The organism is Natrialba asiatica DSM 12278 (assembly GCF_000337555.1).
In the GTDB taxonomy this organism is placed as follows: domain Archaea; phylum Halobacteriota; class Halobacteria; order Halobacteriales; family Natrialbaceae; genus Natrialba; species Natrialba asiatica.
Map to the genome: position 1 here is coordinate 112,662 of NZ_AOIO01000031.1, position 57,671 is coordinate 170,332.

A 57,671-nucleotide genomic window follows, 5' to 3' on the forward strand; every position below is an offset into this window, starting at 1 on the left:
CCCCAGCCTGTGCCGCCTGAAACTGGAGTTGGGCGAGTTGCGTGTCCGGGGTGAAATAAAGCAACAAGAATGTTAGCGTCAGTACGATCAACGACGCGACGACTGCCCACGCGACGCGACGCAGAATGTAGGTTGCCATACTCACGAGCCATCACCGAGCAGGTCGAATGCAAATCCGATCATAATACGGGGTAAATATCGATCACAATGTGCGGCTCTACGCCTCGTCGAATGCCCAGGTGCGATCGTCCCACGACTGGCCGAACTCCTCTTCGGGCCCGTCAACGCGGCTGCGGTAGCCGATAATATCGTCGCTCATCGAGACGAAATTGACCGGTTGGTCCCCGCTCAAAATACCGAAGATCTCGGCCATGGTCGCCTCGCGTTCCGCCTGGTCCGTCGAGGTCCGAACGGTCTCGAACATCAATGCCAAATCTTCGTCCGGAACGTAGCCATAGTAGTTCGTTGGGGCCCGTTCCGTCCAGAACGCATCGATCGCCGCCGGGGTCCGTGGATACGTGTTGAAATTGATCCCGTACATCAGATCCCAGTCCTCCGAACTCGCGGAATTGTCCCGCGGGCCGTCGTTGTTCGGCCCGCCGGTCCACGGTTGCTCATCCTCCGTACCCTGCCACGAGTTCTGCACGTAGTTCGGAAGCATCTGGTCGAAGGAAACCGACTCGAACTCGATGTCGATGCCGATAGCGGACAGTTCCTCGCCCATGAACTCGGCCGTCGTCTTCGTGGTTTCGGTGCCGCGGGAGTAGACCAGCGTGAGCGTGACCTGCTCGCCGTCGGGCCCGACGAGGGTATCGCCGTCGTAGCCGTAGTCCGAGCTCAGGTTGGCTTCGAGGCGGTCGCGAGCGCCGGCCTGGTCGTAGCTGTCGCCCTCGCCGAACTGAGTAACCTCCGACTCGTCGTACCACTCGGACCAGTGTGGCTGGAACGTGTGGGCGGTTTCGGCGTAGCCGCGGAGAATATTCTCGGTGATTTCGACCTTGTCGATGGCCATCGACAGCGCCTGACGGACTTCGCGCGTGCGTAGTTCCTCCCAGCCGTTCATCCGCTGGTTGTACGCGAGAATCGTCAGATACGAGTACGGCACTTCCATTATCTCGACGTCGGACCGCCCCTCGAACCGTTCGACGCGGGTCGATGGGACGTTCGTTTGGTCGATTTCGCCCTGCTCCAGGGCGGTCATTCGGGGGCTTTCCTCGCTCATTGTGTGCCAGGAGTACGCCTCGAAATTCGGCGCGGTCTGCCAGGCTTCGATCTGCTCCTCGCTCACGTAATCGGGGAAGTCCTCGGCGTCGAGTTCGGTCATGTAGTAGTCGTCGTTTTTGACCGCGACGAACTCGGAGCCGCGATCCCAGCGCTCGAAGGTATAGGCACCCAGATTCCCGGTGTACGCGAGTTCTTGAATCTCGTCGTCCTGATCGAGTCCCGCTCCGTCCTGCTCGTCGACGTACGGTTCGAGGAGCCCTTTCGGCAGACAGTACGACCCCCAGAGGACCGGCTCGAACGGCCAGTCGGCGTTCGGACGTTCGAGTTCGATCTGGAACTCGAGTTCGCCGGTTTGTTCGACGGTGACTCCGGCCCAGTTACCGGCGGCCTCGGAGAGCGCCCAGTTGTCCGTTCCCTGGTGGACTTCCTGGATCAGATACACCCAGTCTTCGGCGGTCATCTGACCGTAGTCACCGCCCCATTCGAGGTTGTCCCGGAGGGTCGCGACGTACACCTGCGAGTCGCCGGTGTCCTCGACATCCAACCAGAGCGGAAAGAGTTGGGTATCGCTGGTGATGGTGTAGGCGCTGTCCATCGTCAACGCAAGGCGATCGCCGGTGTTCTGATCGGACACCTGAATGAAGTTCAGCGATTCGGCATCCGTCGTGTCTGCAGCAGCATATCCGTTTCCTCCCCCGCTGTCGCTACCGAGACAGCCGGCAGCTCCGATCACGCCTGCTGCAGTAAGGCCCTGCAGCACACGGCGACGATTGATACCATTCCGGTATCGTTTGTTATTCTCCACCATGCAGATATGGTCCAAACACAGATATAAATAAGTTAGTATTTGTTCTCTAATATAATGTTTCTGAGACTGAGAATCGGCCGTTTTGGTGACTATTCGTCTCGAAATACCTTCTTACGGCTGACGGACGCAGGACAATCGATCCTTAGGAGGAAAGAAACATACAATGCATTGTAATAGTACTCGGGGCAAGATCGGGGAGCTTCACCGGGGTGCGCGCGAGCAGTCCCCATGCCAGATTCTACCTATAATCCCTCAATCTCGCGGCTGAACTCGTGCCAACTAGCTTATTCGACCGACGGATACTGGGAAATATTCTGCATCAATGGACAATTGTGTTCACGAAATGGTACCACACCGGATACAAAACAAAATTTTATGGCATATGAGCATCTGGTGTCAGTCGAAATGGCGAATGAAATCGATAAATCCCGGCGTACGTTCCTGAAGGCGGCCGGGGCAGGTGCAGCGATGGCAACCGTTGCCGGATGTATTTCCGGTGACAATCCCAACGAGGGAGACGGCGAGAATGTGCTAAACACTATCAATTCAACGGTCACTTCGTTGGATCCGATCCAGTCGACGGACACGGCCTCGGGTGAGGTCATCAAGCAGATCTACGAGGGATTGACGTACTTCGCGAACGGCGAAACGACCGTCGAGAACCTCCTCGCCGAGGAAGTCGACATCTCCGACGACCTGCTGACCTACACGTTCACGCTGAAAGAGGCGACGTATCACAACGGGAGCGAACTGACCGCGGACGACTTCGTTTTCGCGTTCCGGCGACTCGCCGAATCCGAACACAGTGAGCGTTCGAACTTCCTCCTCGAGGCGACGATGCTCAACGTCGAGCACGAGACCGACGGCGACGAAGAACTCGTCGCGGACTCGATCGGCGTCGAAGCGGTCGACGACCGGACGCTAGAAATTCGACTCGAGACGCCAAACCCCAACGCGCTCGAACTCCTCGCATACGACTCGTTCGTTGCAATCCCGGAGGGTATTGTTGGCGATATCGAGGGCTACGACGGCGAATACGACCAGGGGGAATTCGCTTCTTCCGAGCCGGTTGGAACGGGCCCGTTCCAGTTTGAAACCTGGGAATCCAATGCGGAAGTGGAGGTTTCCACGTTCGAGGACTACCACGGAAGCGTGGCAAACGTCAATAGCGTTCACTGGCAGATCATCGAAGACGACAGTGCGCGCTTTACCTACGCGATGAACGAAAATGCGGACTTCTTCCGTATTCCAACCTCCGAGTACGATGGGGATCTGGTCGACGCCGAAACGGACGACCTAGGGCGCGAAATCGGAACGTATGGCCCGGTCGAAAACGGGGAAGAACTCGACTACGTCGGCGTCCCTCAGCTTTCGACGTACTACTTCGCGTTCAATGCGACGGCGGTTCCGCGTCCGGTTCGACGGGCGGTCGCATACGTTCTCAATCGGGAGGAACTGGTCCAGACGATTTTCCAGGGTCGCGGCGAGGAGGCGTACACGTTCACGCCACCGGGTGCGTTCCCCGGCGGGGCCGAGCGTCGCGAAGAGTTCATTCAGGATTATCCCTACGGGATGAACGAGAGCCAACGAGATACTGCAGAGGAACTCCTCGCGGACGCCGGTTACACCGAGGACGATCCGTTCGAGATGACGTTGACAACCTACGAGAGCGAAGTGTTCCAAGAGGCTGGTCGAAATCTTCGTGACAGGCTCGACGGGATCGGTATCTCCCTGCAACTGGAGGAAACGCCGTTCTCGACGCTTCAAGAGCGTGGTGAGAACGGAAACCTCGACTTCTATTCGCTTGGTTGGACCTGGAGCTGGCCGGCAGCGGACTACGGGATGTTCGGCTTCGAGCCGGAGAATACCGATACCTCGCGGATGCCGACGGAAACGAACGGCTACTATCTCGACTGGCACGCGGAGGACTCGGACGCTTCGAGAAAGGCCCAGGAAGCGTGGGAACAGGTCGAAGCGAATCCCGAGCCGGAAGAAGGCCAGGAAGCGCGTAACGAGGCCTACATCGAGATGGAAGAGGCGATCTGGGACGATGCGATCATGCTGCCACTGTATCACGACACCCGCGAACAGTTCGCTTACGATTACGTCGACATCGAACCGTTCGGCGCGATGGGAGATTACCAGCAGCGGTACAACAGCGTCACGCTGGAGTAACGATTGCTATTCGGTGACGCGGCTTCGGGTTGCTCCCTGACCCGGCCGTGGTCATTGCTGTCAACGATAATAGGGAGGTTTATAATCCAGGAATGCTCGAACAACCTATAGTACGAGACATGATGCACATGTTGCAGACGGGTGGTCACCCGTGAGCCGCTGGCGGTACTTCTTCCGTCGGTTGCTCCTGTCGATCCCCGTCGTCCTCTTCGGGCTCACGATTACGTTCGTCATCGTACGAATGGGCCCGATCGACCCCGTTGCCGCTATTATTGGTCCCGAAGGGGGGGCCGCGAATCGCGCACGGATCGAGCAGCGGCTCGGTCTCAATGAACCACTCTGGCGGCAGTACATCGACTTCATAGTGGGGATGCTGACGCTTAACCTAGGCCAGTCTTGGGTCATCCAACCGAGTACGAGCGTCGGTGAATTGCTCACCACCTACGCGCCGCGGACGCTCTGGCTCGGGTTCTGGTCAGTCCTGATTGCGATTTTCGTCGGGGTTCCGCTCGGCTTCTATGCCGGACTGAATCCCAATACTGGGGGGGATTACCTCGCGTCGTTCGGCGGAATCGTCTGGCGTGCGATGCCGAACTTCTGGCTGGCGATCATCTTCCTCGCCGTCTTACGCCAGTCCGAGAAGTTCTTCTTCGGAATAGATTGGAACACGATCGGTGTGAACGTTCCCGGACTCATCGGGCAACCGCCGCTTAACTTCATCGCGGTCACCGACTGGGTTTCACTCGGGGCGCTCAGCATCCCGATCGGGTTTTACTTCTCACCGATAACACTCGCAGCCTCGATCAAACAGATCTTGCCTCCTGCGGTCGTTCTGGGCTCGGCTGCGATGGGGAACGAGATGCGAATTGGACGCACCGCCGTTCTCGAGACGATTAACTCGAACTACGTCGAGACGGCAAAGGCGAAGGGACTTCGGAATCGGGCCATCGTCTGGAAGCACGTCTTCCGGAACGCACTGGTTCCGCTCGTCCCGATCATCACCAACGAGGCGTTCATTCTGATCGGCGGGTCGGTCATCGTCGAGGTCATCTTCGGCATCAACGGAATCGGATACCTGTTCTACCAGGCATCGATCCAGGGTGATCTTCCGCTGGTCGGATCGCTGATGTTCGTCTTCATCATCCTGATCGTCTCGGTAAACATCATCCAGGACTTCCTCTATACGATTCTGGATCCACGCGTGGGGTACGAATAGATGAGTATGAACGAATTCGACGACACGACACTGCGGGACCGTATCGCTGCAAATCCGCGGCCAGCCTTGCTTTGGCTGGTCGGTGTGCTCGTCCTGGTTGCGCTCGAACTGGGCCGGATCGCCGATGGCGTTCTCCGACTCGGCGGCGCGGTTGGAATTATGGTCGAGATGATCGTGACGATCCCGAGTTCAGTACGAGGAGCTGTTGCCAGTTCATTCGGAACCGGTGCTGGCATCGCTGCCTTCGTCATCATGGCGTTCATCCTGCTGGGAACCGTTGCCATCATCGTCAAGTGGCTGTTCATCCCGTGGTCGCTCGTCGACCGACTTGGAATCGACGTGAGTACGGGTCGTGAGGATATCCTCGAACGACTGCTCGTGACCGGACTGCTTGCGATCGTCGCCGCTGCGCTCGTCTGGACACCCGTCGGCGGGCTCTTCGAGATGCTCATCGGCGTCCTTACACGCGGTGTCGAAGCGGTCGGATCGCTGACGACGATTACGAGCCGAGAGATCATTCCGAATCAGGGCTACCAGCTGCCGGACGGAAGTTGGGAAGGGACGTTCCTCGGCCTTTCGCCCGCGTTGGCGTGGGGACTTCGAGTGCTCGTCGTCTACGCGTACGCTCTGACTTGGCTCGGCTGGCTCTGGAAGGGCTACGAGATCTTCCGCGAACACTACCGCGAGGCGGACTGGACACCGCGTGACGACAGCATCAATCGCCTGCGGACCCACTACTGGGGAGTCTTCGGCTTCGTCGTCGTGTTCATGTTCGTCGTAATGGCCCTCTGGGCCCCGGCTGTGAGTCCGGTTACGGCCGAAGCGAACCTCTACAGCCCGTATGGGAACGAGATCCAGTACTACGGTGACGATGGAGTTCAATCGATCACGCACGGCGATGCGAATATGAATAGTCGCTCACAGGGTGGCGACGAGAACGTCGGACTGATGAGCTACGACGACTACGATCGCTTCCATCCGTTCGGAACGAATACGGATGGGAAGGATCTGTTTACCTTCCTCGCGTACGGTGCGCAGGTTTCACTCGTCATCGGACTCCTTGCCACGGTCCTGATGGCAGTCGTTGCGACGGTACTCGCACTGATTACGGCCTACTACAAGGGCGTCGCTGATCTACTGGCGATCATCGCCAGTGACTCGGTGATCGCGCTCCCACGGCTGTTACTGGTCCTGTTACTCTCGGTGCTGTTCATGCAGGCGAACCATCCGATCGCGGAGATTTACGACGGGGGCTTACTCCTCGCGCTGATCTTTGCCGGGACCGGCTGGCCGCTACTGTGGCGCTCGGTCCGCGGACCCGCACTCCAGGTTTCCGAACAGGAATGGATCGACGCCGCAAAGAGCTACGGGCAGAGTCCGGCGGCAACCATGCGCAAACACATGTCGCCGTACATCGCCGGCTACATGCTCATCTACGCCTCGCTCTCGCTCGGCGGCGTCATCATCGGTGTTGCTGCCCTCTCGTATCTCGGATTCGGTGTACAGGCACCGACACCCGAATGGGGTCGGGCAGTCTTCGAAGGCAAGTCGTACGTTTCGACATCTTCGTGGCACGTCGCTACGCTTCCCGGACTTCTAGTCGTCTTCCTGGTGACCGGATTCAACGCGCTCGGCGACGGCATCCGCGACGCAATCGACCCACAGAGTGATAGCGGCGACGGTAGTGCTGCCGCCGCTACCGGAGGTGGTGGATAATGGCAATGGAATCTAATCCAACGGCGGATGCACAGTCAACGGCAACATCGACACTAGATACAACCGCGACGGCAGCGTCGAACGCCACGACAATTGCCGGCGGTCGGAACGATCCGATCATCACCGTCAGAAACCTCCAGACCTCCTTTTTCACCGACAAGGAGGTCATCCGGGCCGTCGACGGCGTCGACTTCGATATCCGCCCCGGCGAAACCGTCGGCGTCGTCGGCGAGAGCGGGTCCGGGAAAAGCGTCACCGCCCGCTCGATTATGGGCCTCGTCGACTCCCCCGGACACATACTGGAAGGCAGCAGTATCCGCTTCCAGCACGTCCCAACGCTCCGATCGTTCGCCACCACGTTCGCCGGCCGAACCGTCAGCCTCGATGAACTCGAAGCTGAACACGATCCGACCTCGCTGTTCGATCACCCCGAAATCGACGCAACGCCGTCGACGTTCGGCTACGACGACCGCGAGGAGGCGACGCTCGAGGACTTCGTCGGCGCCTACGGCGACACGCTCGAGTTCATCGGCGCGGACGACTGTGTGTTCGTCCGGGGTGGAAGCACCGATGATCCCGAGTCGATTACGGACGGGTTCGTCGAACTCACGCGTTGTACCGGTGAGATTCAGCGGAAGATGCGTGGCGGCCGGATTGCGATGGTGTTCCAGGATCCGCTGACGAGTCTGAACCCGGTCTATACGGTCGGGAACCAACTCGAGGAAACGCTGCGGCTCCACCAGGACCTCTCCGGGCAGGCGGCAACGGAAGAGGCAATCGAGTTGCTCGAGGCGGTCGGGATTCCGGATGCCCGACGGCGCGTGACCGAGTATCCCCACCAGTTCTCCGGCGGGATGCGCCAGCGTGCAGTCATCGCGATGGCGCTTGCGTGCGATCCGGAGGTACTGATCTGTGACGAGCCGACGACGGCACTGGACGTGACGATCCAGGCCCAGATTCTCGACTTGCTCAAGGAACTCCAGCACGAACGCGACCTCGGAATCCTGTTCATCACCCACGATATGGGTGTGATCGCGGAGGTAACGGATCGCGTGAACGTCATGTATGCGGGCGAAATCGTCGAAACGGCCGGCGTCCATTCGCTGTTCGACGATCCGAAACACCCCTACACGCAGGGGTTGCTGGAGTCGATTCCGGGACGACAACAGGGAGAGCGCCTGCAGACGATCGAGGGGAACGTTCCGACGCCGAACGAACCCGCGACGTACTGCCGGTTTGCCCCTCGCTGTCCGAAGGCGTTCGGCGACTGCGAGGCCGTTCATCCCGAGACGGTTCCCGTCGGCGATGGACATCCCGAGGACGAGCAGGCGGCGCATACCGCTGCCTGTCTCCTGTATGTCGACGAGTATACGGCGGCTGCGCATCCGTCCGGTCGGACCCCGGATCAGGGGACCGGCGAGGTGAAAGCGACGGGCGGGAGTGCCGACGCTGCGACCGAAACAGAAACCGAGACGCCACGAGGTGATGACCGATGAGTCAAAACGCCCTCGAGACGGGTACGGCAGAAGCGGACGTAGACGTGGACTCACACCAGGATTCGGACGTCATGGTTGAGGTCCGCGACCTACGAACTTACTACGAAGGCGACGGGCTGTTCGGCGGGACCCCAGTCAAAGCCGTCGACGGTGTCAGTTTCGACATCAAACGCGGCGAAACGCTCGGGCTGGTCGGCGAATCCGGCTGCGGGAAGAGTACGCTCGGGCGAACGCTCATCCAACTCGAATCCGCAACCGGCGGCGAAATCCGCTTCGACGGGACGGATATCACGATGCTGTCGGGAACCGACCTCAAGGAGTGGCGGCGCAACGCACAGATGGTGTTCCAGGATCCGGACTCCAGTCTCAACGATCGGATGACGATCGGCGAGATCGTCCGCGAGCCACTCGACGTTCACGATTGGAAGACGCCGCGGGAGCGCCGCCAGCACGTCAAGGAACTGCTCGATACCGTCGGCCTCCAGCGAGAACACTACTACCGGTACCCACACCAGTTCTCCGGCGGCCAGCGCCAGCGGATCGGGATCGCACGCACGCTGACGCTCGAGCCCGAGTTCATCGTGCTGGACGAACCGGTCTCCGCGCTCGACGTATCAGTCCAGGCAGAGGTGATCAACCTGCTCGAGGACTTACAAGAGGAGTTCGGGCTGACCTACCTCTTTATCGCCCACGATCTCTCGGTCGTGCGCCACATCTGTGACCGGGTTGCGGTCATGTATCTCGGGAACATCATGGAGATCGGACCGACGGAGGAACTGTTCTCCAACCCGGCGAACCCCTACACGCACTCGCTCCTCTCGGCGATTCCGGAACCCGATCCCACCGCCCACAAGGACCGAATCACGCTTCAGGGAACGCCACCGAGTCCGCGATTCCCGCCGTCTGGCTGCCCGTTCAGCACTCGCTGTCCGGCCCGTATCCGGCCGCCGGAGTACCAGGACCTCGACAACGAACTCTGGCACCAACTCGATACGCTTCGAGAAGTCCTTCGCGAGCGGGATCGCACGGAAAAGTCGGTCACCGACCGCATCAGGGAACTGCTCGGCAAGGAGCCACACTTTGGGACGATCGACGAAATCTACGCCGAACTGTTCGGCGATCAGGCGGTGCCGCCGGCCGTCGAAGACGTTCTCGACGACGCCGCTGAACTCGCCCGCGGTGGCAACGAACGGGCGGCACTCGACCTGCTCGGTGCGGAGTTCGGCAGCGTCTGCGAGGGCCACGAACCTGACGGTGCCGCCGAGGCGGACGACGCGGACGCAGAAGAGCCGGTCGAACCCGACTACCACGTCGTCAGCCCATCCGGCCGTCGGAGTCTCTGCCACCGCCACGATAGCGATGCGGACTACCGAAAACCGGAGCACGTTCTCGATGATCGTCACCGGTAACGTCGTGGCTCCGTAGCGGCAGTTTCACGTCTGTCGCTGTAGTACGATTACAAAACGCCCTCTCGATCATCTCACATGAACTCGGACCCTCCGTCACAGTCTCAATCCCAGTCACAGCACCGAACTCGGCTTCTCGTCTTGATCGATGCGCTGACGTATGCCGGCGCAGTCGCCGCGATCAGCACGATCTGTGCTGTCGTCTTAGGGCTGATAACCGGTGGTGGCCTCTCACGGGCGAAACTCGTCTTGTTCTTCGTGGGCTTCATTCTGCTCGGATATACTACATCTCGGCTGTGGCCACGGTCGCCATCCGATCTCGAGGACGAAGCCGCTCTATCCGGTGTCTCTGGCGATTCGATTCCGGAAACGGCGGATCAGACGCGGTTTCAGGCACTCGTCGCATCCCTTCCACCGAAGCGATGGTTTCCAGCACCGCCGCCGGAGGACCGGATCAATCCAGCCGGGAAACTCTTCTTCGGGAGTCTTGCCGTCCTGCTGATCTCCTATCTAATGGAGGCGGCGTTCGGTATCTGACCGGCCGCTCGCTCGTCAGCGCCTGACTCCGTGACGTTCTTTGATCTTCCGTCTCTCGAGAGCATTGTCTCACCGAGCGGAGCCGCTCTCAGAAAGAGCGCTATGACACCCCTCCAGAAAAACCAGAGACCAGGGTGTAAGCGTGAAAAGAGTTATCCCACTGCTGTGCCCAACGAGGTGTATGACGCAAATCGGGGATGACGAGTTCACTCAGCAGCGAGAGCCAGTCAGTGGGGCTGCGATCAAGAACGCCTGGGTGCAGACCACCGAAGACCTCTCTGCTCTCGAACACCAGCGGCAGGAAAACGGCTGGGACACCGTCGCCATTCCGGCCCTCCAAACCGCAGCAGTCAGCCGGGACGCTGGCAAGAAACACGACGATCGATACGGGCTCTTCTTTGTTATCGCGGACAACCACGCGGACTCGTTCACGAACGCCTTCGAACGCGGCGAGTTTCCGCGATACGAAGCCTACCGAAACGAAGTCGATGGTGCCGTCTTCCTCGTGGTCGAACTCCTCGATCCCAAAAGCGAGACTGCAATCTTGCTTGCAGGGCAGTACGAACGCCGCCACGTTCCGGGCATGGTCGCCGCTGCCACCGAGGAAGGTGAACTCTATACACACGTTAGAACGCTCGATAAGACAGTACTCGGCTCGTTCAAACACGATGAGTACGCTCCACTGGTACCGGGTCCGGGGAGCGTCGGCGTCGATAGCAACACGTGAGAGCACCGAACTGAGAATCGCCAGTGGCAGCCGGCTGCACTCGTCACGACAGCGGTGTGACTACGAACTACGGAGTTTACGGAGACAGACACTCGGTCGACGAGCGACGTAGAACGGACTAGAAATCGCCGTCTTCGTCGACGATGACGACCTCGCCGTCGACGACATCGACGTTGATCAACGTCTTGACGGTATACCCGGCGTCGTCGACTTTGTTCTCGCCGCCGACTTTCTTGATGACGGCGACGGTGTCGACGACTTCTGCGCCGATTCCGTCGAGTGCTTCGAGGACGGAAGCGAGCGTGCCGCCGGTCGAGAGAACGTCGTCGAGGACGAGGACGTGTTCACCCTCGCGAACGTCGTTGATGTACATCTCGTTCTCCGAGTAGCCGGTTTTCTGGGAGATGGCGACCTCGTCGTCGAGGCCGTACTGGCGCTTTCGGATCACGGTCAGCGGAATATCGGTCATCAGCGAGACAGCGGTGGAGATGTGGATGCCCATCGCAGCGGGGGTAACGATCCGATCTACCTCCTCGAGTTCGGCTTTGCGGATGATTCGGATGACGATTTCTCGGAGGAGTGTGGGGTCGAGTTTGGGGACGCCGTCGCTGATAGGATGGACGAAGTAGTGATAGCCGTTCTTTTCGATGATCGGCGCGTCGAGGAGTGACTGCTGTAACTGATCCATGCCGTGGATGGGACGGACGCGGAGTAAAAGTTGACGATACGTTCGAGGAGTGTGGTGATATATCAGGGGCGTGAGAACTGTCGATGCACGTATCTGTGTGTTGCTGAATCATGTTGTGGTGCCAGTTTCGAATCGCGTCCGGATTACGTACCCGTCGAAATCTCCGTATCACTGTAGTACTGATTTCAACTAGTCACACACCGCTTCTATAGCCGTCGTGCGATCGGGAGTGATCTGCAGTGGCTACGATAGTTGCTGTCGACTCCGTGTGGCGAGGCGGTGCCTCTCTATAGAAGTGGTGGGACGAACAGAGACCGGACGAACGCGACTCATGGCAAGGCCGTGGACGAACCGAATCGTTTTGCCGTACTGCGGTGAACATCGTCCGATGACCCCACCGACGACGACGCTTCCGAGTGGTGACGAGCTCCCGCTAGTTGGTATCGGAACCTGGAATATCGACGGTGACACCGTCCGCGAGTCGGTCCGAGCGGGCCTGGATGCCGGCTACGGTCACATCGATACCGCCGAGGGATATCGGAACGAACGCGAAATCGGCGACGTACTATCCGAGTACGACCGCAAAGATGTGTTTCTTACGTCGAAAGTTCTCCCGAAAAACCTCGACTACGAGTCGGTGATCGCCTCCTGCGAGGCGTCCCTGGAGCGACTGGGGACTGAGTACCTGGATCTGTACCTCGTGCACTGGCCCAATCCGGCGATTTCGCTGCGCGAGACCCTAGATGCAATGGCGACGCTTCACGAGGACGGGAAAGTCCGGAATATCGGCGTATCGAACTTCGACGCGTATCAACTCAGTTGTGCACACCACATTTCGGACGTGCCGATCGCCGTCAACCAGGTCGAGTATCATCCCTGGAACACGCAGGAGACGCTCCTCGAGTACTGCCGCGGAACTGAAACCGTCATCGAGGCCGCTGCACCCTTCGGTCGAACGGAAGTCTTCGCCGACGAAACCGTTCAGGACATCGCGGAGGCGTACGACCGATCGCCGGCCCAGATCGTCCTCAAGTGGGCTGTCGAAAACGAGATCGTCGTGCTGCCGAAGTCAACGTCCCCCGAACACGTTCGCTCGAACCTGGACCTGTTCGACTGGACGCTCGACGAAGACGACCGCGATCGTCTCGACGCGATCGACCACCACCAGCCGGTGTACGATCTTCCGACGCGCGACTGGACCGACGACACCTACGGAATCGCCGAGTAATCCCAACCGGTGCTCGTTGTCCCAGTGAGACGACGAGTTCAGTCGCGTGTGGGTCCGGGCTGGCCGGTCTCACGTCTCCTCGACAACGTCGTTACTCTCCCGGCCCGTAACTGAGTTCGGGCGGCTGCTCACCGCGGCCGAGGCGCATATGACGCTCGTGGTAGATGTGGACGACCGCCGTTACCGTCACCGTTATCGAGACGAGTGCGAGCCAGGACAGGTCCGACAGCATCGTGAGCGGATAGATTCCGAGCCAGAGTGCGGCGACCAGTGCCGACCCGATCGCACCCAGTGACAGGTACAGTTCCCGCCAGGCGAACTCGTGACCGGGAACGATTTCGAGGTAGACGCTGATATCTCGGGTCCGGTCGGTCGCTCGGATGACGCCGCGGTCGGAGTCGAACTGGAGAATGCCGACTTCGTCCATTTTCGGGAGATGCGTCTGTTGAAGCGTGGTATAGACGCGTTTTCGCTGTGCGGACGTGACGCCATCGAGGGTGGTATCGTACTCCCACGCTGCGAGTTGCTGTGCGAGGTCGCCGAGTTCAACGGGCCGACCGTCCTGTTTCAGAAAGTGGAGGACGTAGCGCCGGCGCTGATTGCGCAGGACTTCGAAAACCTCGCCTTTGGAGAGAGGGTCCGGCTCAGCGCCAGCGCTCGCAGCCGAGTCGGACGCATCCTCGGACCCATGCTGTCGTGTCGAGTTCGCCGCAGCGCTCGATTCCGTTTCATCGGGTGTCGAGTCATCGCGCGCTCCGGGCCCCACTGCCGTGTTGCCACGTTCACGCTCGGCTCTCCCACCGTTCGATCCGCGTTCGATACGATCATCCCGTTGTTGCTGGACCACTCCGAATCACCTCTATCCACTCAAATCCGCGAGCATTCAATCGAGACTGAATGCGTTAGTTCAGTGGGATGAACGCCACCTATATAACTCTCCTGCCCCACTTTGCATGCATCAATTGGTTGACTAACTGTCGAGTACTGCCGCGATCGAATCCGCGATTTCTCTACCCAGCGCCGCTTTCGTCCCCTCGAAGTGGGCGGCATCTGTCGCGTGAACGAGCAGTGCGCGCGTCTCCTCTGCACCCATTACGCTCGCATCGTTCGCGACGACGAACGCGAGTTCAGCGCGCGCGAGCATCTCTCGGGCCCGGTCGACCATCTTCGCGTCGTCGCCTGACGTCTCGGTCTTGAACCCGACGATGGGCAGGTCGGGGAACGCCTCGCGAAGTTCGTCGATGAGTTTCGGGGTGGGTTCGAGATCGAGCGTGAGATCCTGTCCGGAGCGGATCTTCTCCGGACTGGTTTCGACGGTATAGTCGCCGATGGCGGCGGCCGAGACGAGGGCGTCGGCGGTGGCTCCGGATCCGCCGGCACAGACGTCTCGTGCGGTTTCGAGCATCTCCGTGGCGCTTTCGACGCTTCGGACGTCGGCGTAGGGGACGGATTCCCCGTCGTGGACGAGCGTCACGTCGGCACCGCGGACGTAGCAGGCGGCGGCGACGGCGCGGCCCATCTTCCCCGACGATCGGTTCGTGAGGACGCGCACGGGGTCGATGGCTTCGGTCGTCGCACCGCTCGTGACGACGACGTGCTGGTCCGCAAGCGGCTGGTCGCCGGCCGCGCGGGCGGTCTCACAGACGATCGCCTCCTCGGTCGCGATCTTCGCTTTTCCCTCCTCGATTCGCGGGTCGACGAACTCGACACCCCAGTCCTCGACTGTTTCGGTGGCCTCGAGCACGCCGGGGTGGTCGTACATCGGTTTGTGCATCGCCGGTGCGATCACGATCGGAGTTTCGGCTCCGAGCGCGGTCGTCGCACACGTCGTCACGGGCGTATCGTCGATCGCACCCGCGATTTTGCCGACCGTATTGGCCGTCGCTGGCGCGATCAAGAAGACATCCGCCCAGCCGTCGTTTCCACAGAGGTTGACGTGTTCGACGCCGCCCGTAATCTCCGTGACGACCTCGTTGTCGGTCGCGAACTCGAGCGCCCAGGGGTGGATGATCCCCCGTGCACTGTCGCTCATCACGCCGCGGACTGTGGCCCCTCGTCGTCGCAGTTCGTGGGCCAGTTCGACCGTCTTGACGGCCGCGATCGAACCCGTCACCCCGAGCGCGACGTTGACGCCTTCGAGCATTCGTCCGGTATTCTCCCGGCAGTGTGTTAAGGGTAGCGAGGCGCTACCCGATAGCCAACGGCCCGCTCAGGTGGGGTCGATCACCGCTCGCCCCGCCGGCGTCAGCGGGTTCGATACCTCGCTGGTCACGTACTCGTGGCGCTTGCCGCGTAATCGCATCGCGGTCAGGGCCTTGTGAGTCGTCCGCTCCGCAAACAGCGCGCGCTCGTCGCGACGAACTCGGTCGTCGGGGACCGCCGTCTCGGCGCGGACCCGCTCGAACGCCCGTTCGCAGTGTGCCCGAATCCGGACCCAGCACGCCCGCTCGTCGACGGCCGTTTCGGCGGCGATCGTCGCGACGAGTTCGGCGAGGTGGTTCTGAAAGAGCGCGTAGTACAGTTTTCGGTGGAGGTCTCGCTCGCCGTCGGCGTCGAGGTCCGAGTCGGGGTAAGGCGTAAACGAGAGTCCGTGCTCGCCGAGGCGGCCGCCGTGCACGCGAATCCCGCCGAGGTCGCGGACGAGCGTGCCGATCGGACGCGCACGCTCGCGATCGAAGACGAGGAGGCTGTTCTGGAGGTGGCTCTCGAGGGCGATACCGTACGTCGTCAGCAGGCGTATTTGCTCGGGGACGACGACACCGGCGTACGCGTCGACGAACGCGAGCGCCGCCTCGGCGGCGGTCGTCGCCTCCGCCGCCGTCGCGTAGCGCTCGATGAGGTCACGGACGAGGGACCGCCCCGTCGCGGGCGACTCGGCGAGCAGGCTCGACGCCACCACGGGGACCGCGTCGTCCGCGCCCGCGACCAGCGGGTGTGCAAGTGGATTGGTTCGAACCAGCGCCGAGAGGTGACGGGCGTCGTCGAACTCGTCGCCGGCCGTGTGGGGCTGCGAACCGCCGGGCGGGTAGTGACACGTCGCTGCCGGCTCCGGGACGATTCCTAGCGACTCGAACGACTCTTGCTCCGTAATCTCCCTCACGAGGGCGGTCACCCGCGGGCCGTTCGTGACGGCCTGTGGGGACAGCGTCCGAACGACGTTCGTCGTCTGGACATCGATCGCGAGTTTGAGGTGCGAAAGCGGCCCGTCGGCCGTCCGCTCGCTCTCGAACGGAACCACCGTCCGAAGATTGAATTGGGGCGTCGCCGGCCGACTGTACTCGGGTATCGGGACGATCCGCCCGGAAGCACACCGTCGCGCGTAGCGCTCCGGTACCGTTCGATGGTACTGGAACGGGTGAACCGGAACGACGGCGTACGCGCCTGCATCGGCCGACCCGGGAATCGCTCGCTCGAGCGCCGCCTCGAGCCCGTCGAACAGCCTGTACAGGCGAGCGGTCAGACTCTCGCCGTCCGCACCCCCCGTCCGCGTTTCGAGGGCGGAGTCCCGTTCGATGGCGACGAACCGCAGGTCGACTCGGGCGGTGAACTCGGGCGCGTACGCGAGTCCGTCCGCGGCGGTCATCCCGCGGCGAAGCTTCCCGGCCGGATGGAACGGGTGACCGTCGGTAACGATCCGCTCGAAAGCGGCGGCGTCGTCGGCGGCGGCGATACCCGTCTCGATCGGAGCCAAGGGGGAGTCGGTTACCGTTTCTGCTGTCTCCGCCGCCGTCTCGACTGCTCGCGCGCGAACGCCCCTGGTGAGTCGCGCGAGCGCGAGGTTCGCGACGCTCTCGGCGACTTCCTCCCGGATTCGATCCGCCTGTGCGGCGTCGGAAAACCCGCCCTCGCGTTCGAGCAGCGACACGAGTTCACCCGGCCTCGAAACCCGCGTCACGGTCGGGTCGGCGCGGGTGTTCGCTACGGGCCCCGACCGGCGGGCCGTCGACAGCCGGGAAACCGGGCCGACGAGTCGAAAGCGGTCGTATCCGTGCCGGCGTGCGATCGGGGCGACCAGAACCGTCTCCGAAGCCGGAAACGGAAGCAGCGCGAGTTGCCGGCACGTCGTCGGGAGCGGTGTGACTGCTTCGAGTAGTTGCGCCCCATCGAACGCAGCGCGTTCAAAGCCCTCTGTGTCAGGGATAGCGGGCGACTCGCGCTCCACGACCCGCGCAGTCGGAACGCCGGCAGGTTGCCCGCGGAGTACACCGTGGACGAACCGGTGTAGAATCTCACGGCGGGCGAACTCGAGCGCCTCGAGAAACGCCTCCTCGGCAGAAACGGCGCGGTTTCCATCGCCGATCTCACCGCCGTCACAGCCGCTGTCACCGCCGCCGTTGCTACGGGCGTTCAAATAGCAGACCGCCGCTCCGAACGCATCCCGTTCGGCGCTCGTTCGAAGGCGAATCGGCGTGCAGTCGCGCTGGTTCGACCGGGTCATGCTCGCATCACGACGGTATCTGCACTCCCACGGAGATCGTGATAACTTGATGGGGGGATCGACGCTTGCTGCAGTCCGTGCGCCTGAACTCGCGTTCAGGCGGAGTCAGTCCCGTTCGACGCTCGGGTGCATGGTCGGCTGGTCGTCCAGCGGTTCCGCGAAGGCGTCGCGCATCCTCTTGCGTGCGCGCTCGTCGCGTTCGCGTCGTTCGTCGTCGTCGATCTCCTCGCACCCCGGCGGCACGTCGCGGCCGCGGCCGGTGAAGTAGCCCTCCGGGGCGACCCAGTCGTGGTAGAAATCGGTGTCGGAGTCGTGGATCACGGCGAGTCCGACCTTTGCGCCGTGGCCCGCTGCGACGATCGTCTGGTGGGGTTCGCCGGCGAGTCGGCCGGCCGCGTAGACGCCGTCGACGGCCGTTCGCCCCGCCTCATCGGCGGAAACGAAGTGTTTGCTGCCGCGTTGCGTTCGGCCGACATCCAGCGGGACGAGGTACTCGCTGTCGGACCAGGAGGCGGCGACGATTCGGCGCGCCTCGATCGGGTCGCCGCCGTCGGTTTCGAGGGCGAATCCCGCTTCAGGGTCGGTGTCGTCTCGGCGTTCGGCGCTCGTCACCCGTCCGAGTTCGAACGTCGCACCCGCGTTTCGTGCCTGTTCGCGGACCAGTTGCAGGTACCGGCGGGCGTCGACGCCGTTCGGGAAACCCGGGTAGTTCTCGAGGCTGGCGTTGCGTGCGAGGATGGATTCGCCGCCGTCGATGACGAGCGTGTCGAGTCCAGCGCGCGCGGTGAAGATCGACGTGGCGAGGCCGGCGACGCCGCCGCCGATGATACAGAGATCGTGCACGGATGGTCGTTGTCCGGCACGGCTATAGAGGTTGTTCTCGGCGGCGAAAACGGGCAGCGAGCGAGCAGGTGTCAGCGTGTGGATGGGCGCGGCGGCGAAACTGAGGAGGAGAGGAGTGGCGGGCTACAGCAATGAGAATCCTTACAGTCGGGCCCGTCGTACTGCCGCCGTGGACAGAATTCTCCTCAGTACCGTTGCCTATCGTTCGCCGGAGGAGGTCTTTCCGTACGTGCGGTCGTTTACCGACTATCCGCGCTATACGGAGCACTTGACGGACGTTCGCGTCCACGGCGACGGCGGCGTCGGCTCGGTCTACGATCTCCGACTCACCTGGTGGAAACTTAGCTATACGGCTCGATCGGAGGTGACGTCGATTACGCCGCCAGAATCGCTCACGTGGCAGTTACGTAACAATCTCGACGCACGCGGCGAGTGGCGAATCGAGCCGGAACCCGACGCTGCCCCGCCGGAAGAAGAAACCGCGAGCCGAATCTACTTCGAGGCGGTGTACGATCCACACTCCGCGGACGAGAACGCGATTTCGCTTCCCCGGTTCGTCTCGCTCGACTGGGTGATCGGGAAGGTCAAGCCACGACTCCTGAGCGAGGCCAAAGGCGTCGTCAGCCGCCTCGTCGAAGACATCGAGGGCCGGCCCCGCGACGTAACATTAACCATTCACGAGTTACCCTGATCCGCGATCCAACGGTGTCGGATCGAAACGGCACGCTTCTATCCGTATGACCGGCTGGACCGGACACAGTCACGTCTGCTGGCAGACAATTCTTACGCCGTGCCCGCGTACGTGACGTATGGAACAGGCTGGCGTCTCCCGACGAAGTGGAACCCGCTGCCCTCGAGACCGGCACCAATACCGGAGTACGATGAGCACCACTGCCGACGGCGGCGACCGGTGATTCGCAATGCGCGTCATCGTCGTCGGTGCCGGCGAGGTCGGCACCCACATCGCGGATAGTCTCGACCAGGATCACGAGGTCGTCGTCGTCGACCGCGACGAGCGCCGCGTCGACTCGATCACCTACAAGCACGACGTGATGGCCATCGAAGGGGATGGCACGTCCGGACGGACGCTCGACGAAGCCGGCATCGACGAAGCCGATCTGGTCGTCGCAAGCACCGACGACGACGCGACGAACATCGTCGTCTGCGGCGCGGCCAAAACCACCGACGACCCGTTCACGATCGCGCGCGTGAAAAAGACGGACCTCCTTCGCACCTGGGAACGCTCGGAGGGCGCATTCGGCGTCGACGTCATGGTGAGTACCGATCTTCACACGGCCGAGACGATCGTCGATATCGTCAACCTTCCGGGCGCGCGTGACGTCGACAGTTTCGCGAACGGACTCGTTCGCATGGCCGAGTTCGAAATCAGTCCGGACAGTCCGGTCGCCGGCAAAACCGTCGCCGAGGCCGATCGGTTCGAATCGCTGACGTTCGCCGCACTCATCCGGGACGACGACGTCGTCGTCCCGACCGGCGAGACCGTCATCGAGGCCGGCGACGAACTCGTCGTCATCGGCTCCGTCGAAAGCACTCGCGAGTTCGCCGGCACACTTTCGCCACTACCGACACTCGAGGAAGCCGACGAAATCGTCATCGTTGGCGGAAGCGAAATCGGCTATCAGACGGCGCGGCTCTTCGAGGAGCACGGCCTGGAATCGCGGCTCGTTGAACGCGACCCCGAGCGCGCGCGTGAACTCGCCGAGCAGTTGCCGAAGACGCTCGTTCTCGAGAGCGATGCGACGGATATCGACTTTCTCGTCCGCGAGCACGTCGGCGAGTCGGACATCGTCATCGCTGCGCTCGATAGCGACGAGAAGAACCTGCTCGTCTCCCTGCTGGCGAAACGGATCGGCGTCGAACGGACGCTCGGCATCGTGGAGTACGGCGAGTACGTCGATCTCTTCGAGACTGTCGGCATCGACGTTGCGGTCAACCCGCGGTGGGTGACCGCGGAAGAGATTACCCGGTTCACCAGGGAGCAACGGACTGAGAACCTCGCAATAATAGAACACGACCGCGCGGAGGTGCTCGAGTTCGAGGTCGACGCCGAGAGCCTGCTGGTGGACACGCCGATCCGCGAGGCGATCGCTGAACTCCCGGACGGGGTCGTGGTCGGGGCGATTACGCGCGACGGGGAGTTGATTACGCCCCGCGGCGAGACGCGGGTCCAACGCGGAGACCACGTCGTTGTCTTCGCCGAGACCCCCGTGATCGACGTGGTTGCGGCGGCGTTGTAAGTGTTGAAGACGGCTGTACCGACGGCTACAGCGTGTAGTCGTGGTCGCCGTCCTCGCTGGCGAGGAACGCTTCGAGGAGGTCGATCGTCGCCGCCACGTCGTCGACGTGGGCGGTCTCCGTGACGGTGTGGAGGTACCGCGTCGGGATCGAAATCGCGCCGACGGGTTTCGCCCCGGCCGTGTGCTGGAACCCGGCCGTGTCGGTGCCCCCAGCGGGCAGAATTTCCACCTGCGAGTCGATTCCCGCCTCGTCGGCGACGGCCTGGAGGCGGCGGTGGACCTTCGCGTTCGTGATGACGCTCGAGTCTTTGAGTTTGATCGCGGCACCCTCGCCGAGTTCGGTGACGCGCTCGCCGCCGCCGAAGCCGGGAACGTCGTTGGCGACGGTCACATCGAGTGCGATGGCGAGGTCCGGGTCGACGTCGACGCCGAGGGCGTGAGCGCCGCGCAGGCCGACTTCCTCCTGAACGGTGGCACAGAAGTGGATCGTCGCGTCGAGATCAGCGTCCGCGAGCCGGCGGGCGGCCGAGAGCATCGCGAACAGGCAGATGCGATCGTCGAGGGCTTTGCCGGTGATCGTCTCGCCGAGGCGCTCGGTTGACTGGTCCATCGTGACGAGATCGCCCGGCGAGACGCGCTCGGCGAGTTCGTCGTAGGGGAGGCCGGTGTCGACGTAGAGGTCCGAAACGTCGGGCGTCCGCTCGCGTTCGTCCTCGTCGAGCGTGTGCGGCGGCGGGGAACCGATGACGCCCGGCAGGTCGCCACCGTCGGTGTGGATAGTCACGCGCTGGGCCTTGAGAACGCGCGCGTCCCAGCCACCGAGCGGTTCGAGTTCGAGGAAACCGAAGCCGTCACCGTCCTCGCCGCCGTTGCTATCGCCGTTCGTCCCGTCTCCCGTCCGTCCGGCGCTTCGCACGTGCCGAACCATAAACCCGATTTCGTCCATGTGCGCGGCAACGGCGACCGAATACTCGGCGTCACCCTCCAGCGTGGCGACGACGTTTCCCATCGCGTCCGTTCGGATGCGGTCGGCAAACGAATCGAACTCGTCGATCACCAGCTCGCGAACGCGATCCTCGTAGCCGGGGACGCCGCTCGTCTCGGTCAGGTCGGTCAACAGGTCGAACTCGAACGGGATCGACGTTTCCGTGTCACTCATACACACTACTGTGTTCGAGGTGGGTATAAACGCGCGGAAACGGCGCGTACTCGGGCGGCGGTTTTTCGTTCGCATTCCGGATCAACGTTCCTGACAGACTCGTCGGCAACCGCGGAGTATTAACGGATCGGCGAAGTACGAGTGTACATGACTGGCGTACGCGTCGCAGGAACGGGGTTGACCCCGTTTGGAAACGCGCCCGAACGGACGAGCAGGGATCTCTTCGCCGAAGCGAGTAGCGCCGCCTTCGCGGACAGCGGCGTCCCCCGGGAGGATGTCGAAGCCGTGTTCTACGGCAATTTCATGGGTGAACTCGCCGAGCACCAGGGCCACCAGGGGCCGCTGATGGCCGAAGCCGCCGGCGTTCGGGCACCGGCCACCCGCTACGAATCAGCCTGCGCGTCGAGCGGAATGGCCGTTCGGGACGCCGTTATGCGCGTTCGCAACGGCGAACACGACGTGGTCCTCGTCGGCGGTGCCGAGCGCATGACCAACCTCGGGACCGCCGGCGCGACCGAAGCGCTCGCCATCGCGGCCGACGAACTCTGGGAGGTGCGAGCGGGGATGACCTTCCCCGGCGCGTACGCGCTGATGGCCAAGGCGTACTTCGACGAGTTCGGCGGCGGCCGCGAGGATCTGGCTCACGTCGCCGTCAAGAACCACGAGAACGCCCTGACCAACGAGAAGGCCCAGTACCAGAAGTCGATCGAAGTGGCGGAGGTTCTCGACGCGCCGACGGTGTCGAGTCCGCTCGGCCTCTACGATGCCTGTCCGCTCTCCGACGGCGCGTCCGCGCTGGTGCTGACGAGCGAGGCGTACGCCGAGGAACACGACATCGACGCGCCGGTTTCGATCACGGGCACCGGCCAAGGCGGCGACCGGATGGCGCTGCACGACCGCGAGTTCCTCGCCCGCTCGCCGGCTGCCCGCGAGGCCGGGGAAGAGGCCTACACTGACGCCGGAATCGACGCGGGTGACGTAGACGTCGCGGAGGTCCACGACTGCTTTACGATCGCCGAGGTGCTCGCGCTCGAAGCGCTGGATCTCGAACCCGTCGGCGAGGGCATTACGGCCGCCCGCGACGGCCGGACGACGGCTGACGGCGACACGCCGATCAACCTTTCGGGCGGTCTGAAGGCGAAGGGACACCCGGTCGGCGCGACCGGCGCGTCACAGATCGCCGAAGTGTCGAAACTCCTCGCCGGAACCCACCCGAACAGCGAGCACGTCGCCGACGCAACGACCGGCGTCGCCCACAACGCGGGTGGAACGGTCGCCAGCGCCGCCGTCCACGTCCTGGAGGTGGCAAAATGAGCGACGAATCCGCCCGCGACGCCGGCTTCGACGACTGGCTCGACGCCGCCGAAACCGGGGACGCCTACTACCTCGACTGCCCGGCCGGCCACACCTCTCTCCCCCCGCGGCGGCTCTGCCCGACCTGCGGCGCGGCTGAACTCGACGAGCGACCGCTTCCGGAGACGGGCGAGATCGAGACGTTCACCGTTACGCACGTTCCGACACCCGCCTTCGAGGACGATGCCCCCTACGCGACCGCGATCGCCGACTTCGGTCCCATCCGCGTGACCGGTCAGGTCGTCGATCTCGATCCCGACGCGGTCGACACCGGTTTGCCCGTCGAACTCGCCGTCACGAGTTCGGAAACGACGGGCGAACGGGTGCTCGGGTTCAAGACGGTCTGAGACGGACGGCTGTCATCGCCGGCGCACCCGCGACCCGTCCTCGTCCTCCGAGTTCGCCGGGAAACCGGCGCACCGGTCCGTATGGGCCCGGGAACCGCCGTGACAGCGTTTCTTCGATTTCGAACACGCCGGTCGCACATTGTAGGCAGGTGCCTTTTATGTCTCGGTCCCGCTAAATCGGGCGTTCGCATGGCGAACCTCTACGAACAGACGCAGGACGAGATCGAGCCGGTTGACCTTCGATTCGCTGCAGACGAGATCGATGCGCAGCTCACACACCTCACCGAGTTCATTCGAAAGCGCGTCGACGCCGCGGACGCCGATGGCGTCGAAATTGCGCTCTCCGGTGGCATCGATAGCACGACGACGGCCCACCTCGCCGTCGAGGCGCTCGGGACCGAGAACGTCCACGGGATCATCCTCCCGAAGGCGGTCAACGAAGCAGAGAACATGAGCGACGCCGAACGCGTCGCCCAGGATCTCGGAATCGAGTACGAACAGATCGGCATCGACCCGATCATGGACCGCCTCCTCGAACTCGCCGACGCGGAGTCCGACAACGAGTCCGAAGCGCAGTGGGAGGGCCGCTACGTCGGAAACACGAGCGCCCGCGTGCGAATGACGACGACCTACCTGATCGCCAACCGCGAGAACCGGCTCGTCCTCGGCACCGGCAACCGCGCCGAACTCGCGACGGGCTACGTGACGAAGTACGGTGACGGCGGCGTCGACTGTAACCCGCTTGGCAACCTCTACAAACAGCAGGTCCGCCAGATCGCCGCCGCTCTCGGCGTGCCGGAAGCCATCGTCCAGAAGACGCCCACCGGCGGCATGGTCGACTACGAGAGCGACGAGGAAGAGCTCGGGTTCGACTACGATACGCTCGACGCCGTCCTCGCGTTCTACATCGACGGGAACCTGCCGGCCTCGGTCGTCGCCCGACTCACCGAGACGACGGTCGACGACGTCGAACACGTCGCAATGATGCACGAGGAGAGTTCACACAAACGAACCCCACCGGCAACGCCGGAGCCACTGTTCTAAGCTACCCATTCCACTGCACCGAGAGCACGAGTTCGGGCGAGCACCGTGCAGTATCACGACCGTCGCGACCGCCACGAACACCGCGAGCGGACGGATGCGGATTCGAGTCGACCGACCGAACGACGCGGCTCAAACCGCCACATCGATCGGCTGACCTGACAGGAACATGTCAATTTCCAGCCCCGAAGCGCCGTCGAGTTCGAACGCCCGGACGTGGCGTTTCGGGACGAAAGCGACGCGACAGTCGTTCCCCCTGTCACAGCCAGTGCCAGTGACAGTGATGGCCACAATCACAGCCGTCTGCAGACCACACACGGGCACTCGCACGGCCGCTGACACAACACACACCACACCGATACCCACCAGTTCACCAGTGACACCAATGACAGCCCCCGACAACACGCACCTCACACGGACGGCGGTGATGAACGCATGAGTCGACTCCAAAACGCCTGGGACGAGTTCACGACTGAACTCGACTACGTCGTTTTCGGTGCCGGCGTGCTCGTCACGGCGCTTACCGTTCTCGGATTCGTTTTTCGCCAGGAGGCAACGGCCGACCTGATGGACAGTATTAACGAGTTCCTCTGGTCGAACTTCGGGTGGGCGTACCTGCTGATTATGTTCGCCCTGATAGTGTTCGTCGGCTTTCTCATCTTCAGCCCCTGGGGGAACATCACGCTCGGCGGAGACGACGAGGAACCGGCCTTTCGATTTCCCGCGTACTTCGCGATGTTGTACTCGGCGGGGATTGCGGCGGGCATCGTCTTCTGGGGGCCGGCGGAGGCGATTTTCCACTACGATACGGTTTCGCCGTTTCTCAATGCCGGTTCGCAAACCCCCGAGGCAGCCGTCGGCGCGATCCAGTACACGTTCTTCCACTGGGGCATCTCAGCGTGGACGGCCTACGTCGTCCTGGGGATTCCGATCGCCTACTACGGCTACCGGTACGACGCGCCGCTTCGGATCTCGACGATCCTCGCGCCGTGGATCGGACTCGACAATCTCGACCGTCCGGTCGCGAAACTCGTCGACATCCTCGCGGTGTTCGCGACGATCGGCGGCGTCGCGGCGACGCTCGGGTTCGTCGGCAACCAGTTCCTGACCGGTCTCGAGTGGACGACCGGCACCTCGGTTGGCGACCTGACGACGGTTCTCGTCATCACCGGCCTGACGGTCGCGTTCACCGTCTCGGTTACGCTCGGCGTCCAGAAGGGCATCCGACGAATTTCCTACTTCAACCTCGTGTTGTTCCTCGTGCTACTCGTCTCGACGCTCGTACTCGGCCCGACGCAGTACATTCTCTCGGTCGGGACGCAGGCGCTCGGCGGCTACATCAACGAGTTCATCACGATGAGTTTCTACACCGGTGTCGGCGCTGCGGGCGGTGGAAGCGTCGCGGACTGGATCGGCGAGTGGACGGTGTTCTACTGGGCGTGGTGGTTCTCGTGGGCACCGTTCGTCGGGCTGTTTATCGCCCGCATTTCGCGCGGGCGGACGGTTCGACAGGTCGCCGTCACCGGCGTCGTCGCCTCGACCGGCGTGACGATTCCCTGGTTTGCGACGATGGGCGGATCGGCCATCTTCGCTCAGCAGCGCGGCCAGGCGGACATCCTCGCCGTCGTCAGCGAACTGGGCGAAGGGGGTGCTGGCTATCCGCTGTTCGAGACGTTACCGCTCGGCGGGGCGTTAGCGGCGATGTTCCTCGTGCTCGTGACGACCTTCTTCGTCACGTCGGCCGACTCCTCGACGCTGGCACTGGGGATGTTGACCACGGGCGGAGCGAGAGAGCCCTCGACGATCAACCGCGTCGTCTGGGGACTGCTCATCGGCGCACTCGCGTCGCTGCTGATGGTTACCGGCGGCGTCGATGCGTTGCAAGCGGCCGCGATAATCACCGGCGGCCCATTCGCGATCATTACGCTCGTGGCAGCCGTCTCGGTCGCACTCGCGTTCGGCGACCGCGAATCGATGTTCCTCCGCGAGGAGGACGACGTGTCGGTTCCCGGCTCGGACGATGTCATCGACAAGGAGGTCGCAGACGACTAACGGCACGTCCGGTCACCAATCAGCGCCACACGCCACCTCGTTACCGCTCACGCGTTCTCGCCGAACCCGACACCGGCGTCCCCCGTGTTCCCCTCCAGTAACTCCGCCGTGAGATACGCGACGAACTCGTCCGGGTGCTCGGCGTGGGGCAACTGCGTCGCGTAATCGATCGCAACCAGATCGAGATCGGCCGCTTCCGCCAGGTCCCGCCCCTCGCGCAACGGCACGAGTTCGGCGTCGCGCCCCCAGATCAGCGTGGTCGGCGTCTCGAGCGCCGCGAGTTCGGTCGCGAGATCGAACTCGTCGGCCGTGGCATCGGGCTCCGCGGTGGTGGCATCGGGCTCCGCGGTGGTGTCCGCAGTATCGCTTCCGTCACTGGTACCGGTATCGTCACCGGCACCAGCGCCGGTATCGATATCAGTATCAGTATCAGTATCAGTATCGACACCTGGATCGAGCATTCCCGCCGCAAACGACGCCGGTGCGTAGCGGGCTCCCGGCTGGTGGGCGCTCCGCCAGGCGTAGTTAACCGTTTCCTCGTCGATCCGCTCGGAATCGTAGTAGCCGTCGCGGTCGTAGAAGTAGCGGATCGACGGCCTGCTCGCGAGCAGGTTAAACAGCGCCGTCCCCACGACCGGTGCCCGGAACAGCGCCCGAACCCGCGGTCGCGCCGTCCCCGTGTCGTCCGTCGGACAGATTAACACGAGTTCGGCGATGTCGGACTCCCGCGCGGCCCCGACCGCGAACGATCCCGTGAGCGAGGAGGCGACGACGATCGGCTCGTCCGTCACGTCGCTCACGAAGTCGCGAAGGAACTCGATGTAGAGCGTCGGCGAGTAGACCAGCGGCGGGCGCTCCGAGCGGCCGAAGCCGGGAAGATCGACCGCGTAGACGTGATAATCTTCCGCCAGTCGCTCGAAGATTTCGCTGAACTCGTGGCTGCTTGCGCCGGCGTGGACGCCGTGGCACAGGAGCATATCGGGATCGTTCGGATCGCCGGCGACCGTATAGGTGGTTTCGATGCCGCGCCAGCGATAGGTTCGCTCGACGCCGGTAAACGGATTCTCGAGGTCGCCGGCGCGGCTCGCGAGGAGGCGGTTGCCGACGATGGCTGCACCGACGGTTCCGATAGCCGCTCCGAGGACTGTACGGGGTTTCATGGGCGGGGACTACATCGGGGACGGTCTTAGAAGTAGGGTTACCTTCCATCGGGGTCCGATCGCCGGTGGCAAGTCGCGGTGGGAGTTCGACGGTGGCCCACACTGGTAAAAGGCGGCGAGCAGGAGACGACCGTCTTATTGGCGGTCGGCGTCCGACTCCGATTCGAGTCCGCGGGCCTGCACAGTCGCTTCTTCGAGGCAGGCAGCGACCGGTGAGAGCACCTCGGTGGCGATCGCGTAGGGATCGGTATCGCCGGTGCGGACGGCTTCGGCGAGATCCTCGACGCCGCCGGCCTCCTCGAGTTCGGTTTCGAGCAGCGTGTTGATGTCCTCGCGAAGGAGGGTGCGGATCTCCTCGGCGTAGCGCTCTCGGACCTTCTCGGCGTGGGTGCCGGAGTCGACGAGGAACGACCTGTGGGCGGCGAGTTCGTCGATAAATGTGTCGACGCCGGTGCCGTCGGTGGCGACGGTTTCGACGATGGAGGGAGTCCACTCGGCGGGGCTGTCGGTGTCGTTACCGGCTCTGCCTGCGTCTGCATCTGCGTTTCCGTTTTCGGCTCCGTTTCCGTCTCCAGTTCCGGCGGTCGGTTCGGTCCCGTCGTCGGCCATCGCATCAGCGCCGTGGTGTCCGGACCCGCCAAAGTCGACGCCCTCGCCGATGTGGAGCATCTCCCGGAGTTCCTGGACGGTTCGGTCCGCGCCGTCGCGGTCCGCCTTGTTCACCGCGAAGACGTCCGCGATCTCGAGGATACCGGCTTTCAGCGTCTGTATCGAGTCGCCCGAGCCCGGCGGGACGAGGACGGCGACGGTATCCGCCGTCCGGACGATATCGACCTCGTTCTGGCCGGCGCCGACGGTTTCGATGATGATCTTGTCCTTGCCGAAGGCGTCCATCGCCTTGACCGCGTCCGCCGTGGCCGTCGAGAGACCGCCGAGCGTACCGCGGGCGCTCATCGAGCGCACGAAGACGTCCATGTCGCCGATCGTCGAGGCCATCCGGATACGATCCCCGAGGACGGCACCGCCGGTAAAGGGCGAGGACGGATCGATCGCGATGATGCCGACCGTCTCGCCGCGCTCGCGGTAGGTTTCGGCGAGTTTGTCGACCAGCGTCGACTTGCCCGCGCCGGGACTGCCCGTGATCCCGATCACGTCGGCGTTGCCGGTGTGGGCGTAGAGTGCAGAGACCAGTTCGCGATAACCGGGCGCGCGGTTCTCGATCTTCGAAATCGTTCGGGCGAGTGCGCGGTGCTCCCCGGCCAGAAGGGCATCAAGGAGTTCTCTCTCGTCGGCGTTCATCGCTCGGGTGCGTTTTCGCGGACGAACTCGATGGTCTCTTCGATCGACGTACCGGGGCCGAAGATCGCGGCGACGCCCTCGTCTTCGAGTTTGGGACGGTCTTCGTCGGGGATGACGCCGCCGACGAGGACGAGGGTATCATCGCGTGCGCCGTACTCTTCGAGGCCGTCCATGATCTTCGGGACGAGGGTGTCGTGTGCCCCCGAGAGGATCGAGATGCCGAGCACGTCGACGTCCTCCTGAACTGCCGCCTGGACGATCTCGTCGGGTGCCTTGTGTAGTCCCGAGTAGATGACCTCGAACCCGGCGTCGCGAAACGCTCGGGAGATAACGTGTGCACCGCGGTCGTGGCCATCGAGGCCGACCTTGGCGACGAGACACCGAATCGAGCGGTCCCGTTCCGCCGTCTGCGTGTGGTGCTGTGATTGGGAATCCTCGTCCTGATCGCTGCTCATACCCATGCCTTCCGCGGCCGCCTGTTTGACTTTAACGGAAATTGTGGCAGGATCGGGGATCGCCCGCACGACCGGCCACTATCGGTCGCGTCGGCCCGGTTGCAGACGGCCGGTACTTCGTTTGCTACCGTGTGAATGAGTCTCCCCCGAACCAAAGGCTAAAGAGCGAAACGACCGAACATTCTGGTAATGACTATCGTTCGTCTCTTGCGGAGGGATCTCTCGTGGGCGTCGAAATAAAAGAACGCAGGGTTACCGACGCCGAGTTCGAGGAGATGACGGCGTTCGTCTTCGAATACCTCGCGGCCAGCGTCGAAAAAGAAGAGGAAGGCGGCCGAATGCGCTGGTACCCGTGGCACTCCGCCGAGTACCGACACAACCACATTCTCAACGTCGTCGAACTCGCGACGGAGATCGCCCGCGAAGAGGGTGCCGACGTCGACGTCACTCGCGTCGCCGCCCTCTTTCACGACGTGGCCAAACTCGAAACCGATCAAGAACTCCACGCAGAGGCCGGTGCCCGCGTCGCCCGCGAATACCTCGAATCGCGCGGCGAGTTCCCCGAATCGTTCATTCACCAGGTGTGTCGTGCCATCGAACAACACTCCTTCCAGGGTGACCTGACCGACCTGGCGCTCGAAACGCAGTGTCTGATCGAGGCCGACTTACTCGATAAGGTCGGCGCAAACGGCACCGCGCTCATGCTGTTACGCATGGGCTACGAAGCCCGCACCCACATGGATACCGACGAAATGGTCGAGCGCGTCCTCGAACGCGGCTACAACGCCGCCTCGCGCGTCGAGAGCGAGACCGCCGAGGGCATCGCCCACCAACGTCTCAAACGCGTCAAGTGGTTCCGCGAGTGGCTCGAAGATGAAATCGCGGGCATGGGCGACTGAATCGAACTGAACTACCCGAACCACCCCGAACCCAACGCGCGGCGATGAACTCGTTCGACCACTGGTTTTCCCCGGTGCAGCCGCTTCTAAATCCGGTCCGCATCTGTACGTGAGACGGCTGTCGTTCCGACGGCGAGCGCTGCGAGCCATCACCGCGATCGTCTCGATCGGTCAGACGATCGCGAGCGTTCCGACGACGAGAAAGAGCGCGCCGAACCCGACGAGAACGACGGCGCTCAGGGCGGCGATCGCCGGTGCGAGGGCGTCGACGCGCCGCCCGGCGGCGGCCAGCGCCGCGGGATAGGTGACGATCCAGACGCCGATTCCGCCGAAAAAGCCGAGCAAGAGTTCGGGAGAGCCGGTCTGGACGACGAGCGATCCGGCGAGGAGCGAGTCGATGGCGGGAACGTGAGCGAAGATATCGAGGGTGCCTGGTTGAAGGAGGCCGACGCCGACCGTGAGCCAGAAGCCGAGCTGGTAGGGGTTCGTTAGCGAGAGCGCGAACGTTTTGCGAAAGCCGGCGGTGGAACCGGTTTCGCCGTCAGTGAACGAGGCGGTGTGTCGCGCTTCTTCGATCGCCCCGAGCGCGAAGTACAGCATGAGGATGCCCCCGAGGAGGTAGAGCGCGGGTCTGATCGCGGGATAGCGGTCGATGAGCGTGACGACGCCGGCTAGAACGAGGACGAAGAAGACCACGTCGGCGAGCATCGCACCGAGGCCGGCCCAGAAGCCGGCGGTCCAACCGCGCAGCACGCTCTCCTCGGCGATGATGGCGTTCATCGGCCCCGGCGGGGCCGCGAGGGCGATCCCGAAGACGACGCCCGCGAGGAGCGTCCCGGCAACACTGAGCACGCGTAGTCGAGTTATAGTGGGGGTGGCGATGTGAAAAGGACAGCGACTGCGGCGAAGAAGGCCCGAAGACGAGGACGAGTGCGATCGAGTATTCGCTGCGTTCCCGGCGGCGAGTCGTCCGAGAACCGTTTGAGTGTTTGAGCCGATCGCGCGTCAAGCCCCGTTTTCAGGCCGACTACCCGCATCCCGCAGACGACTGGTCCGACTATGACTTCGGTACAAGCCGCGTGCAAGCCATGCCTCGGCTGCTCCACTACCCGGGGTTTCGGATTCTGTAAGGCTGACTTCCGACCGAATTGGTTACAGGTGTTGTCTCATAGTTACTATCCGGCGTACAAAATGGACGCTCCTTCGTTCGAGAGCTTTATATCTCGGTGGACCGCATAGAATCATGCTTCGGTCCCTCGCGGGAAGAAGCGATGTCCCGGCCGACACCCGCCGGGGCATGTTCCACCCCTGTCCCTCGAACCGACGAGCACCAGCGTCGCGCGTGCCACGTTGTGCCGATAACCACACTAGGTATCATTGACTCCTACCGCCGTCTATATGATACCATATGTGATTAATACCTCCGAAAACGGATACTGGCGCTTATGTGAATTGCCTTCGTCGGTGCAGAGACGGCAGCCCCCAGTGCGGAGCCACCAGGCCCGCTGCGGGGCCCCAGCGACAACCCATGACAACGACACTCGACTCCGAGAACGAAATCGAACTCCGGGACCAGTATCGACCGTACATCGACGGCGAGTTCAGCCAGTCGAACGCCGACGAGGGGTTTCCGACGACCGATCCCGCAACCGGCGAAACGCTCGCGACGGTCGAGGCCGCCACCGCCGAGACCGTCGACCGCGCGGTCGAAGCCGCTCGGGAGGCGACTTCGGCATGGCGGGCGACTGCGCCGGCCGAACGCGGCCGCATCGTCCATCGAATCGCGGATCTCATCCGGGACAACGCTGCTGCACTCGCCCGGATCGAGAGCCGCGATCAGGGCAAGCCGCTCACGCAGGCCCGAACCGACGTCGAGGGGGCCGCCCGATTCTTCGAGTACTACGCCGGCGCGGCCGACAAACTCGAGGGAAAACACGTTCCGACCGGCCAGGACGCGCTTAACATCACCGTTCGCGAACCCTACGGCGTCAGCGGCCAGATCATTCCGTGGAACTTTCCGCTGAACCTTACTGCCCGTGGCATTGCGCCGGCGCTGGTCGCGGGCAATACCGTCGTCGCAAAACCCGCACCGACGACGCCGCTTTCCGCGCTTCACCTGGCGGACCTGTGCCAGCGGGCGGGCGTTCCGGACGGCGTCGTCAACGTCGTCACCGGCGGCAGCGAACCCGGCGCGGCCCTCACCGCCCACGACGGCGTCGACGCGCTCACCTTCACCGGCAGCGTCGCCACCGGTCAGACCGTGATGGAAGCCGCCGCGGAGTCCGTCTCGCCCGTCACGCTCGAACTCGGCGGCAAGAACCCGGCAATCGTGATGCCCGACGCCGACCTCGACGAGGCCGTCTTCTGGACGACCGTCGGCATCTTCACGAACGCCGGCCAGATCTGTTCGGCGGCCGACCGCGCGCTGGTCCACGAGTCGATCCACGACGAGTTCGTCGAGCGGGTCGTCGAGCGGGCCGAATCCTACGAACTGGGACCGGGCGTCGACGATCCGGATATGGGGCCGCTCAACCACGAAGCCCACTACGAGGCGGTGCTCGAGTACATCGACGCGGGAATCGGCTCGGGTGCGACCCTCAAAACCGGCGGCGAACCGCTCGACGACGACGGCTACTTCGTCCCGCCGACGGTCTTCTCGGATGTCGACCCGCAGTCCAAGATCGCCCAGGAGGAGATCTTCGGCCCCGTGCTGACGGTGATTCCGTTTTCGGACCGCGAGGAAGCGATGTCGATCGCGAACGACGTCGAGTTCGGACTCACGGGCGGCGTCTTCTCCCGCGATATCAAGCAGGCGCTCTCGATGGCGCGCGAACTCGAGGCGGGCGGCGTCTACGTCAACGAGTGGTTCGGCGGCTCGGTCGAGGCGCCCTTCGGCGGGATGAAACGGAGCGGGATCGGCCGCGAGAAGGGACTCGAGGCGCTCGATTCGTACCTGCAGACGAAATCGATCTCGGTGAATCTCGACGAGCGCGGACGGTAACCGTTCCGACGGGAATCTCCTCACTGCGGCGTACGATCCGGTTTTGGCCCCTACACCGTCACGCAGCACCGGTTATTTTCCACCGATATTTTATAAAAAGCGACACTGTTTCGGAGTATGAGCGGGACGGAGACGGCCATCGACGCGGCCAGCCTTGAAGCGTACCTTTCGGGGGAATTGGGAATCGATGTCAGCGAAACCCGGGTCCTCAACGACGGTCTCAATTTAACACTCGAGATTTCGACCGCAAACGACGAGCAGCGGTACGTCTTGCGACGACCGAATAAGTTGCGACGGACGGACTTGTTCATCGGCGTGAAACGGGAGTATCGCGTGCTCCGAGCGCTCGATGATGCCTCGATTCCGACTCCGGAGCCGGTCTTGTTTTGCGACGAGACGTCGGTGGTCGGGGACTCGTTTTTCGTCACCACGTTTCTCGAGGGCTCGACGATCCCGCTCGGGTCGGATCTCCCGGAGCGGTTCCAGAACGAAACCTCGCGAAACGACGTGGCGGCGAACCTGATAGAGACGCTCGCCGCGATTCACTCGCTGGACGTTTCCCCGTTCGAGGAGTGCTGTAACCGGCAGTCTCCGCTGAACCAAATCGATCGCGCAACCGCCCGACTCGATGAAACAGCTACCGTAACGGGCCGCGAACTCCCGCTCCTTCGATCCGTTGTGGAGTGGCTCCGCCAAAACGCCCCCGAGGAGTCAAAACGAACGGTCGTTCACGACGACTTCAGACCGGGAAACGTGCTTTTCGCCGCCGGTGATAGCCCCGAGATAACCGGCGTTCTCGACTGGGAAACGGCGATGATCGGCGATCCCCTGACCGAACTCGGCTATCTCCTGCTCCGCTGGGGGGACGAGAACGATCCGACACCGTCGCTCGACGAACTCGAAGCGCGGTATTCGAACGAAAACGCGATTCAACAGTTGAGAGCGGCGAACGAAAACGGACTGGCTCCGTTCACGGTGCGGCCGGGGAGTCCCAGCCGACGGGAGCTCGTTACTCGCTACGAGGACGAGACGGGAATCGAGTTCGAGAACGAACGGTTCTACCGAGCCCACGCGGCACTGATGCTCGCGACGGTGTGGGCGGATCTTCACCGCCACCGAATCGAAGCGGGGAACGAGTCTCACTGGGAACCGCACGTCGATTATATGGCGCGAATCGCACACAGCATCGTCACCGGCGAGTTCGAACTGTAGACGGCCCCTGTCGGAAGTATCGAAGGACGGAGTGTGACCCTCGAAATCATACTCTCGGGGAACGAATCACCGGTATGGGATTCCACACCTACGACCCCGACCGCGCCGCCGCGCTCGAGGACGAGAGCCGCTACCGCTGGTGTTCGCGCGAGGAACTGCTCGCCCTGCTCGAACCCCGCGACGGGCTGACGGTCGCCGACCTCGGCAGCGGCACCGGATTCTACGCCGACGACGTCGCCCCGGTCGTCGACACCCTCTACGCCGTCGACGTGCAAGCGGAGATGCACGAGTTCTATCGCGAGAAGGGGCTTCCGGCGACCGTCGAGCCGATTCACGCGCCCGTCGACGACCTGCCGCTGGCCGATGACAGCCTCGACGCCGCCTTTTCGGTCGATACGTACCACGAGTTCGCGAGCGAGGAGAGCCTGACTGAACTCGGGCGGGTGCTGCGGCCGGGCGGGCGACTGGTGACGGTCGATTGGTCGGCGACGGGCGAGCGGGCGGCGGGGCCGCCGCTGTCGGAGCGGTACGCACTCGGCGAGGCGGTGACGGCCCTTCGCGAGGCGGGGTTGGTGGTGACGCAGGCGACGGAGCGGCCGGAGACGTACGTCTGTGTGGCTCGCAATTCGCCGGGTGAGTGAGCGCGAGTGTGAGTGTTCGCGAGTCGGGCATCCGAAGCCGAAGAAAAAGCGACGCAAACGCTGCCCACCGATTCATGACACTGCGCGGTGAGAGGGTAGGCTATGCGTACCACCGGATCGGCGCTACCGTGGAGAACCACCCGACGGTCCCTGCTTGCCGCGACCGCGACGAGCGGAACGACACTGACAGCGCTCGCCGGCTGTCTGGATCGCTCCGGCGGCGACGGAAGCGACGGAAGCGACGAAACCGACGCCGCCAATAGCACCGGCGACGAAAACGACACCGACGATTCCGCCGCTCGATCTACCGTCTCTCCGTCCCTCCCGATGGACATCACGACGGTCGACGGCCCGGGGAGCGAGGCCGGGGCGATGACCGTCCCGCCGACCGAGGGGATCATGCTTCTCAATTTCACCCGCGTCCACTGCCCGACCAGCGAGGGGTTACACTCGACGATCGGAACCGCGAGAGAACGACTCGCGGACGAGCCCCAGCAGGATTCGTCGGGCGACGAACTCGACTACACCGTCGGCCCCGACGGAACCGTGACGGTGTTCTCCGTCATCGACACCACCTACGGTGCCTCTCCCTCGCCGGCTGAACTCGGCGAGTGGTGGGCCGCTCACGACGGGAACTGGACGATCGGCATGGACGAGGAAGGCACGTTACAGGACGTCTACGAGGTCAGAGGAACGCCGACGACGATCGTCATCGACGCCGAAGGGGAGAGTCACTGGCGAGACGAGGGCGGCACGACGACCGCGAACTTCGTGACCGGCGTCACGGAGGCGCTCGAGACGCTAGACGGCGGTGGAACGACCACGGCAACGGACACGAACGAGACGAGCGGGTGATCGTCCCTGGGTCTGCGGATCACAGCAAGCTGTCACCTTCGAGAGACGAACCAGTGGACCCATTGGTCTTGATCACGTACACTCGTGCATGAAACCCCGACAATCGCTTTCCCCGTGGCGATTTCGGATTTCGAGTCAGCGCCTCGGTGGGTGGCCCGACGCCGATCGCTCTCGTCCACGGTGTCCCGCAGATAACACGTGCGGCCCTTCGGCGGTGACGGCCCGATGAAACGGCGAACGCTTCTCGCCGGCGTCGGCAGCGTCGGCGTTCTCGCCGGTGCCGGCGGCATCCTCTCGGGAGCCGTCCCGGTCGATTCCTTCACCGAGCCGCGATCCGGGAACACACCGACCGAAACCACGGGTGAAACCGACGACGGCCCGATTGAACTCGAGACGATCGAGGCGACCGGTAGCGAGGCCGGAACGCTCGAGGTCCCGAACGACGGCGTCACCGTCGCCATGTTCTTCGCGCCGAGCTGTGGGAACTGCCAGGCACTCATGCCGGAACTCAGAGCCGCCCGTGACGAACTCAAGGAGGAGTACGGAGACGATCTGACCGTCGTCTCGATCACCCCCGAGCAGGATCACGATGAACTGCGCGAGTGGTGGGACGAGCACAGCGGTAACTGGTACCTCGGGTTTCATTCCGGGCGGTCGTTGGCTTCGTCCTACCAGGTCGTCGGCTATCCGGTCGTGATAATCATCGACGAGAACGGGGAAAAACACCGCCACATGACCGGGAACCCTGACGCTCGAAAGCTGAAGTACGCGATCGAACCCGAACTCGAGGCGTACCGCGAACGGGCGGCCGAAACCGAGAGTGAGGGTGACGGAGAGAACGAGACCGACACTGACGGCGAAACGGAGAACGAATCCGCGGCGAGGGAGACTGAGACCGCAAACGAGAGTGAACGCGAGAGCGGCGAAAGCGACGAAACCGAGACGAACTAGTCCCGTATCCGGGTATCAGGCGCTCGCCTTCCAGTTTCGAACGCGATCCGCACTCACGCCGTCGACGCTCTCGGCGACCGAATCCGGATCGGCATCGGCCAGATCGTCGATGCTCTCGATACCGGCTGCAGCCAGCTTTTCGACCGTCTTCGCACCGATGCCGTCGATCGACTCGAGGTCCGACCCGCTCTCGCTCTCGCGGGCCTGGAACTCCTGGTAGTTACAGATCGGACAGCCGAGTTCCCACGGCTCGTCGCCGCTGTGGATGACGAGTTCAGGTAACTCGTGGTCGTCGCAGAACTCGTCGGTGACCTCGATTTCGCCGCGGCGGGGCAGCGGCAGCGAGTACTCGCAGTCGGGGTAGCGCGTACAGCCGACGAGTCGGGAGCCGCTCTGGAGCGTTTTGATCGCGAGTTCTCCGTCGTGTTCGTCGCCGCACTCGGGACAGTCGCCGAGCACCGGTCCCTCGCCGGCGTCTTCGGCCTTGCAAAGCGGGCAGCCGTGGACGAACGTTTGCCGGCCGGCGAGCATCTTCACCTCGTGCAGGCCGTGGTCCTCGCACTCGTCGTCGAGGATCAGCGGCTTGCCGGTCGAGGGCAGCGGCAGGGTGAACTCGCAGTCGGGGTAGCCGTCGCAGCCGACGAAGTACGAGCCGTGGCGGCTGCGGCGCACGAGGAGGTCCTCGCCGCAGTCGGGGCAGGGGCCGAGTCGCTTGTCGTCTTTGAGCGACTTGCGGAGGTGGTCGCCGATCTCGTCGCGCGAGTCGGCGAGATTTGCGAAGATTTCCTCGAGCATCTCCCGGGACTCGTCGGTCACGTCTTCGAGTCCGGCCTCGCCGGAGGCGATGGCGTCCATGTCGGCTTCGAGTTGAGCCGTCATGTCCTCGCTCACGACGCGGTCGGCGTAGTTCTCGGTGGCCTCGACGACGGCCATCGCGAGCTTGGTTGGGCGCGGCGGATCGCTCTCGATGTAGCCGCGGTCGTAGAGCTTCTGGATGGTTTCGTGGCGCGTCGACTTCGTCCCGATGCCCATGTCCTCCATGGTCTCGATGAGCCGGGACTGGCCGTACCGGCGGGGCGGTTGGGTCTGTTTCGCCTCGAGTTCGACGTCGGTGATCGAGATGTCTTCACCTTCCTCGACGTCGGGAACGTAGTTCTCGGTGGTGCTGAAGTACGGGTAGACGTCGTGGTAGCCGGGTTCGACGAGGCGTTTGCCGTTGGCCTTGAGGCGGTGATCGGCGGCCTCGGCGACGACCTTGAGGTGTTCCCAGACGGCGTCCGCGGCGACCGTCGCGTAGAACCGGCGGACGACGAGTTCGAAGACGTCCCACTCGTCGTCGCTGACGTCTCCGCGGGCGGGGATCTCGCCGGTCGGATGGATCGGCGGGTGGTCGGTCGTCTCCTCGTCGCCCTCGGTGGGGACGATATCGTCCGCGTCGAGCAGCGACTCGGCGGACTCGCCGAGGGAGGGGTGACCGACGAAGTCATCGAGCAGTTCCTCGGGATCCAGATCGTCGGGGTAGACGGTGTTGTCCGTCCGCGGGTACGTGATGTAGCCGGCGGTGTAGAGGTCCTCCGCGATGGACATGGCGCGCTTTGCGGAGTAGCCGAGCGAGCCGGCGGCGCGGATGAACTGGGTGGTGTTGAACGGAGCCGGCGGCGAGTCGGTGCGCGTGCGGCGGTTGACGTCGACCACGGTCGCCGTCTCGCGCTGGGAGAGCGTCTCGAAGGCCTCCTCGGCGGCGGCCTCCTCCCAGACGCGTTCGGCCTCGTTGTCGTCCTCGTCGTAGTAGAAGTACTGGGCTTCGAAGGCTTCCTCACCCTTGGCCACGTCGGCGACGAGTTCCCAGTAGTCCTTGGGGTCGAACGCCTGGATCTCGCGCTCGCGGTCGACGATCAGCCTGAGCGTCGGCGACTGGACGCGGCCGACGGAGATGAAGTCGTTGCCGAGCTGGCCCGCCGACAGCGAGAGAAAGCGCGTGAGCGCGGCACCCCAGACGAGGTCGATGATCTGGCGCGCCTCGCCCGCCGCGGCCAGGTCGAAGTCGAGTTCATCGGGCTCGTCGAAGGCGTCTGTGACCTCGGTTTCCGTGATCGAGGAGAACCGAACGCGGCGGATGGGAACCTCGTCGTCGACCTCGTGGACGATGTCGTAGGCCTCCTTACCGATGAGTTCGCCCTCGCGGTCGTAGTCGGTCGCGATGGTGACCCGGGTCGCCTTTCGGGAGAGGATACGGAGGGTGGCGACGATGTTCTCCTTCGTCGCGGTCTTTTCGACGCTCGCGTCGATGAGCTCGACGGGTTCGACGTCGCGCCAGTCGGAGTACTCGGATGGGAAGTCGACGCCGACGACGTGACCCGAAAGGCCGACACAGCGCGTGCCGCCCCACTCGTAGACGTTGACGCCGTTCTCGCGGGTCGTGTCGTACGTGCCGCCGCTCAGAATATCCGAGATTCGCCGCGCAGCGTTGTTCTTCTCGGTGATGATCAGTTCCACTATCGATCACCTTCCCGACGGCAGCGGTCGGGGGTGCATCGTCGAGTGTCGTTCATGCTCGCTCGCTACGATTGAGAATTTGATAACGCTTTCGCCGATAATCGCCGGACTGCGCGGGTATGCGTGCGATGCGCGGGCGTTGCGCTCGCGTGCGCGAGGTCCGTGAGTTGTAAGCGGACGACGATTGACTTCAGGAACGCGCAGCCGAAATCGCGCCCGAGTCCGAGGAATCGCGTTCAGTTCGACAACGGTATGAACGGGAGCGTCGCGCGCTCGCTCTCGTCGTAGGCGAGCGCCTCGGACTGCTCGATCCCATCGGGCGTCAGCAGGTCGAGAATCCGCGGCGCGTTCTCGACTGCACCCGCCCGTGCACCACCGAAGGTGAACTCGTCGGCCTCGACCGCGACGGGACGGAACGCGCCGTAGTCCTCCGAGCCGACGACCGGGACGAGTTCAGCGCTCGCGAGGTCGAGGTCCAGAGCGGCCTTCTCGACGGACGCCACCACCGTGTCGGTGTCGTGGTCGACGATCGTTTCCGGGGACCCGAGTTCGGTTCCCGCGGCGTCGACCAGGCTCGTCTCGAACCCGCTCGCGGCGATGCGGTAGTGCCACGGGGCGGCGAAATCGGCGGTCACTTGGAGGTCGCCGAGTTCGGTCGTCCGACCGTCAGCCCGCGACGGGTCGCGGAGGTAGATCGCGAAATAGTGCGGCGAGAACTCGCCGCCGAAGGTCGCGTGGAGGTCGCCCACTTCGAGGGCGAACAGGTACTCGACGTCAGATTCGTAGACGCCGACCGAGCGCAGGTCGAACGCTCCCTCCCGGAACGCGTCGTCCGTCGGATACGCGTACTCGCCGGGGCCGTGATCGTCGCCGCTCGGATCGCTGAACTCGGCGACGAGTTCGCCCGGCGCGACGGTGACCGATTCGGACGCGAGGACGCGGCCGTCGGTCGGGTCACGCAGGACGACTTCGCGGGTTCCGATCGACGAGATCGCGTAGTCGAATTCGAACGCGTCGTTCGACGCGCCGGGCGCGAGGCGGACGTTGGCGACGGTTTCGCGGTCGCCGTCGATCTCGATCGCGACCGTCTCGCCGCCGATGAACTCGCCGTCGTTCGAACCGGTCGCCGAGATGAAGGGTGATCCGGGGGCGGTCTCCGCGTCGATGTCGTAGCTGACGGTCTGGGTCGGTCGTTCGTACGTCGGCAGTTCGCGTCGGTCCTCGCCGCGCGCCGGGCGGAGCCGGATCGCCGTGCCGCCGCTGCTGGCCATCGAGGCGAGGATCGTGGTGCTCGGATCGACGATGACCTCGTCGATCCTGACGGTTTCGGGGTCGGATCGGTAGCCGCCGCCGAGGCCGTCGCCGTAGATTTCGGCGACGTATTTGGGTCCGCTGGGGATGCCGGCGCTGTCGTTGCCAGTGTCGCTATCGGTACCGGTACGGGTACCGTTGCCGTTGCCAGGTCCGTGACCGGTCCCAGTTTCGGCGGCGTCGCCGCTGTGACCGCGACCCGCCGACCCGGCGTTTCCGGGCGCGAGAAAGTCGAGGGGCACGTCTATCGCCCGACCGCCGTCGTCGGTCATCGCGCCGACGTACCACTCCGTACCCGTTCGGCGGGCGGTGACCGTGTAGTCGCCGATCGCCGCGTCGAGAACTCGCGTCTCGTCCCAGCCGGCGGCCGGCACGTTCTCGATGAACGCGAACTCGGGTTTTGCGTCCATATTCTCGTTCTCGGGCGTGTAACCCTCGTACGCCGCCGGGACGGGAGACGGCTCGCCGGCCTCGCCGACCGCGATCGTATTGAGGTTGAAGCCGCCGACGTCGCCCTCGAACTCGCCGTCCGAGTCGTCGTAGTGGAGTTCGATCGCGATCGTATTGTCGCCCTCGACGAGTTCAACTGACGTGGTGAACACGTCCCACTGATCCCAGTACTCGGTGAACTCGGGGGAGATGGTCCGCGTCGAGTCGTTGACGCGCAGGGTCGCCTGCGGGCCGCCGGCGTCGATCACGCGCTGGGCGTTGTCCTGGGGGGCGCTCGCGTAGCGCAGGTGGAGGTCGTAGGTGCCCGCGTCGGCGTCGCGGACGGTGAACGAGACGGACGATCCCGAGGGGACGCGGTTGGGGTCGACGGCGACGTAGTTCGTCCCGAACGCGTTTCGCCACTCGTCGAGGGTGACGAAGCCGTCGATCCGGCCCGAGGCGGCCTGGACGAGTTCACCGACGGCGAACTCGTCGTTGACGTAGGCCTCGATGCGGTCGGCGGCCATCTGGAGGCCGCCGAGGTAGGTCGGGTACATGGCGAGTTGCTTGGCTCGCGTCGTCTGGATTCGGCCGCCGCGGTCGTCGGTGAACGTGAGGTCGAAGATGCCGGGCTGGTAGCTGACCGGGCCGGCGAGGTTGCGCGTGAACGGCAGCGTGACGTGGTGGTCCGCGCCCACGTCCGCGCCGAGCTGGTCGAAGCCGTCGTACTCCTGGGCTTTCACCACTTCTCGACTCGCCACGTTGGGGTAGGTGCGGATTTCGCCCGTCGGCTTGATGCCCTCGTGGATCTCGAGCAGCTGGCGGTTCGCGGCGGCGGCTTCGATGACGAGGCGGTGGTGGTTGACCGCGAGCTGGTTGTGCTGGTTGTGCGTCGGCTCGGAGCCGTCGCCGTCGATTCCGAGTCCCGGGTCGGAGACGTAGCCGTTCTTGATCGAGTGGATGCCAAGATCCTCGTACTGCGCGAAGATGTCGTCGTCGCGGATCTGCGATTCGTAGTTCGGCAGCGCGCCCGCCGTTTCGTTGTGGATGGTCATCTCCACGTCGCCGTCGAGTTCGTGGCCGAACTCGGTGACCGCCCGCACGTCGAAGTCGGGATAGGAATCGTCGACGGAGAAGTCCAGGCCGGTGCCGTCGCCGGGGTAGGTGTCCCAGCCCTCGTTCCAGCCCTCCACGAGGACGCTGTCGATGCCGTTCCGGTCGGCAAAGCGCATGTACCGTTTCATCCGCTCGGTGCGAGCGCCGTGGATGTACCCCGCCGCCGCTTCGGGCGTCTCGAAGGACTCGTCGGCCCGGTACTCCCAGTTCGCCGATCCGGCGATCATCGTCCACCAGATGCCGACGTACGTTCTGGGCGTGATCCAGCTCGTGTCGGGATCGCCGTCGGCGGCCGGCAGGACCGATTCCGCAAGCGGCGGGCTCAACAGCGGAATCAGCTGCGACTCGATCAGATCGCCCGGTCGCCGACCGATCTGAATCGTCCGCCACGGCGTCGCGTTCGGCAGTTCGAGCGAGGCCTTCGTGCCGTCCGGCAGCGGCGTCAGTTCCGTGCTGAACGCCGTCCCGCCCGTCTCCGGCCGCGGTGCGACCGTCGCGGACGCGTAGTCGACCAGATTCGACTCGTGAATACTCAGATAGATGTCGCCGTCGGCTCGCACCGTCAACGGCGTGTGCGCCCCGTTTCGCATCGGCGTGTCCGTCGGCCGCGTCCGCCTCGACCCGCCGGGAATTTCGCTCAGCGGCGTCTCCGCGTACTCCTGTTCGAACCGCGGGTTGGTGACTTCGTTGTCGATCCACCAGGCCGTGTAGTCGTCCGCGAAGGCGAACGCCGTGTTCTCCGACGCGATCACGGCCCGCTCGCTGTTGCTCGCGAAGCTCTCGTCGAATCCCACGCGAAAGCCCAGCCCGTCGTCGAACACGCGAATCTCCACGGTGGCCGTCCGACCCGGCCCGCCCGTCTCCGCAAGCCCGAGTCGGAGCGCGTTGTAGTCGGCCTCGACGCTGTCGAACTCGCCCCAGACCGGCTCCCAGCGTTCCGTCGCGGAGTCGCGGTCACTTCCAGTGACCTCGAGTTCAGATTCGGGGGCGGTCCCGTCGCTGCCGGCACCGAACGTCGGCTGATTTCTGAACTCGAATCCGATCGCCGACGGTTCGATGTAGGTCGTGTCGTCGACGGCGACCGCGTATCGTGGAACGCCGTCCGAAACGTCGACCGTTACGCAAATCGTCCCGTCGGGGGAGGTGACGCGTTGCACGGCTTCGTCGTCCTCGTTCGAAACGGAGTCTGTCAGCCACGCGAGGCCCGGTCGCGTGTACGCCGCCGCGGCCATCGCGGTCGTCATCCCGCCGAGTACCGTCCGCCGCGTCGAATCTAACAACGATTGTTGTGATTCTTTTTCACGCATTAGCAGACGCGACTGCATTACCGACCGTCATAAAAGTTGGTAATTGGTAGAATACGACGCGGCCGAGGGTCGCCCCCTCCGATGCGCCGACTGGCGGACGCCGAGCGGGGGCCGCCGGGAACGGGAGTTCTTTCACGGCACCGGACGAGACACGGACGAGAGCAGTCGTGTCAGGAACGGGTTCGGAGCCGGAGCGAAAGCGCGTCGATATGACGACGGGAGCGATTCCGCCGAAACTGCTGGCGCTGTCCTGGCCGCTCGTCCTCGGCAATCTCCTGCAGACGGTCTACAACCTCGCGGATATGTTCTGGGTCGGTCGAGTTGGCGACGGCGAGATTGCCGTCGCCGCGGTCTCGCTCATGTTTCCGCTGTCGTGGATGTTCGTCTCGACGGCGATGGGAATCACCGCGGCGACGATCGCGCTCGTCTCGCAGTACGTCGGCTCCGGAGACGACAGAACGGCGGACCGCGTCGTGGCACAGACCGTGCTCCTGACGATTACGGTTTCGACCGTTCTCGCCGTCGTTGGGCTCTTCTTCCGGCGGCCGCTGTTGGGACTCATCGGCGCTCGCGAGCAGGTATTCGTCGAGGCCCTCGCCTACATCGAGATCATCTTCCTCGCGCTACCGCTGACCTTCCTGTTTTTCGCCTTTCGGGCCTCGCTGCAGGGTGCCGGCGACACGAAGACGGCGATGTGGCTCGTGTTCGTCTCCGCCGGCATCAACGTCGTGATCGACCCGTTCCTCATCCTCGGCTGGGGACCGTTCCCCGCGATGGGAACGCGCGGGGCCGCCGTCGCCACGTTCATCTCGCGCGGACTCGCGACGGCGGCGGGCATCGCCATCCTGCTCGACGGCCGGTTCGGCGTCCGACTCCGTCTCGGAGACCTCAGACCGAACCTCGGCGTCCAGCGGCAACTCGTCTCCGTCGGGACGCCCTCGACGGTCGACGGCTGGGCTCGCAGTTTCGCCTCGGTCGCGATGGCCGGACTCGTCGCCCGGTTCGGCGCGACGCCGACCGCAGCCTACGGCATCGGCGTTCGACTGATGTCCGTCACGTGGTCGGTCGCCGGCGCTGTCGGCAACGCGGCGGCAACCGGCGTCGGCCAGAACCTCGGCGCGAGAACGCCCGACCGGGCCGCCGCCGTCGCGCGAACGGCGACCGGCGGCACCATGGGCTGTCTCTTCGTCGTCGCCGCCACCCTCTTTCTCGTTCCGGCGCAGGCGATGGGCATCTTCGTCGACAACCCCGACGTGATCGCCGAGGGCGTGCGGTTCCTGCGGATCATGACGCCGTTCTGGGCGCTGTTCGCCGGCGTCATGGTCATCCAGGGCGCGTTTCGCGGTGCCGGAAACACGCTGGAGGCGATGGTCCTCTCGATCCTCTCCCGGTGGGTCTTTCGCCTCCCGGTCGCCCTCGTGCTCGCGTTCGCCTGGGCGGTGACGATTCCGGGACTCGACGTGACGATCGCCGGCCTTGACTGGGGGATCGAGGGCATCTGGTGGGCCTACTCCTTCGGCATGGTCCTCTCGTTCGTCGTCGCCGTCGCCTGGTTCCGCCTCGGCACCTGGAAACGTGGTATCGTCGGCGAGTGAGCCGACCGCGAGACACAGCCACCACCCGTCAGCCGACCGGCAACCACCGCTCGAGCGCCGGACTGAACTCGCCGAGCATGCGAGCGTCCTCCTCGGTGAACGCATCCGTAACGACCAGCGACCCCAGATAGACGCCGACCACGACGACCGGCAGTAACCCGACGATCAGCAGCGCCGACTCGAACACGACCACGATCGGTACACCCGAAATCGTCGCCGGGATGCCGGCACCCACAACCCTGGCGAAATCCCGGGTGAACGGCTGAATCCCGTCGATAACGTACACCTCGCCGAGCGTGAGCCCGCCCACCAAAACCAGCGCCGTCGCCGATCCGATCGCCGCCCCCTCGATCCCGACCACCGGCACGAGCGCCATCGACACGAGGAAGTTCGCCCCGAAGAGCACGAGCGTATTGGCGAAGACGATCCGCGAGTACCCCATCCCCTGCAACAGCGAGCCGTTCGGCCCGCCGACCGTCACGTTGAACAAAAATGCTCCGCACAGCAACACGACGACGAGATTCGCCTCGGCGTACTGGGGCGTGTACAGCACGGCGAGATACGAACTCGCGCCCAGCGAAAGGACGATCGCGATTGGCAGCGTCAATCCGGCGATCCACCGGGCAGCCACCCGAAACCGCCGTTCGACGAGTTCGGGATCGTCTTGGGTCTCGGCGATGAGCGGTTTGAACACCGGCGAGAGCGAGTTGAAGATGATCATCAGGCCGGAGCCGAGCATGTAGCCGACCCGGTAGATGCCGACGTCGTCGGCGTCGAGGAAGTAGCCGACGACGAAGTAGTCGACCTGTCCCATCAGGACGAAGACGACGCTGGTCATCGCGAGCGGGAGCGAGTAGGTGACGAGCGGGCGAACAGAGACGAGTTCGATATCGCTCGTCAGGAGACCCCGGTCGCGTGCTCTGGAGACGAAGGCGAACGCGCCGACGGCGATGGCGACGAACAGGCCGACGACGTAGCCGATGATCAGGGCGAGGAGACCGAGACTGGCGAGCAGGAGGCCGGCCGTCACGCCGAAGCGGACGAGCGGCCGGACGATATCGCGCATGAGAACGCGGTACTGGAGTTGTTTGATGCTGTAGGCGGAGGTAAGCACCACTCTGTAGATCGCGAGCATCGGAATGGTCACCGACAGGTACAGGAGTGCGACCCGCATCGAGGGCTCCCGAAAGAGGTCGCCGATGGTCCGCGAGCCGGCCGCGAGTGCGAACGCGACGATCGACGAGGCCACGAGGACGACCGCGGTGACCTGAACGATGACGCCGGTCGCCTTGCCCTGTTCGCCCGCGTCGAGGTACTGCGGGACGAAGTAGTCGATCGCGAGCGGCAGCCCCAGGTTGGCAAAAACCTGGGTGAAGAGGATGACGGAGGTCGCGAGGACGAACAGCCCGTAGATCGAGGGGCTGACGAACCGGGTCATCAGCATGACGATCGCGAAGCCGAACGCGCCCTTGACGACGTTCCCGACGAACGTGATGCCGCCCTGTTTTGCGAGGGTCGCGATCCCCTCGTCGTGGGCGGCTTCGGCGGTGGACAAGGGGGTAGATGCGGATTCAGGGCCAGGGACAGAATCAAACTCGGAATTGGAATCAGGATCAGTGCCGGAGCCGGACGCACTGTCGGATCCGTCCTCGACATCGGACGGCGTTCCCGCCCCGGACGCGGACGCGGAATCACCCTCGGCAGCACCATTACGCTCGGTCATATCACGATCACCTCGTCTTCGGTCCCGCCGTCCGCGTTCTCGCCCGGTCGCCGCCTCTATTCGCGCCGCCCGTTTCGTCCGCTCGTCAGCGGACCCACCCGATCACGCTACACGCCCGTCACCGGCTCGAGTTCGTATTCCGAAACCGCGGCTGCTCGCTCGCCGAACTGGGGGAACTCGACCTCGAACGACCACTCCTCGCCCGAGGACACGTCCTCGTCGACGTGTTCGATGACGCGTTCGAGTTCGTCTCCCGCGGCGTCGACGAACGTCGCCCGGATTTCGACGTAGTTGAGCGTGCGGTCGCCGACGTTTCTGACGACCGCCCAGACGAACACGCGTTCGTCCTCGGTATCGGGATCGACGCGAACGAGGTCATCCCAGACGATGTCTACGTCACCGGCCCCGGGTTCGGTGAGGTCCTCCCCATCGTCGTCGATGAACTCGAGACAGCCCGCGGTGCCAGCGGAGAGAACCGTGCCGGCGAGGGCCAGAACCGAGCGACGGTGCAGCCGGGACATCTGCCGTGTGTAGACGAGGCTGGACCTTCAGCGTTCGGGTCGGCTTCACGGCCGGCAATAGCCGGTCGGCACCCGGGGTGTGAGTGCCGACGCTGGCTCGCCGCGCCCGGTCGAAAGCGGGTCGGTTTTACACGTCCGCCCCCAACCGCCCCTATCGTCATGGAGTGTCGTCACTGCGCCTCGCCGCTCGAGAAACCCGGCGACTTCTGTCTGGTCTGTCGGGAAGAAAACACCGAAGCGGTCGTTCTCGAGGCCGCACGCGACCGGGTGACGCTGACGATGCTCGCGGCGGAAGACGACCGCGACCGGACAGAGCCAGTTCTCGGCGAGACGACGATCACGACGACGCCCGAAGACGGCGAGAACGAGCCGATCGAACTCCGGAACTTCGCCGGGTTGGTCGGTGACGAAATCCGGCGTAAGCGCCCCGAGGAGGTCTATGCGGGCGGCGACCGCACCGTGATCCGTGCGGTTCGCGAGGACGTCCACCACACGTTCTACCGCGTCGACGCCGACGATCCGGTCGGGGAAGTCCGCGAGCGTCGCGGAACGCGAGCCCTCGACGTCGTGGAGACGCCGCCCGTGGAGAAGATCGGCGGGAGTCACTCGACGCTGATCGGGGGGCGGACGGGGATGCAGGCGATTCAGACCGTGGCCGGACACCCACACGTCAAGAAGGTAATTCCGGGACCGATCGATGCGGGCGGAAACGGCTCCCAGTCGGGGCTGCGGGCGAAAGTGACGCGCGCCGACGACGGCGGTAACGTGCGGATGTTACTCCGGGACGGTTCGAGCGTACAGGAAAATCGCATCGTGACGACCGCTCGCGACCGGGAGATGGGCGAACGAATCCGCGCGGATCTCAACGACGTGCTCGCCGAAGACGAGTTTCGGTAGGGAGTCGTTCGCAGTTGGTGCTGACAAATACTGTCGCTAGTCGATGGAAGTGACACTCACTGCTGGTTGTCTGCACTTTATCCGTGCAGCTGTAATTATATCTAATTAGCCATGCTCGATCGTGCCGACGCGGTCCTGGCTGCGATTCCGTTGCTTGCAGTAAGTGGATTCGCCCTTCGATCCCTGATCGCGGTGACGGGTATGGGGACTGGCCTTCTTGCAGCACCGCTTGCCCCAGTCGGTCCGCTCGCTGCGCTTGCGGTCGTCTTCCGGGAGTTACTCGTCGGACCGGTCGCTGATCGGGCTGCAGACGATGAGCAAACCGACTGAGGCGATCTGCCGTACCGATTTCCCGGCGCACCGCAGGTCGGCCGCACCCGCAGGTCGACGGGTGCGCCGGAACTGACTCCCAGCAGTTTGTCTGACGAACGGTGACTCAATCGCTGGCGACGCGCTATTGATACGAGAGAACGTACCGGGAACAGTAACTCAACAGGTTTAAGAATCCACTCCGGATAGACAGCAGTACTATGGCCGATAAAGGAACCATCGGTAGCGCGGGCCGCTTTGGCGCACGCTACGGTCGCGTCGCCCGGCGTCGCATCAGCGAGATCGAAGACGACATGGAGAACGCACAGGTCGACGGTGACGACGTGACACGCGTCGGGACCGGTATCTGGAAGAACGAAGCGACCGGCGAAGTCTTCACCGGCGGTGCCTACCGCCCGGAGACGCCTGCCGGTCGCACCGTTCAGCGCTCGATCCGCGCTGCGCTCGCCGAGGACGACTAACGCTCTCTATCCCCTCTCAGAATGAGTTACAAGTGCTCCCGCTGTAAACGTGACGTGCAACTCGACGAGTACGGCGGCGTCCGCTGTCCCTACTGCGGTCACCGCGTGCTCCTGAAAGAACGCAGTCGTGACGTCAAGGAAGTCGACGTCAACTAACGCCGATGACCGTCCGTGGCCGTCGATATCGCCGCCGATACGGGACTCACCCACTGCGGCGGCGAGTTCGACGTCACTTCCTATCGGGCCACAACCGTACCGACGTCGACCGGCCGATGACTGCCCACAACAGCGTTCGGTTTTGACGTAATCAAACCCCGAAAACGATCTCCGTGGCTTCACACGACACACTCCTCGAGTTCGACTACGGGCGTCCCGAGCGGGCAACGGTCGTTGCCGAGAGCGTCGCTCGCGAGATCGGTGAGATCGACGACGAGCGCTCCCGGACGACGATCGATCGGGACGGATCGGTCGTCGCGATTCGGATCGATGCCGAGGACGTAATCGCACTTCGGGCAGCGGTGAATACCTGGTTTGCGCTGGTCGATGTCGCCGAACGCACGGCGGAAATCGGCGTCGCTGCGCGCCACGACCGATAACCGACGGAATCACGTCGGTACCAGTGCCAGTACCGGTTCCGATGCCGGTTTCCGGTGAACTCGATCCGACTCGAGCCCATCGGTGCGACTGCGGCAACGGCAGTTGCCGGTTTTCGTTTTTTGCTCGCCGTCGTCGAAGTCGGCGTATGTCGACAGCCGCCGGAACGCGTCGTCGATTGTTGCTCGCTGGCGGAACGATCGGGTTCGGGTTCGGTGCGGTCATCGATACCGTAATCTTTCACCTGACGTTCCAGACGCACCACCTTCTCTCGGGATACTACGATCCGTACAGTCTCGACGGGTTGCGGACGAACGTCATGTTCGACGGACTCTTTCTGGTGGCGACGCTCGGAATCACGCTCGTGGGACTCGGGCTGCTCTGGCGGATCGTCAACGGAACCGCCGAACGGCTTTCGACCCGGTACCTGATCGGTTCGATCGTCGTCGGCGCGGGCGTGTTCAACGTCTACGACGGCATCGTCGACCACTACGTGCTCGACCTGCACAACGTCGTCCACGGAACGGAGGCGTGGAACCCCCCGTGGATCCTCGTGAGCGTCCTGTTGCTCGCTCTCGGTCTGGCCCTCCTTCGAACGGCTGACGGCCCCGTTCTGACCGCTGGCAGGGAACGATCCGAGTAATGCCCGCCGGTCCGGCGCAACCAGCTGACAGGCGCGGCTACCGCGCATCGAGCGGCAGCCGAACCGTCGCCGGTTCGAGAAACGCCGTCTCGTACCCTTCGTGACGCGCCATCTGCGGCGGGGTTTCGAGGCCGATCGAGAGGGTGTCGCCGCGCTCGAGGGTGTCCGGATCGACGGGCGTTCGATAGTGGTATCCGTACCGCGGGTCGATCGCCCCGTCGAGCGACTCGCCGGCGATCCGATCGCCGCCTTTCGAGATCGTGGCTTTCACCGACGCAAACGGAAGCGCGTACCGGTTGTACGCCGTCCGCGCCGTCACCGCGAGCGCTGGAGCGTCCGTTCCCTCCGCGTTTCGGACGTCGTCCTCGACGAGCGCGGCGACGTAGACGATATCGTCGCTCGTTTCGGATCCGATTCGAGTCACGCCCTCGCGATCGAACGCGAGTTCGGCGCTACCGCGGTCGCGACCGCGTGCGTCTCCGGCGTGGTCGCCCATCGGTTCGAGCGCGTCAGATTCGCCTCGGCCCTCGTCCGCGTCGATCAGCCGGCGCTCGAGTTCATCGATTGCGGCGGCCTCGTACTCGAACTCGAGGTCGACGGTCGTCGTCCCAAATTCACCGGCGAGGGAACCGGTCGGCGCGGCGCTCGGCGGGCCGACTCGGACCGTCGCCGTGTAGGTCCCATCGCCGTCGAGCGAGACGTTATCGCCGTAGTGCGGCCCCATTCGCTGCGAGAGCATCGGCCAGAGATCCCGCTGGTCGATTCGCTCGCCGTCGTCGCTCGTCCGCCCGCGCCGAATTCGTACCGTCACCGGTGCAGGGAGGATCACACCCGTCTCCGCATCCCGAACGACCACCATCAGGTGGAGTGCGTGTCGCGATCGAACGTCGGCCCGGCTCCGCTCTGCGCCGGCGACGAGCCAGAAGGAGTGAGGGCGCGACCCAAGCAGCGAGAGTGCGCGCCCGGCCGCGGTCGTCGTCGCGTAGGGCAGCATCTCGTCGACGTGGGGCGGCACGTAGACGCCCTCGGGTGGGTCGACCACGAGTTCGCGCCAGGCGTCCTCGCGCCGGAGCGTCTCGAGGCAGCCGGCGGTAAGCGAGACCGATAGGGCGGACCCGCCAGCGGCGAGTGCGTCGCGGCGTCGCATCGCTCGTGCCCTCCACCGCCAAGCGGGTAGGGCTACGGGCTGCTGGTGCAGCCCGGCGCTGTCCGAACGCAAAGCTTGGCTTTATCAGTGCGGAGGGCGACGGTCGAGACATGCAAGGGAATCTGCCGCCGGAGGCACAGGAGAAAATCGAACAGCTTCAGGACCTGCAAGAGACCGCCCAGCAGGTCGCCGTCCAGAAACAGGAGACCGAATCGGGTCTCACCGAGGCCCAGAACGCCCAGAACGAACTCGAGAACATCGACGAGGACACCACGATGTACCGGCAGGTCGGCGACCTCCTCGTCGAGACGGACTACGACGCAGCCGAGGACGACCTCGACGAAAAGGTCGACTCGCTCGAACTCCGCCTCGAAACGCTCGAAAAGCAGGAAGATCGCGTCCAGGACCAGTTCGAGAGCCTGCAGGACGAACTCGAAGACCTGCTCGGCGGCGCGGGCGGCATGGGCGGCCCGGCCGGCCCCGGCGGCCCGGGTGCAGGCGGCGCGTAACTGCCGATGTCGACCAGCGATTCGACGGACGAGCGACCGAATGAGCCGACCGACGAGGAGGTCGTCCAGACGGCCGCCGAGGCCGCAGAAGGGCTGATATTCTCGCGGTACAAGCAGTCGAACGTACGCGATCTCGACGTGACGGTGTCGTTCGAGGACGGCGTTCTCGAAGTCGACATCTATCTCAACGCACCCGAGCGCGACAGCGGGACCGACCCGGAGGAGGTCGCAGACGAGGCCGCACGCGTTGCACGCGAGGCGGTCGACGACCTGTTCGGGGAATAGTTCTCCACCGTCCTGTCCGTTCGCCTGTTCGCCTGTTTTCACACCCGTTCGAGCCACCCGTCAAATCGGAAGCGATCGGCCACGAATTCCGCAGCCGGCGGTGCTACACGGCCGAATTCGGCGCGAGCACCTCGATCGGATGCGGGACGTCCCGCTCGAGTAACGCCTCGAGTTGATCGCCGCAGGACGTTCCCGAAGCGACGACAAGATCCGTTCCCCCGTGGTCGAACTCCCGGGCAAGCCGGTCGCCAACGTCCATACTGACCTCGTAGTACTCCCGCTTGTAGCCGAAGGAACCGGCCATCCCGCAGCACTCGACCGAGGAAGTCCGTGGCGCGTAGCCACAGCGCTCGAGCAGGGTCGTCGTCGGCGCTTCGAGATCGAGCGTGCGCTGCTGACAGTGCGAGTGGTAGGCGATCGACCGGTTGCCATCTCCATCACCATCACCATCACCATCGCCCGTCGAGAGCGCGTCCCGGTCCGCCCCGTTCTCGAGCAAGCCGAAAATGAACTCGCAGATCTCGTAGCTGTTGTCCCGCAGACGTTCGAACGACCGTTCCGGCAGGAACCGTTCGTACTCGCGCTGGAACGCCGCCAGGTCGGACGGTTCGATAACGACGACGTCGCGGCCCGCGTCCAGGTCTTCGGCCAGCGCAGCGTAGACCCGGCTGGCCTGTCGATCCGCCGTCGCGACCATTCCCTGCGAGAGGGGCGCGCGCCCGCTTTCGGGCAGGTCGGGAACCGAGACGGGTACACCGAGCGCCTCGAGCGTTCGAACGGCGGCTTTCCCGCGGTCGGTGTCGACGTAGTTGGTGTAGATATCCGGGTAGAGGACGACCTCGCGGTCGAGTTCAGCGGTCTGTTCCTCCAGATCGGCGGCCGCTGCTCGCCGCCTCGACTCCCGTTCGCCGCCGCGGGCCGCGAACCAGTCGACGAGCGATTGCCGTTCGAACGTCGGCAGGTCCCGTCGACGGTCAATCCCGAGCGTGCGCTCGAGCAGCGAGCGGACGAGTTCGGTGTCGCCGAGCCAGTTCGAGAGGGGCGCGGTCGCGCTGCCGAGTTTCGTCACGGTGGCGATATTGCCGAAGAAGCGCTTGCCGAGGTCGAATCCGTCCGGTTCGTCGTCCGGCGTCAGGCCGTCGACGAGGAAGTCGTACGCCTCGGGGTCGTCGTCGCGGTTAACTCGATCCCTGACGACGGTGTTGATCCACGGGATGTCGATCTTCACCGGGCAGGCGTCGACGCAGCGCGTACAGCCGGTACAGAGATCGTTGAACTCGGCTGCGGAATCCCGGCCGTGGACGCCGGCCTCCCACCCGGTGGCGATGCCGCCGGAGTACGTCTCGCCGCCGAAGCCGTGACCGCCGACGGACTGGAAGTTCGCACACGAGTTCGAGCAGGCTCCGCACCGGATGCAGTAAAGCGTCTCCCGCAGTTGGTCGTCCTCGCGCATGTCCGTGCGGCCGTTGTCGAGGAGGACGAGGTGGAACTCGCGGTCTCGGTTGGCGGCAGCGGTGCCGTCATCGCCGCCGAGCGGTTCGTCGGGCGACTCGAAGTCGACGGTCGGCGAGTCCGTCGGCGGCGAGAGCATCGTCACGTACTGGGAGAGCGGCTGGCCGGTCGCGCTCTTTGCGATCAGGTCGACGAACGGTTCGAGGTCGCGAACCGAGGGAATCAGTTTCTCGACGCCGGCGATGGCGACGTGCGTATCGGGCGTGACGGCGCACTTGCGGGCGTTGCCCTCGTTCGTCACGAGCGCGATCGTTCCGCTGTCGGCGGCGACGAAGTTCGCGCCCGTAATGCCGACGTCGGCGTCCTGAATGTGCTCGCCGAGGTGGTCGCGGGCGAATTTCGTGAGCGTCTCGGGCGTGTCGAACTCGACGTCGGGATCAAAGTGCTCGACGAACAGGTCGGCGATTTCCTCGCGAGTGAGGTGCATCGCGGGACCGACGATGTGCGAGGGCGTGTCGTCTGCGACTTGGAGAACCCACTCCCCGAGGTCGGTTTCGGTGACGTCGATACCGGCGGCTTCGAGGGCGTCGTTGAGGTCGATCTCCTCGGTCGTCATCGATTTGGATTTGACGACCGACGGCCGGTTTCCGTCGCTATCGCCGGCCTCGCCCTCCTCGCCGCGGGTGGCCGCTTCCGGGTCGTCGACACCCGCGCGGTCTTCGACCACGTCGGCCACGTACGCATTTGCGTCCGCGGCGTCGTCCGCGACGTAGACCGTGCCGCCGTTCGCTTCGACCGCCTCGCGGACCGTCTCGATCAACTCGGGGAGACGATCGATAGCATCTTCTTTGATCGCCCGCGCCTCGGTTCGCAGCGCGTCGAGGTTGTCCGTCTCGTCGTACGCCTGCGCACGGCGATAGTTCGAGACGCTGGTCTGGGTGTGGATCGCCTCGCCTTCGGTCTCGAGCAGGTGACGGAGGTGGGCGGCAGTTTCCGCTCGCGAGTTCGGCGCTGCACCCGTGTCGGACTGGTCCGGTGCGTGGCTGCGTTCGGCCATCGGTTATCGATCCTCCAGTACGACGACGGTGACCTCGCCGGGACCGTGGACGCCGTGGACGAGTCCGCCCATGTCGGCGGTCGCGCTCCGGCCCGTCGCGAAGACGATGCTGTCGCCGCCGGCCGCGAACCGGTCGGCGAGGCGATCGAACCCGGCCCCGATGTCCGGGACGATATCGGTCGCCGCGACGACGGCGACGTGGTGCTCCGGGTAGAGGCTGATCGGTTCGTCGCCGGCCGCTCGTGACTCGATCGCGACGGTACCGTACTCCGCGATCGCGAACGTGGCCGGCGTGATGCCGGTTCGGGCGTCCGCGAGTTCGGCAGCCGTCGGTTCCGCCGCGACGCGTTCGGGCAGCGAAACGTCGTCGAACGGCAGCGAAACGCCGACTGCCGGCGGCTCGAGGATCGCGTCGAGTCGGTCGGTCGCATCGGCCGTCGACGTGAACTCGACGCTCACTGCGAGTTCGTCGAGGCTGCGTTCGAATCGGCCGACTGTATCGGTTGTCATTATCTACCATGTTCTGGTGGGAGACCAATAGCGTGGCGGTCGTCCTAGTCTCGCACCGAGAACGAGATCGTGTGTAACTTCCACACACCGGGCAAAGTGCTATGTCGGTCCTTGCTGAAGTGAACGCGAGGACTATGGAGACCGTTTTCATCCGGTAAGCCGGGATCGCTCGCCGCCGTCGTGAGCGGCAGTTTCGGGCTGAGAGTACTGCGTTCGTGTCTAACACCGAACAGGTTAGAGTCCGCGAAGACGCGACACTGCGGAACCGCAACGCGGCGAAACCACACAGCGAGCACCCGGCCGTCACCACGTCGAGAGCCGCGGCTCCCGCGCGAACCGCGGCGAGCACCGATTCCGTCCCGACCCATGCCGCCGAACACCCACTCATGGTACAATCGAACACGCCGACCCGACGCACAGTCATCGCGAAACGATCAGCAACCGCCCCCGTGGATACCGACGAAATCACCGAGTTAGCCCGCGCGACCGGACGCGAAATCGTCGCCGAACGCACCCAGGTCGGTCCCGAGGACCCCGGCACCCACTTCGGGGCCGGCAAGGTCACCGAACTCGCCAGGACCGTCGCGGACCGAAACGCCGAGTGCGTCGTCGTCGACGGCGACCTCACGCCACGCCAACACCACGCGATCGCATCATCGATGCCGGACGAGACGGCCGTCATCGACCGCTACCGGCTCGTTCTCGAACGGTTCGAAGACGGGGCCGGCACGCGCCGCGCGCAACTGCAAGTTGAACTCGCGACGCTGCGATACGAACTCCCGCGCGTGATCGAAGCCGCGGACGAAGGGCTACTCAACAGACAAACCGAAACGGGATCGCCGGTCTACGACATTCGCGATCGAATCGACCGTCTCGAACGCGAACTGTCCGCGTGCCAGGATCCAGCGGCCGAATTTCGCAAGCGCCGTCGCGAAGCGGGATTCGATCTCGTCACGATCGCGGGCTACACTAACGCCGGCAAGTCGACGCTGTTGCACCGGCTCGCCGACGACCTGTCGTACTCGCCACCCGAGCGCTCGCGACCGACCGACCGATCACCGGAGACGCCAGCGACGGATCGCTCCGACGACGACCCGACCGCTACCATCGCGGATCGCCTCTTCGAAACCCTCGAAACGACGACGCGGCGAGCGACCATCGGCGGCCGCCCCATCCTCGCGACCGACACCGTCGGCTTCGTCGACGATCTGCCGCACGAACTCGTCGAATCCTTCAGCGCGACGCTCTCGGAGGCGGCCGCCGCGGACGTCGTCGTGCTGGTCGTCGACGCGAGCGATCCCCCGGCCCGCTTTCGCGAGCGGCTCACGGTCTCGCTCGACGTGCTTGACGCGCAGGGCGTCGACGACGACCGCATCGTCACCGCCCTGAACAAAGTCGATCTGCTCGGCGTCCGCGAGCGGGCGCATCGCTGCTCGGTAGCACGGTCGATTCTCCCGGTATCCGCCTCGGACCCGGTCCCGATAAGCGTTCGAACGGGGAGACACCTCAAACCGCTTCGGACGGCGATCCTGGACCGGTTGCCGGCCGAACGGGCGGTGTTTCAGTTGCCGAACTGCGACGACGCAATGTCGCTCGTCTCGCGGGCGTACGATCGCACGTCGGTCGACGCCGTCGACTACGACGGCGATACCGTGACGCTCGTCTGTCGCGGGCGGCCGTCGGTTATCGAACAGTTGCGAGCGACCGCAGAAGAACTCTAATGCTCGTCCGGCTCGGCTCGCTCGCTTACGCTGCTTCGCAGATATCCCGGAAGTTCTCGAAGATCGCGTCGCCCTCCTCGGTGTGGGCGACCTCCGGGTGCCACTGGACGCCGTAGAGGTCGCGGTCGGTGTCGCTCATCGCTTCGATGCCGCAGACGTCGCTCGTGGCCGTCCGTTCGAAGCCGTCGGGGAGTTCGACGACCTCGTCGGCGTGGCTCGCCCAGACTCGCGTTTCGGGGTGAAGTCTCCCGGTGAGGGGGTCGTCCGCGTCGACGAGTTCAACGGTGACGTCGGCGTAGCCGCCGTAGTCGCCGTCCTCGACGCGGCCGCCGAGTTCCTCGGCGATGAGTTGCATGCCGAGACAGATGCCGAGGACGGGGAC

The 57,671-nt window shown here is 64.2% G+C and carries 50 protein-coding genes (2 of these 50 cut by a window edge); 30 read left to right on the forward strand and 20 right to left on the reverse strand.

What is annotated here, in order from left to right; all coding sequences use genetic code 11:
• Window positions 1-139: the beginning of an ABC transporter permease gene (locus tag C481_RS13780; RefSeq protein WP_006109844.1), read on the reverse strand. Its footprint begins 830 nt before the window's first position; the window shows 139 of its 969 coding nt (coding positions 1-139); its start codon is at window positions 137-139; its stop codon lies beyond the left edge, outside the window.
• A 78-nt stretch (window positions 140-217) separates the two neighbouring features.
• Window positions 218-1,984 carry an ABC transporter substrate-binding protein gene (locus C481_RS13785; protein ID WP_006109845.1) on the reverse strand — a complete coding sequence of 589 codons (1,767 nt, stop codon included), beginning with the start codon at window positions 1,982-1,984 and terminating at the stop codon, window positions 218-220.
• Between the two features lie 453 nt (window positions 1,985-2,437).
• Between C481_RS13785 and C481_RS13790 the strand changes: the two genes are divergently transcribed.
• From C481_RS13790 to C481_RS13820, 7 genes are all read left to right on the forward strand, one after another.
• The gene (locus C481_RS13790) at window positions 2,438-4,207 is read left to right on the forward strand and encodes an ABC transporter substrate-binding protein (RefSeq protein WP_006109846.1); all 1,770 of its coding nucleotides are present in this window, start codon (window positions 2,438-2,440) and stop codon (window positions 4,205-4,207) included.
• A gap of 151 nt (window positions 4,208-4,358) precedes the next feature.
• Complete coding sequence (locus tag C481_RS13795; RefSeq protein ID WP_006109847.1) at window positions 4,359-5,423, forward strand: ABC transporter permease; 1,065 nt, start codon at window positions 4,359-4,361, stop codon at window positions 5,421-5,423.
• The gene (locus C481_RS13800; RefSeq protein ID WP_006109848.1) at window positions 5,424-7,139 is read left to right on the forward strand and encodes an ABC transporter permease; all 1,716 of its coding nucleotides are present in this window, start codon (window positions 5,424-5,426) and stop codon (window positions 7,137-7,139) included.
• 5 nt (window positions 7,140-7,144) lie between these two features.
• Complete coding sequence (locus tag C481_RS13805) at window positions 7,145-8,635, forward strand: oligopeptide/dipeptide ABC transporter ATP-binding protein (RefSeq protein ID WP_006109849.1); 1,491 nt, start codon at window positions 7,145-7,147, stop codon at window positions 8,633-8,635.
• Window positions 8,632-10,044, forward strand: a complete 1,413-nt coding sequence (locus tag C481_RS13810) for an ABC transporter ATP-binding protein (RefSeq protein ID WP_006109850.1) — start codon at window positions 8,632-8,634, stop codon at window positions 10,042-10,044. The genes C481_RS13805 and C481_RS13810 overlap by 4 nt, the downstream gene beginning before the upstream one ends.
• Before the next feature lie 75 nt (window positions 10,045-10,119).
• Window positions 10,120-10,578 carry a DUF7555 family protein gene (locus tag C481_RS13815; RefSeq protein WP_241434685.1) on the forward strand — a complete coding sequence of 153 codons (459 nt, stop codon included), beginning with the start codon at window positions 10,120-10,122 and terminating at the stop codon, window positions 10,576-10,578.
• A gap of 181 nt (window positions 10,579-10,759) precedes the next feature.
• The gene (locus tag C481_RS13820; protein WP_006109852.1) at window positions 10,760-11,305 is read left to right on the forward strand and encodes a DUF7529 family protein; all 546 of its coding nucleotides are present in this window, start codon (window positions 10,760-10,762) and stop codon (window positions 11,303-11,305) included.
• A 118-nt stretch (window positions 11,306-11,423) separates the two neighbouring features.
• On the opposite strand, the gene hpt is transcribed toward C481_RS13820, so the two are convergent.
• Entirely contained in the window at window positions 11,424-11,993 is a 570-nt protein-coding gene (hpt, locus tag C481_RS13825) for a hypoxanthine/guanine phosphoribosyltransferase (protein ID WP_006109853.1), read from the reverse strand.
• A gap of 388 nt (window positions 11,994-12,381) precedes the next feature.
• Between hpt and C481_RS13830 the strand changes: the two genes are divergently transcribed.
• Window positions 12,382-13,221, forward strand: coding sequence for an aldo/keto reductase (locus tag C481_RS13830; RefSeq protein WP_006109854.1), 840 nt, complete (start codon window positions 12,382-12,384; stop codon window positions 13,219-13,221).
• Between the two features lie 91 nt (window positions 13,222-13,312).
• Here C481_RS13830 and C481_RS13835 read toward each other — a convergent pair whose 3' ends face one another.
• The 4 genes from C481_RS13835 to C481_RS13850 form a co-directional block, all read right to left on the reverse strand.
• Window positions 13,313-14,068, reverse strand: a complete 756-nt coding sequence (locus C481_RS13835) for a DUF7344 domain-containing protein (protein ID WP_006109855.1) — start codon at window positions 14,066-14,068, stop codon at window positions 13,313-13,315.
• 123 nt (window positions 14,069-14,191) lie between these two features.
• Window positions 14,192-15,364: a bifunctional phosphopantothenoylcysteine decarboxylase/phosphopantothenate--cysteine ligase CoaBC gene (gene coaBC, locus C481_RS13840; protein ID WP_006109856.1), complete on the reverse strand. Its 1,173-nt coding sequence runs from the start codon at window positions 15,362-15,364 to the stop codon at window positions 14,192-14,194.
• 66 nt (window positions 15,365-15,430) lie between these two features.
• Entirely contained in the window at window positions 15,431-17,659 is a 2,229-nt protein-coding gene (locus C481_RS13845; RefSeq protein WP_006109857.1) for an IucA/IucC family protein, read from the reverse strand.
• Window positions 17,660-17,764: 105 nt separating this feature from the next.
• Complete coding sequence (locus tag C481_RS13850; protein ID WP_006109858.1) at window positions 17,765-18,502, reverse strand: NAD(P)/FAD-dependent oxidoreductase; 738 nt, start codon at window positions 18,500-18,502, stop codon at window positions 17,765-17,767.
• Between the two features lie 169 nt (window positions 18,503-18,671).
• On the opposite strand from C481_RS13850, the gene C481_RS13855 reads away from it, so the two are divergent.
• Window positions 18,672-19,193, forward strand: coding sequence for an SRPBCC family protein (locus C481_RS13855; protein ID WP_006109859.1), 522 nt, complete (start codon window positions 18,672-18,674; stop codon window positions 19,191-19,193).
• A gap of 229 nt (window positions 19,194-19,422) precedes the next feature.
• Window positions 19,423-20,760: a Trk system potassium transporter TrkA gene (trkA, locus tag C481_RS13860; protein ID WP_006109860.1), complete on the forward strand. Its 1,338-nt coding sequence runs from the start codon at window positions 19,423-19,425 to the stop codon at window positions 20,758-20,760.
• A 25-nt stretch (window positions 20,761-20,785) separates the two neighbouring features.
• On the opposite strand, the gene C481_RS13865 is transcribed toward trkA, so the two are convergent.
• Window positions 20,786-21,919: a M42 family metallopeptidase gene (locus C481_RS13865; RefSeq protein ID WP_006109861.1), complete on the reverse strand. Its 1,134-nt coding sequence runs from the start codon at window positions 21,917-21,919 to the stop codon at window positions 20,786-20,788.
• Between the two features lie 147 nt (window positions 21,920-22,066).
• Here C481_RS13865 and C481_RS13870 point away from each other — a divergent pair, with 147 nt between their 5' ends.
• The 4 genes from C481_RS13870 to C481_RS13885 all read left to right on the forward strand — a co-directional run bounded on the left by C481_RS13870 (window position 22,067) and on the right by C481_RS13885 (window position 26,712).
• Window positions 22,067-23,233 carry a thiolase C-terminal domain-containing protein gene (locus tag C481_RS13870; protein ID WP_006109862.1) on the forward strand — a complete coding sequence of 389 codons (1,167 nt, stop codon included), beginning with the start codon at window positions 22,067-22,069 and terminating at the stop codon, window positions 23,231-23,233.
• Window positions 23,230-23,619 carry a Zn-ribbon domain-containing OB-fold protein gene (locus C481_RS13875; protein ID WP_006109863.1) on the forward strand — a complete coding sequence of 130 codons (390 nt, stop codon included), beginning with the start codon at window positions 23,230-23,232 and terminating at the stop codon, window positions 23,617-23,619. The genes C481_RS13870 and C481_RS13875 overlap by 4 nt, the downstream gene beginning before the upstream one ends.
• Window positions 23,620-23,808: 189 nt before the next feature.
• The gene (locus C481_RS13880) at window positions 23,809-24,663 is read left to right on the forward strand and encodes an NAD+ synthase (RefSeq protein WP_006109864.1); all 855 of its coding nucleotides are present in this window, start codon (window positions 23,809-23,811) and stop codon (window positions 24,661-24,663) included.
• Between the two features lie 432 nt (window positions 24,664-25,095).
• Window positions 25,096-26,712, forward strand: a complete 1,617-nt coding sequence (locus C481_RS13885; protein WP_006109865.1) for a BCCT family transporter — start codon at window positions 25,096-25,098, stop codon at window positions 26,710-26,712.
• 47 nt (window positions 26,713-26,759) lie between these two features.
• Here C481_RS13885 and C481_RS13890 read toward each other — a convergent pair whose 3' ends face one another.
• The 3 genes from C481_RS13890 to C481_RS13900 all read right to left on the reverse strand — a co-directional run bounded on the left by C481_RS13890 (window position 26,760) and on the right by C481_RS13900 (window position 29,626).
• Window positions 26,760-27,872, reverse strand: a complete 1,113-nt coding sequence (locus tag C481_RS13890) for an alpha/beta fold hydrolase (RefSeq protein WP_006109866.1) — start codon at window positions 27,870-27,872, stop codon at window positions 26,760-26,762.
• Window positions 27,873-28,007: 135 nt separating this feature from the next.
• Entirely contained in the window at window positions 28,008-29,171 is a 1,164-nt protein-coding gene (gene meaB / locus C481_RS13895) for a methylmalonyl Co-A mutase-associated GTPase MeaB (protein WP_006109867.1), read from the reverse strand.
• Window positions 29,168-29,626, reverse strand: a complete 459-nt coding sequence (locus C481_RS13900; protein WP_049904663.1) for a cobalamin B12-binding domain-containing protein — start codon at window positions 29,624-29,626, stop codon at window positions 29,168-29,170. The genes meaB and C481_RS13900 overlap by 4 nt, the downstream gene beginning before the upstream one ends.
• Before the next feature lie 224 nt (window positions 29,627-29,850).
• Between C481_RS13900 and C481_RS13905 the strand changes: the two genes are divergently transcribed.
• Window positions 29,851-30,525 carry an HD domain-containing protein gene (locus C481_RS13905; RefSeq protein WP_006109869.1) on the forward strand — a complete coding sequence of 225 codons (675 nt, stop codon included), beginning with the start codon at window positions 29,851-29,853 and terminating at the stop codon, window positions 30,523-30,525.
• A gap of 171 nt (window positions 30,526-30,696) precedes the next feature.
• Here C481_RS13905 and C481_RS13910 read toward each other — a convergent pair whose 3' ends face one another.
• On the reverse strand, window positions 30,697-31,377 hold the full coding sequence (locus C481_RS13910; protein WP_006109870.1) for a LysE family translocator: 681 nt from the start codon (window positions 31,375-31,377) through the stop codon (window positions 30,697-30,699).
• A 676-nt stretch (window positions 31,378-32,053) separates the two neighbouring features.
• Here C481_RS13910 and C481_RS13915 point away from each other — a divergent pair.
• The 5 genes from C481_RS13915 (at window position 32,054) to C481_RS13935 (ending at window position 37,185) form a co-directional block, all read left to right on the forward strand.
• Window positions 32,054-33,526 (forward strand): aldehyde dehydrogenase family protein, encoded by a 1,473-nt coding sequence (locus C481_RS13915; RefSeq protein WP_006109871.1) that lies wholly within the window; start codon window positions 32,054-32,056, stop codon window positions 33,524-33,526.
• Window positions 33,527-33,643: 117 nt separating this feature from the next.
• The gene (locus C481_RS13920) at window positions 33,644-34,738 is read left to right on the forward strand and encodes a phosphotransferase family protein (protein ID WP_006109872.1); all 1,095 of its coding nucleotides are present in this window, start codon (window positions 33,644-33,646) and stop codon (window positions 34,736-34,738) included.
• A 74-nt stretch (window positions 34,739-34,812) separates the two neighbouring features.
• Entirely contained in the window at window positions 34,813-35,379 is a 567-nt protein-coding gene (locus C481_RS13925; RefSeq protein ID WP_006109873.1) for a class I SAM-dependent methyltransferase, read from the forward strand.
• 102 nt (window positions 35,380-35,481) lie between these two features.
• Window positions 35,482-36,234 (forward strand): TlpA family protein disulfide reductase, encoded by a 753-nt coding sequence (locus C481_RS13930; protein ID WP_006109874.1) that lies wholly within the window; start codon window positions 35,482-35,484, stop codon window positions 36,232-36,234.
• A gap of 225 nt (window positions 36,235-36,459) precedes the next feature.
• The gene (locus tag C481_RS13935) at window positions 36,460-37,185 is read left to right on the forward strand and encodes a TlpA family protein disulfide reductase (protein WP_006109875.1); all 726 of its coding nucleotides are present in this window, start codon (window positions 36,460-36,462) and stop codon (window positions 37,183-37,185) included.
• 15 nt (window positions 37,186-37,200) lie between these two features.
• On the opposite strand, the gene C481_RS13940 is transcribed toward C481_RS13935, so the two are convergent.
• Both C481_RS13940 and C481_RS13945 read right to left on the reverse strand, forming a co-directional pair.
• Window positions 37,201-39,681 (reverse strand): DNA topoisomerase I, encoded by a 2,481-nt coding sequence (locus C481_RS13940; protein WP_006109876.1) that lies wholly within the window; start codon window positions 39,679-39,681, stop codon window positions 37,201-37,203.
• 236 nt (window positions 39,682-39,917) lie between these two features.
• Window positions 39,918-43,844 (reverse strand): glycoside hydrolase family 97 catalytic domain-containing protein, encoded by a 3,927-nt coding sequence (locus C481_RS13945; protein ID WP_006109877.1) that lies wholly within the window; start codon window positions 43,842-43,844, stop codon window positions 39,918-39,920.
• Between the two features lie 167 nt (window positions 43,845-44,011).
• Here C481_RS13945 and C481_RS13950 point away from each other — a divergent pair, with 167 nt between their 5' ends.
• Entirely contained in the window at window positions 44,012-45,439 is a 1,428-nt protein-coding gene (locus C481_RS13950; RefSeq protein ID WP_083860919.1) for an MATE family efflux transporter, read from the forward strand.
• A 28-nt stretch (window positions 45,440-45,467) separates the two neighbouring features.
• On the opposite strand, the gene C481_RS13955 is transcribed toward C481_RS13950, so the two are convergent.
• On the reverse strand, window positions 45,468-47,162 hold the full coding sequence (locus tag C481_RS13955) for a flippase (RefSeq protein WP_241434686.1): 1,695 nt from the start codon (window positions 47,160-47,162) through the stop codon (window positions 45,468-45,470).
• Window positions 47,163-47,269: 107 nt separating this feature from the next.
• Window positions 47,270-47,683 (reverse strand): FxLYD domain-containing protein, encoded by a 414-nt coding sequence (locus tag C481_RS13960; RefSeq protein ID WP_006109880.1) that lies wholly within the window; start codon window positions 47,681-47,683, stop codon window positions 47,270-47,272.
• 159 nt (window positions 47,684-47,842) lie between these two features.
• On the opposite strand from C481_RS13960, the gene C481_RS13965 reads away from it, so the two are divergent.
• The 6 genes from C481_RS13965 to C481_RS13990 all read left to right on the forward strand — a co-directional run bounded on the left by C481_RS13965 (window position 47,843) and on the right by C481_RS13990 (window position 50,608).
• A complete protein-coding gene (locus C481_RS13965) occupies window positions 47,843-48,580 on the forward strand; it encodes a DUF2103 domain-containing protein (protein WP_006109881.1) in 738 nt (245 codons plus the stop codon).
• A gap of 111 nt (window positions 48,581-48,691) precedes the next feature.
• A complete protein-coding gene (locus C481_RS13970) occupies window positions 48,692-48,910 on the forward strand; it encodes a hypothetical protein (RefSeq protein ID WP_006109882.1) in 219 nt (72 codons plus the stop codon).
• A 200-nt stretch (window positions 48,911-49,110) separates the two neighbouring features.
• A complete protein-coding gene (locus C481_RS13975) occupies window positions 49,111-49,371 on the forward strand; it encodes an eL43 family ribosomal protein (RefSeq protein ID WP_006109883.1) in 261 nt (86 codons plus the stop codon).
• A gap of 21 nt (window positions 49,372-49,392) precedes the next feature.
• Window positions 49,393-49,527 (forward strand): DNA-directed RNA polymerase subunit P, encoded by a 135-nt coding sequence (locus C481_RS13980; RefSeq protein WP_004215399.1) that lies wholly within the window; start codon window positions 49,393-49,395, stop codon window positions 49,525-49,527.
• Between the two features lie 173 nt (window positions 49,528-49,700).
• Window positions 49,701-49,967 (forward strand): KEOPS complex subunit Pcc1, encoded by a 267-nt coding sequence (locus C481_RS13985; protein WP_006109884.1) that lies wholly within the window; start codon window positions 49,701-49,703, stop codon window positions 49,965-49,967.
• Between the two features lie 146 nt (window positions 49,968-50,113).
• Window positions 50,114-50,608, forward strand: coding sequence for a DUF2243 domain-containing protein (locus C481_RS13990; protein WP_006109886.1), 495 nt, complete (start codon window positions 50,114-50,116; stop codon window positions 50,606-50,608).
• 37 nt (window positions 50,609-50,645) lie between these two features.
• Here the strand turns inward: C481_RS13990 and C481_RS13995 are convergent, their stop codons facing one another.
• Complete coding sequence (locus C481_RS13995; RefSeq protein WP_006109887.1) at window positions 50,646-51,755, reverse strand: iron transporter; 1,110 nt, start codon at window positions 51,753-51,755, stop codon at window positions 50,646-50,648.
• Window positions 51,756-51,865: 110 nt separating this feature from the next.
• Here C481_RS13995 and C481_RS14000 point away from each other — a divergent pair, with 110 nt between their 5' ends.
• Window positions 51,866-52,264, forward strand: a complete 399-nt coding sequence (locus C481_RS14000; RefSeq protein WP_006109889.1) for a prefoldin subunit beta — start codon at window positions 51,866-51,868, stop codon at window positions 52,262-52,264.
• 6 nt (window positions 52,265-52,270) lie between these two features.
• Entirely contained in the window at window positions 52,271-52,549 is a 279-nt protein-coding gene (locus C481_RS14005; protein ID WP_006109891.1) for a DUF3194 domain-containing protein, read from the forward strand.
• A gap of 103 nt (window positions 52,550-52,652) precedes the next feature.
• On the opposite strand, the gene C481_RS14010 is transcribed toward C481_RS14005, so the two are convergent.
• Window positions 52,653-55,058, reverse strand: coding sequence for an LUD domain-containing protein (locus C481_RS14010; RefSeq protein WP_006109892.1), 2,406 nt, complete (start codon window positions 55,056-55,058; stop codon window positions 52,653-52,655).
• 3 nt (window positions 55,059-55,061) lie between these two features.
• Window positions 55,062-55,568, reverse strand: a complete 507-nt coding sequence (locus C481_RS14015) for an LUD domain-containing protein (RefSeq protein ID WP_006109893.1) — start codon at window positions 55,566-55,568, stop codon at window positions 55,062-55,064.
• Window positions 55,569-55,954: 386 nt separating this feature from the next.
• On the opposite strand from C481_RS14015, the gene hflX reads away from it, so the two are divergent.
• Window positions 55,955-57,289, forward strand: a complete 1,335-nt coding sequence (gene hflX, locus C481_RS14020; RefSeq protein ID WP_049904669.1) for a GTPase HflX — start codon at window positions 55,955-55,957, stop codon at window positions 57,287-57,289.
• A gap of 25 nt (window positions 57,290-57,314) precedes the next feature.
• Here the strand turns inward: hflX and C481_RS14025 are convergent, their stop codons facing one another.
• Window positions 57,315-57,671: the 3' portion of a GMP synthase subunit A gene (locus C481_RS14025; protein WP_006109896.1), read on the reverse strand. The gene runs 198 nt beyond the window's last position; the window shows 357 of its 555 coding nt (coding positions 199-555); the start codon falls outside the window, past its right edge — the gene reads right to left on this strand; the stop codon is at window positions 57,315-57,317.

Bases quoted from the DNA above. Each gene is read 5' to 3' on its own strand.
- C481_RS13925 (WP_006109873.1), top strand. From the start codon at position 34,813: ATGGGATTCCACACCTACGACCCCGACCGCGCCGCCGCGCTCGAGGAC.
- C481_RS13830 (WP_006109854.1), top strand. From the start codon at position 12,382: ATGACCCCACCGACGACGACGCTTCCGAGTGGTGACGAGCTCCCGCTA.
- C481_RS13920 (WP_006109872.1), top strand. From the start codon at position 33,644: ATGAGCGGGACGGAGACGGCCATCGACGCGGCCAGCCTTGAAGCGTAC.
- C481_RS13820 (WP_006109852.1), top strand. From the start codon at position 10,760: ATGACGCAAATCGGGGATGACGAGTTCACTCAGCAGCGAGAGCCAGTC.
- trkA (WP_006109860.1), top strand. From the start codon at position 19,423: ATGCGCGTCATCGTCGTCGGTGCCGGCGAGGTCGGCACCCACATCGCG.
- C481_RS13935 (WP_006109875.1), top strand. From the start codon at position 36,460: ATGAAACGGCGAACGCTTCTCGCCGGCGTCGGCAGCGTCGGCGTTCTC.
- C481_RS13970 (WP_006109882.1), top strand. From the start codon at position 48,692: ATGCTCGATCGTGCCGACGCGGTCCTGGCTGCGATTCCGTTGCTTGCA.
- C481_RS13915 (WP_006109871.1), top strand. From the start codon at position 32,054: ATGACAACGACACTCGACTCCGAGAACGAAATCGAACTCCGGGACCAG.
- C481_RS13845 (WP_006109857.1), bottom strand. From the start codon at position 17,659: ATGACCCGGTCGAACCAGCGCGACTGCACGCCGATTCGCCTTCGAACG.
- C481_RS13980 (WP_004215399.1), top strand. From the start codon at position 49,393: ATGAGTTACAAGTGCTCCCGCTGTAAACGTGACGTGCAACTCGACGAG.
- C481_RS13880 (WP_006109864.1), top strand. From the start codon at position 23,809: ATGGCGAACCTCTACGAACAGACGCAGGACGAGATCGAGCCGGTTGAC.
- C481_RS13815 (WP_241434685.1), top strand. From the start codon at position 10,120: ATGAACTCGGACCCTCCGTCACAGTCTCAATCCCAGTCACAGCACCGA.
- C481_RS14000 (WP_006109889.1), top strand. From the start codon at position 51,866: ATGCAAGGGAATCTGCCGCCGGAGGCACAGGAGAAAATCGAACAGCTT.
- C481_RS13930 (WP_006109874.1), top strand. From the start codon at position 35,482: ATGCGTACCACCGGATCGGCGCTACCGTGGAGAACCACCCGACGGTCC.
- C481_RS13885 (WP_006109865.1), top strand. From the start codon at position 25,096: ATGAGTCGACTCCAAAACGCCTGGGACGAGTTCACGACTGAACTCGAC.
- C481_RS13995 (WP_006109887.1), bottom strand. From the start codon at position 51,755: ATGCGACGCCGCGACGCACTCGCCGCTGGCGGGTCCGCCCTATCGGTC.
- C481_RS13870 (WP_006109862.1), top strand. From the start codon at position 22,067: ATGACTGGCGTACGCGTCGCAGGAACGGGGTTGACCCCGTTTGGAAAC.
- C481_RS13800 (WP_006109848.1), top strand. From the start codon at position 5,424: ATGAGTATGAACGAATTCGACGACACGACACTGCGGGACCGTATCGCT.
- coaBC (WP_006109856.1), bottom strand. From the start codon at position 15,364: ATGCTCGAAGGCGTCAACGTCGCGCTCGGGGTGACGGGTTCGATCGCG.
- C481_RS14015 (WP_006109893.1), bottom strand. From the start codon at position 55,568: ATGACAACCGATACAGTCGGCCGATTCGAACGCAGCCTCGACGAACTC.
- C481_RS13810 (WP_006109850.1), top strand. From the start codon at position 8,632: ATGAGTCAAAACGCCCTCGAGACGGGTACGGCAGAAGCGGACGTAGAC.
- meaB (WP_006109867.1), bottom strand. From the start codon at position 29,171: ATGAACGCCGACGAGAGAGAACTCCTTGATGCCCTTCTGGCCGGGGAG.
- C481_RS13875 (WP_006109863.1), top strand. From the start codon at position 23,230: ATGAGCGACGAATCCGCCCGCGACGCCGGCTTCGACGACTGGCTCGAC.
- hflX (WP_049904669.1), top strand. From the start codon at position 55,955: ATGGTACAATCGAACACGCCGACCCGACGCACAGTCATCGCGAAACGA.
- C481_RS13805 (WP_006109849.1), top strand. From the start codon at position 7,145: ATGGAATCTAATCCAACGGCGGATGCACAGTCAACGGCAACATCGACA.
- C481_RS13965 (WP_006109881.1), top strand. From the start codon at position 47,843: ATGGAGTGTCGTCACTGCGCCTCGCCGCTCGAGAAACCCGGCGACTTC.
- C481_RS13945 (WP_006109877.1), bottom strand. From the start codon at position 43,844: ATGCGTGAAAAAGAATCACAACAATCGTTGTTAGATTCGACGCGGCGG.
- C481_RS13955 (WP_241434686.1), bottom strand. From the start codon at position 47,162: ATGACCGAGCGTAATGGTGCTGCCGAGGGTGATTCCGCGTCCGCGTCC.
- C481_RS13790 (WP_006109846.1), top strand. From the start codon at position 2,438: ATGGCGAATGAAATCGATAAATCCCGGCGTACGTTCCTGAAGGCGGCC.
- C481_RS14005 (WP_006109891.1), top strand. From the start codon at position 52,271: ATGTCGACCAGCGATTCGACGGACGAGCGACCGAATGAGCCGACCGAC.
- C481_RS13900 (WP_049904663.1), bottom strand. From the start codon at position 29,626: ATGAGCAGCGATCAGGACGAGGATTCCCAATCACAGCACCACACGCAG.
- C481_RS14010 (WP_006109892.1), bottom strand. From the start codon at position 55,058: ATGGCCGAACGCAGCCACGCACCGGACCAGTCCGACACGGGTGCAGCG.
- hpt (WP_006109853.1), bottom strand. From the start codon at position 11,993: ATGGATCAGTTACAGCAGTCACTCCTCGACGCGCCGATCATCGAAAAG.
- C481_RS13890 (WP_006109866.1), bottom strand. From the start codon at position 27,872: ATGAAACCCCGTACAGTCCTCGGAGCGGCTATCGGAACCGTCGGTGCA.
- C481_RS13975 (WP_006109883.1), top strand. From the start codon at position 49,111: ATGGCCGATAAAGGAACCATCGGTAGCGCGGGCCGCTTTGGCGCACGC.
- C481_RS13990 (WP_006109886.1), top strand. From the start codon at position 50,114: ATGTCGACAGCCGCCGGAACGCGTCGTCGATTGTTGCTCGCTGGCGGA.
- C481_RS13865 (WP_006109861.1), bottom strand. From the start codon at position 21,919: ATGAGTGACACGGAAACGTCGATCCCGTTCGAGTTCGACCTGTTGACC.
- C481_RS13960 (WP_006109880.1), bottom strand. From the start codon at position 47,683: ATGTCCCGGCTGCACCGTCGCTCGGTTCTGGCCCTCGCCGGCACGGTT.